This window comes from Pyxidicoccus xibeiensis (genome assembly GCF_024198175.1).
GTDB classification, from domain to species: Bacteria; Myxococcota; Myxococcia; order Myxococcales; family Myxococcaceae; genus Myxococcus; species Myxococcus xibeiensis.
This window is the reverse complement of record NZ_JAJVKV010000001.1, coordinates 1,151,673-1,207,790: the sequence shown is the minus strand read 5'-3', so window position 1 is coordinate 1,207,790 and position 56,118 is coordinate 1,151,673. Positions and strand designations below refer to the sequence as shown.

The 56,118-nt window shown below is 70.2% G+C and carries 48 protein-coding genes and 1 pseudogene (2 of these 49 running past the window's edge); 20 read left to right on the top strand and 29 right to left on the bottom strand.

Annotated elements, in window-relative coordinates; all coding sequences use genetic code 11:
• Window positions 1–1,868 carry the 5' portion of a carboxypeptidase regulatory-like domain-containing protein gene (locus LXT23_RS04870; RefSeq protein WP_253978886.1) on the bottom strand. 1,174 nt of this gene lie to the left of the window's left edge, so 1,868 of the gene's 3,042 nt are visible here — the first part of the coding sequence; it begins with the start codon at window positions 1,866–1,868; the stop codon falls past the left edge of the window.
• 184 nt (window positions 1,869–2,052) lie between these two features.
• The gene (locus LXT23_RS04865; protein WP_253978885.1) at window positions 2,053–3,474 is read right to left on the bottom strand and encodes an aminotransferase-like domain-containing protein; all 1,422 of its coding nucleotides are present in this window, start codon (window positions 3,472–3,474) and stop codon (window positions 2,053–2,055) included.
• Between the two features lie 102 nt (window positions 3,475–3,576).
• On the opposite strand from LXT23_RS04865, the gene LXT23_RS04860 reads away from it, so the two are divergent.
• Complete coding sequence (locus tag LXT23_RS04860) at window positions 3,577–5,034, top strand: pyridoxal phosphate-dependent decarboxylase family protein (protein WP_253978884.1); 1,458 nt, start codon at window positions 3,577–3,579, stop codon at window positions 5,032–5,034.
• Window positions 5,035–5,185: 151 nt separating this feature from the next.
• Here the strand turns inward: LXT23_RS04860 and LXT23_RS04855 are convergent, their stop codons facing one another.
• On the bottom strand, window positions 5,186–5,695 hold the full coding sequence (locus LXT23_RS04855) for a hypothetical protein (protein WP_253978883.1): 510 nt from the start codon (window positions 5,693–5,695) through the stop codon (window positions 5,186–5,188).
• Window positions 5,696–6,038: 343 nt separating this feature from the next.
• On the opposite strand from LXT23_RS04855, the gene LXT23_RS04850 reads away from it, so the two are divergent.
• From LXT23_RS04850 to LXT23_RS04840, 3 genes are read left to right on the top strand one after another with little or no spacing between them, the layout of a single operon-like run.
• A complete protein-coding gene (locus LXT23_RS04850; RefSeq protein WP_253978882.1) occupies window positions 6,039–6,437 on the top strand; it encodes a hypothetical protein in 399 nt (132 codons plus the stop codon).
• Between the two features lie 6 nt (window positions 6,438–6,443).
• Complete coding sequence (locus tag LXT23_RS04845) at window positions 6,444–7,016, top strand: hypothetical protein (protein ID WP_253978881.1); 573 nt, start codon at window positions 6,444–6,446, stop codon at window positions 7,014–7,016.
• A 52-nt stretch (window positions 7,017–7,068) separates the two neighbouring features.
• Window positions 7,069–7,494: a hypothetical protein gene (locus LXT23_RS04840; protein WP_253978880.1), complete on the top strand. Its 426-nt coding sequence runs from the start codon at window positions 7,069–7,071 to the stop codon at window positions 7,492–7,494.
• Window positions 7,495–7,656: 162 nt separating this feature from the next.
• Here the strand turns inward: LXT23_RS04840 and LXT23_RS04835 are convergent, their stop codons facing one another.
• On the bottom strand, window positions 7,657–8,331 hold the full coding sequence (locus LXT23_RS04835; RefSeq protein WP_253978879.1) for a hypothetical protein: 675 nt from the start codon (window positions 8,329–8,331) through the stop codon (window positions 7,657–7,659).
• A 58-nt stretch (window positions 8,332–8,389) separates the two neighbouring features.
• On the opposite strand from LXT23_RS04835, the gene LXT23_RS04830 reads away from it, so the two are divergent.
• Entirely contained in the window at window positions 8,390–9,922 is a 1,533-nt protein-coding gene (locus LXT23_RS04830) for a hypothetical protein (RefSeq protein WP_253978878.1), read from the top strand.
• Window positions 9,923–10,546: 624 nt separating this feature from the next.
• Window positions 10,547–11,176: a DUF2306 domain-containing protein gene (locus LXT23_RS04825; protein WP_253978877.1), complete on the top strand. Its 630-nt coding sequence runs from the start codon at window positions 10,547–10,549 to the stop codon at window positions 11,174–11,176.
• Window positions 11,177–11,251: 75 nt separating this feature from the next.
• Here LXT23_RS04825 and LXT23_RS04820 read toward each other — a convergent pair whose 3' ends face one another.
• Both LXT23_RS04820 and LXT23_RS04815 read right to left on the bottom strand, forming a co-directional pair.
• Window positions 11,252–12,652, bottom strand: coding sequence for a hypothetical protein (locus tag LXT23_RS04820; RefSeq protein ID WP_253978876.1), 1,401 nt, complete (start codon window positions 12,650–12,652; stop codon window positions 11,252–11,254).
• A gap of 10 nt (window positions 12,653–12,662) precedes the next feature.
• On the bottom strand, window positions 12,663–14,297 hold the full coding sequence (locus tag LXT23_RS04815) for a hypothetical protein (RefSeq protein WP_253978875.1): 1,635 nt from the start codon (window positions 14,295–14,297) through the stop codon (window positions 12,663–12,665).
• 297 nt (window positions 14,298–14,594) lie between these two features.
• Between LXT23_RS04815 and LXT23_RS04810 the strand changes: the two genes are divergently transcribed.
• Window positions 14,595–14,933 (top strand): hypothetical protein, encoded by a 339-nt coding sequence (locus LXT23_RS04810; protein ID WP_253978874.1) that lies wholly within the window; start codon window positions 14,595–14,597, stop codon window positions 14,931–14,933.
• Between the two features lie 110 nt (window positions 14,934–15,043).
• Here LXT23_RS04810 and LXT23_RS04805 read toward each other — a convergent pair whose 3' ends face one another.
• Window positions 15,044–16,576, bottom strand: a complete 1,533-nt coding sequence (locus LXT23_RS04805; RefSeq protein ID WP_253978873.1) for an MFS transporter — start codon at window positions 16,574–16,576, stop codon at window positions 15,044–15,046.
• Between the two features lie 154 nt (window positions 16,577–16,730).
• On the opposite strand from LXT23_RS04805, the gene LXT23_RS04800 reads away from it, so the two are divergent.
• The 3 genes from LXT23_RS04800 (at window position 16,731) to LXT23_RS04790 (ending at window position 19,129) form a co-directional block, all read left to right on the top strand.
• Window positions 16,731–17,024 carry a UBP-type zinc finger domain-containing protein gene (locus LXT23_RS04800; RefSeq protein ID WP_253978872.1) on the top strand — a complete coding sequence of 98 codons (294 nt, stop codon included), beginning with the start codon at window positions 16,731–16,733 and terminating at the stop codon, window positions 17,022–17,024.
• Between the two features lie 163 nt (window positions 17,025–17,187).
• Entirely contained in the window at window positions 17,188–17,781 is a 594-nt protein-coding gene (locus LXT23_RS04795) for a hypothetical protein (protein WP_253978871.1), read from the top strand.
• A 136-nt stretch (window positions 17,782–17,917) separates the two neighbouring features.
• Window positions 17,918–19,129, top strand: a complete 1,212-nt coding sequence (locus tag LXT23_RS04790) for a TetR/AcrR family transcriptional regulator (RefSeq protein WP_253978870.1) — start codon at window positions 17,918–17,920, stop codon at window positions 19,127–19,129.
• Between the two features lie 26 nt (window positions 19,130–19,155).
• Here the strand turns inward: LXT23_RS04790 and LXT23_RS04785 are convergent, their stop codons facing one another.
• Both LXT23_RS04785 and LXT23_RS04780 read right to left on the bottom strand, forming a co-directional pair.
• Entirely contained in the window at window positions 19,156–20,070 is a 915-nt protein-coding gene (locus LXT23_RS04785) for a S1C family serine protease (protein ID WP_253978869.1), read from the bottom strand.
• Window positions 20,071–20,092: 22 nt separating this feature from the next.
• Complete coding sequence (locus tag LXT23_RS04780; protein WP_253978868.1) at window positions 20,093–20,989, bottom strand: S1C family serine protease; 897 nt, start codon at window positions 20,987–20,989, stop codon at window positions 20,093–20,095.
• A gap of 280 nt (window positions 20,990–21,269) precedes the next feature.
• Between LXT23_RS04780 and LXT23_RS04775 the strand changes: the two genes are divergently transcribed.
• A complete protein-coding gene (locus LXT23_RS04775) occupies window positions 21,270–21,809 on the top strand; it encodes a pyridoxamine 5'-phosphate oxidase family protein (protein ID WP_253978867.1) in 540 nt (179 codons plus the stop codon).
• 6 nt (window positions 21,810–21,815) lie between these two features.
• On the opposite strand, the gene LXT23_RS04770 is transcribed toward LXT23_RS04775, so the two are convergent.
• The 3 genes from LXT23_RS04770 to LXT23_RS04760 are packed head-to-tail and all read right to left on the bottom strand — an operon-like array spanning window position 21,816 to window position 25,335.
• Window positions 21,816–22,856, bottom strand: a complete 1,041-nt coding sequence (locus tag LXT23_RS04770) for an ROK family protein (RefSeq protein WP_253978866.1) — start codon at window positions 22,854–22,856, stop codon at window positions 21,816–21,818.
• Window positions 22,857–22,870: 14 nt separating this feature from the next.
• Complete coding sequence (locus tag LXT23_RS04765; protein ID WP_253978865.1) at window positions 22,871–24,064, bottom strand: glycosyltransferase; 1,194 nt, start codon at window positions 24,062–24,064, stop codon at window positions 22,871–22,873.
• The gene (locus tag LXT23_RS04760) at window positions 24,049–25,335 is read right to left on the bottom strand and encodes an asparagine synthase-related protein (RefSeq protein ID WP_253978864.1); all 1,287 of its coding nucleotides are present in this window, start codon (window positions 25,333–25,335) and stop codon (window positions 24,049–24,051) included. The genes LXT23_RS04765 and LXT23_RS04760 overlap by 16 nt, the downstream gene beginning before the upstream one ends.
• 55 nt (window positions 25,336–25,390) lie before the next feature.
• On the opposite strand from LXT23_RS04760, the gene LXT23_RS04755 reads away from it, so the two are divergent.
• A complete protein-coding gene (locus tag LXT23_RS04755; RefSeq protein ID WP_253978863.1) occupies window positions 25,391–26,182 on the top strand; it encodes a radical SAM protein in 792 nt (263 codons plus the stop codon).
• 9 nt (window positions 26,183–26,191) lie between these two features.
• Here LXT23_RS04755 and LXT23_RS04750 read toward each other — a convergent pair whose 3' ends face one another.
• The 8 genes from LXT23_RS04750 to LXT23_RS04715 all read right to left on the bottom strand — a co-directional run bounded on the left by LXT23_RS04750 (window position 26,192) and on the right by LXT23_RS04715 (window position 36,180).
• A complete protein-coding gene (locus tag LXT23_RS04750) occupies window positions 26,192–27,202 on the bottom strand; it encodes an aldo/keto reductase (protein ID WP_253978862.1) in 1,011 nt (336 codons plus the stop codon).
• A 152-nt stretch (window positions 27,203–27,354) separates the two neighbouring features.
• Complete coding sequence (locus LXT23_RS04745; RefSeq protein ID WP_407692866.1) at window positions 27,355–29,481, bottom strand: sensor histidine kinase; 2,127 nt, start codon at window positions 29,479–29,481, stop codon at window positions 27,355–27,357.
• A gap of 123 nt (window positions 29,482–29,604) precedes the next feature.
• Window positions 29,605–30,924 (bottom strand): phenylacetate--CoA ligase family protein, encoded by a 1,320-nt coding sequence (locus LXT23_RS04740; protein WP_253978860.1) that lies wholly within the window; start codon window positions 30,922–30,924, stop codon window positions 29,605–29,607.
• Complete coding sequence (locus LXT23_RS04735) at window positions 30,921–31,484, bottom strand: hypothetical protein (protein WP_253978859.1); 564 nt, start codon at window positions 31,482–31,484, stop codon at window positions 30,921–30,923. Before LXT23_RS04735 ends, LXT23_RS04740 begins: the two co-directional genes overlap by 4 nt.
• Entirely contained in the window at window positions 31,484–33,142 is a 1,659-nt protein-coding gene (locus tag LXT23_RS04730; RefSeq protein ID WP_253978858.1) for a vWA domain-containing protein, read from the bottom strand. The genes LXT23_RS04735 and LXT23_RS04730 overlap by 1 nt, the downstream gene beginning before the upstream one ends.
• Window positions 33,139–33,969, bottom strand: coding sequence for a hypothetical protein (locus tag LXT23_RS04725; protein ID WP_253978857.1), 831 nt, complete (start codon window positions 33,967–33,969; stop codon window positions 33,139–33,141). The genes LXT23_RS04730 and LXT23_RS04725 overlap by 4 nt, the downstream gene beginning before the upstream one ends.
• Window positions 33,966–35,483 carry an AAA family ATPase gene (locus LXT23_RS04720; protein ID WP_253978856.1) on the bottom strand — a complete coding sequence of 506 codons (1,518 nt, stop codon included), beginning with the start codon at window positions 35,481–35,483 and terminating at the stop codon, window positions 33,966–33,968. Before LXT23_RS04720 ends, LXT23_RS04725 begins: the two co-directional genes overlap by 4 nt.
• 52 nt (window positions 35,484–35,535) lie before the next feature.
• Window positions 35,536–36,180 carry a LuxR C-terminal-related transcriptional regulator gene (locus tag LXT23_RS04715; RefSeq protein ID WP_253978855.1) on the bottom strand — a complete coding sequence of 215 codons (645 nt, stop codon included), beginning with the start codon at window positions 36,178–36,180 and terminating at the stop codon, window positions 35,536–35,538.
• 122 nt (window positions 36,181–36,302) lie between these two features.
• Here LXT23_RS04715 and LXT23_RS04710 point away from each other — a divergent pair, with 122 nt between their 5' ends.
• Complete coding sequence (locus LXT23_RS04710) at window positions 36,303–37,493, top strand: S41 family peptidase (protein WP_253978854.1); 1,191 nt, start codon at window positions 36,303–36,305, stop codon at window positions 37,491–37,493.
• 324 nt (window positions 37,494–37,817) lie between these two features.
• Window positions 37,818–38,237 (top strand): annotated as a pseudogene (locus LXT23_RS50600) (helix-turn-helix domain-containing protein); the annotation flags it as partial.
• Between the two features lie 705 nt (window positions 38,238–38,942).
• Here LXT23_RS50600 and LXT23_RS04705 read toward each other — a convergent pair.
• From LXT23_RS04705 to LXT23_RS04690, 5 genes are all read right to left on the bottom strand, one after another.
• A complete protein-coding gene (locus tag LXT23_RS04705) occupies window positions 38,943–39,311 on the bottom strand; it encodes a hypothetical protein (RefSeq protein ID WP_253978853.1) in 369 nt (122 codons plus the stop codon).
• A 46-nt stretch (window positions 39,312–39,357) separates the two neighbouring features.
• Window positions 39,358–39,492, bottom strand: a complete 135-nt coding sequence (locus LXT23_RS49545; RefSeq protein ID WP_256560501.1) for a hypothetical protein — start codon at window positions 39,490–39,492, stop codon at window positions 39,358–39,360.
• A 33-nt stretch (window positions 39,493–39,525) separates the two neighbouring features.
• Complete coding sequence (locus tag LXT23_RS04700; protein ID WP_253978852.1) at window positions 39,526–42,351, bottom strand: sigma-54-dependent transcriptional regulator; 2,826 nt, start codon at window positions 42,349–42,351, stop codon at window positions 39,526–39,528.
• A 181-nt stretch (window positions 42,352–42,532) separates the two neighbouring features.
• The gene (locus LXT23_RS04695) at window positions 42,533–43,537 is read right to left on the bottom strand and encodes an Ig-like domain-containing protein (protein ID WP_253978851.1); all 1,005 of its coding nucleotides are present in this window, start codon (window positions 43,535–43,537) and stop codon (window positions 42,533–42,535) included.
• Between the two features lie 523 nt (window positions 43,538–44,060).
• Window positions 44,061–44,717 carry an HYR domain-containing protein gene (locus LXT23_RS04690; protein ID WP_253978850.1) on the bottom strand — a complete coding sequence of 219 codons (657 nt, stop codon included), beginning with the start codon at window positions 44,715–44,717 and terminating at the stop codon, window positions 44,061–44,063.
• 131 nt (window positions 44,718–44,848) lie between these two features.
• Between LXT23_RS04690 and LXT23_RS04685 the strand changes: the two genes are divergently transcribed.
• Genes LXT23_RS04685 through LXT23_RS04665 form a run of 5 tightly spaced genes read left to right on the top strand, consistent with a single transcriptional unit; the run spans window position 44,849 to window position 50,092 of the window.
• Window positions 44,849–45,922, top strand: a complete 1,074-nt coding sequence (locus LXT23_RS04685; protein WP_253978849.1) for a DUF2169 family type VI secretion system accessory protein — start codon at window positions 44,849–44,851, stop codon at window positions 45,920–45,922.
• Window positions 45,919–46,980: a 3-oxoacyl-ACP synthase gene (locus tag LXT23_RS04680; RefSeq protein WP_253978848.1), complete on the top strand. Its 1,062-nt coding sequence runs from the start codon at window positions 45,919–45,921 to the stop codon at window positions 46,978–46,980. Before LXT23_RS04685 ends, LXT23_RS04680 begins: the two co-directional genes overlap by 4 nt.
• A complete protein-coding gene (locus LXT23_RS04675; RefSeq protein WP_253978847.1) occupies window positions 46,977–48,077 on the top strand; it encodes a DUF4150 domain-containing protein in 1,101 nt (366 codons plus the stop codon). The genes LXT23_RS04680 and LXT23_RS04675 overlap by 4 nt, the downstream gene beginning before the upstream one ends.
• 11 nt (window positions 48,078–48,088) lie before the next feature.
• Complete coding sequence (locus tag LXT23_RS04670) at window positions 48,089–48,814, top strand: SMI1/KNR4 family protein (protein WP_253978846.1); 726 nt, start codon at window positions 48,089–48,091, stop codon at window positions 48,812–48,814.
• Window positions 48,815–48,823: 9 nt separating this feature from the next.
• Window positions 48,824–50,092, top strand: coding sequence for a HEAT repeat domain-containing protein (locus tag LXT23_RS04665; protein WP_253978845.1), 1,269 nt, complete (start codon window positions 48,824–48,826; stop codon window positions 50,090–50,092).
• Between the two features lie 50 nt (window positions 50,093–50,142).
• Here the strand turns inward: LXT23_RS04665 and LXT23_RS04660 are convergent, their stop codons facing one another.
• On the bottom strand, window positions 50,143–51,219 hold the full coding sequence (locus LXT23_RS04660; protein ID WP_253978844.1) for a dipeptide epimerase: 1,077 nt from the start codon (window positions 51,217–51,219) through the stop codon (window positions 50,143–50,145).
• A 226-nt stretch (window positions 51,220–51,445) separates the two neighbouring features.
• On the opposite strand from LXT23_RS04660, the gene LXT23_RS04655 reads away from it, so the two are divergent.
• Window positions 51,446–53,470: a hybrid sensor histidine kinase/response regulator gene (locus tag LXT23_RS04655; protein WP_253978843.1), complete on the top strand. Its 2,025-nt coding sequence runs from the start codon at window positions 51,446–51,448 to the stop codon at window positions 53,468–53,470.
• Here the strand turns inward: LXT23_RS04655 and LXT23_RS04650 are convergent, their stop codons facing one another.
• From LXT23_RS04650 to LXT23_RS04640, 3 genes are all read right to left on the bottom strand, one after another.
• On the bottom strand, window positions 53,471–54,157 hold the full coding sequence (locus tag LXT23_RS04650) for a suppressor of fused domain protein (RefSeq protein WP_253978842.1): 687 nt from the start codon (window positions 54,155–54,157) through the stop codon (window positions 53,471–53,473). It abuts the gene before it with no gap.
• An 87-nt stretch (window positions 54,158–54,244) separates the two neighbouring features.
• Window positions 54,245–55,450: a GNAT family N-acetyltransferase gene (locus LXT23_RS04645; RefSeq protein ID WP_253978841.1), complete on the bottom strand. Its 1,206-nt coding sequence runs from the start codon at window positions 55,448–55,450 to the stop codon at window positions 54,245–54,247.
• Window positions 55,451–55,612: 162 nt separating this feature from the next.
• Window positions 55,613–56,118 carry the 3' portion of an acyl-CoA desaturase gene (locus LXT23_RS04640; RefSeq protein ID WP_253978840.1) on the bottom strand. 289 nt of this gene lie beyond the right edge of the window, so 506 of the gene's 795 nt are visible here — the last part of the coding sequence; its start codon lies beyond the right edge, outside the window; its stop codon occupies window positions 55,613–55,615.

Here is a 56,118-nt window from a genome sequence, read left to right as displayed (position 1 = left end):
GGCTGGCCCGAGCCGTCCACCACGACACCGGACAGGCTGCGCTCTGGCGCCAGTCGCAGCTCCACCTCCGCCTGCTCGCCGTCGCTCAGCGACACCTCACGCCAGGGCCTGCGCATGAAGCCCTGGTTCTCCATCGCTGCCTGCAGCACGTAGCTGCCGGGCTTCACGCCCCGGAGCTGGAAGCGTCCCTGCGCGTCGGTCATCGCGTCCCGGTTCACCTCCTCGCCCAGCTCGGGGTCCAGCAGCTCCACCAGGAAGTTCTCCAGTGGGAGGCCGTCCGCATCCACCACCGTCCCCTTCACGGAGGCACCGGAGCGCAGGGTGAGGTGGACGTCCTCGGACGGCGCGCGGACGCGGAAGTTGGCGTCGAGGTGGTCGGAGCTGCGGACTTCGACGACGAAGTCCCCGGGAGCCTCCGCGTCCAGGACGAAGCGGCCGTCCTCGTCCGTGTCCGTCGACGTCCGCAACATGCGCTCGTCGTCATCCGACGGGCTGCGCATGAGGAACAGCTCGACTCCCCGCACGGGACGTCCCTCGGCGTCGGTGACGTTGCCGGTGATGGCGCTCGCGCGGGCGAGGGTGAAGTCCAGGGGGCCCATGCCGGGAGCGAGCGTGCGTTTCAGCATCTCCGGTGGGTCGACGTACCGGTCGGCCTGCAGCGCGAAGGCCCAGGAGCCGGGCTCCACCGGGCCCATGCTGTAGCGCCCCTCCGTGTCCGTGACGGTCTCCAGTCCCACGGGGGAGTCCCCGTCCGGGTACAGCGCCACACGAGCGCCAGCCACGGGCCGCCGTGCGTCGTCGGACACGCGGCCCTCGACGTGGAGGGCGCTGCCCAGCTCCAGGAGGACTTCGGGAGGCGACGCGCCGGGCTCCACGCGGGCGAGCGCGTACCGTCCGTCGTGCGAGGCGGTGAGCATGTACTCGTCGTCCGTGGGCAGCATGAAGGTGAAGCGGCCCTCCGCGTCCGTGATGGCCAGGCGCTTGCCGGCGCCAGGAGGGCCCACGCTGGGGCGCATGCGCACCTCCACGCCCGGCACGGGGGCCCGGCCGGAGACCACGCGGCCGGTGAGTGGGCGCGGGCGGTGGAGTGTCACCTCCTTCGCCTCGTCGGCCGGCACGAGCGCGGGGAGCCAGCCCTCGTGGGCGGCGAAGACGTAGAGGTCGCCATGCGGCAGCGGGCCGACGCGGAAGCGGCCGTCCGCGCCGGTGGTCGCGTCGAAGAAGCGGGTGTTGCGGGCGTCGAACACTGTTACCCACACCTCGGCCAGGGGCGTGCCTTCGCCATGAACGAGTCCCTCCACCACGCGGCCCCGGCCCATGATGAGCGTCACGCCTTCGGTGCCCGCGGGGATGCCGGAGCGCAGGTCCGCGCCGTGCTCGCTCAGCACCCAGAGCGACAGCGGGCCCTCAGGCAGTCCTTCGAGGACGAAGGTGCCGTCGTCGGCGGTCGTGGCCTCGGCGAGGAGGGGAACCTCGCCCTCGCGCGCGGCGACGAGCTCCAGGACGAGGTCTCTCGCCAGCACCATGCAGTCGGCGAGCTTCTGGCCCGGGGTGTCCTCGGAGTCCGAGGCGTCCCTGGGACAGGGCCGCTCCGACAGCGTCTGTCCGGGCTCTGGCCACGTGGCGGAGACGCGGGCGCCAGCCACGGGAGCGCCAAAGCGGTCCACCACGGTGCCGCGCAGGCGCGGGCCTTCACCGGTGCGCTGGGGGGGCGGACGGTGGAAGGACGCGGAGCCCCGGGGATGGACCGCCCGGGCCGGGGAGGGCGCATCGGGCCGGGACTGCACGCCGCCGCGTGGCAGCCACAGGCCCAGGAGCGTGAGGGCTCCGAGGACGACGAGCCCGAGCACCCTATGCCGTGTGCGCATCCAGCCCTCCGGACCTCGTGGCTCCAGACGCAACAGGATAGCAGGGACGGCACAGCGAGGACGCCGGGCTCACCGTCCTTCACCGTCACGTCCACCCGTGCGCCCGGAGGCCAGCCGCACATTCAGCTCCTCCGGCGCCGCAGTCCAGGGAGACGCCTTCACCGCCTCCGGGCCAGGCTTCCCCTCATGGGCTGACCCTCTGGAGCGCGGTCGCCAGCCGGGCCAACCGGAGCAATCCCTGCTCGAGCGAAGCGGTCCAGATGTTCCCGCAGTTGATCCGGATGTAGTTGCGGTATCGCTCTCGGGTGGAGAACAGGGTGCCCGGAGAGATGGAGATGCCGTTCTCCAGTGCCCGGCGATACAGCTCCACGGAGTCCATTCGCCTGGGCAGCTCCACCCAGAGCACGAAGCCTCCTTTCGGCAGCGTGGTCCGCGTGCCCTCGGGAAAGTGGGCCAGGATGTGACGAGAGAAACGCTCCACCTGCACCGAGCAGTGCAGGCGCAGCGCTCCGAGGTGTCGCTCGTACTCCTTGGAAGCCAGAAAGCTCGCCATCACCTGTTGCGACAGTGAGCCACCCCCCATCGTGGATGCGAGCTGGAGCGCCTTCACCTTCTCGAGATACCGGCCTGGCGCGAGCCAGCCCACCTTGAGCCCTGGCGAGACAGTCTTGGAGAAAGAGGCACAGGTCAGCACGCCCCCCTGCGTGTCAAAGGCCTTCAACGGCCTTGGGCGAAGCCCCTGGAACGACAGCTCCGCGTAGATGTCGTCCTCGATGAGAGGGATGTCGTGTCGCGCGAAGAGCTCGACGAGCGAGGCCTTCTTCTCATCGCTCATCAGCGCTCCCATGGGGTTGCTGAAGTTGGGAGTGAAGATGCCCGCCGAGATGTCGCAGCGCTGGAGGGCCTCCTCCACCCGCTCCAGCACGACTCCTTCGGTGGGGTGCGAGGGGACCTCGACGACCTTGAGCTGGAGCTGCTGGAGCGCCTGAAGGATGCCGAAGTACTGGGGGGATTCGATGAGGACCGTGTCCCCCGGAGCGCAGGTCGCCCGCAGCGCCAGCCCGAGGGACTCCATGGTTCCGCTGGTGGCGACGAGCTCGGTGGGAGCCACGAAGGAGCCGAACCGCTCCAGCCGACGTGAGATCTGCCGGCGGTACTCGAAATTCCCCGGAGGCAGCTCATAGGTGCCCACCAGGAGCGGCTGCTCCCGGACCACGCGGCGGGTGATGCGGTTGATGGACTCACAGGGATAGAGCTCCGCGGCGAGACAGGCCGCGCCCAGAGGGAGGAGCTCCCGGTGCTTCGCCGACTCGAAGACGGTGGACACCAGCTCCGGCACGTCCACTTCCCTGGGAAGGGACAGGCGCATCCTGGGCGCCGTGACTCCGGAGGGCGTGCGAGGGCCCAGCACATAGAAGCCCGACTGCGGCTTCGACACGATGAGGCCCTTGTCCTCGAGAATCTGGAGTGCGCGGACCACGGTGTTCAGCCCCACCTTCTTGACGTGACTCAGCTCGCGAACGGAGCTCAGCCGCTCTCCGGGTTTCACCAGGTTGCTGGAGATCTGCAGCTCAAGCTCGGAGGCCAATCGCTCGTATTTCTTCATGGGCTCCCGGAACTGTATCCCATGCGATTCTGATTTCTGCATCTGTATCCATCAAGTGAGGGCCACTACCCTGGCAGCTCCTTTGCGGCTTCAGGAGGCACCATGAACCTTGACCTCGATCTGCAGCGCTTTCGCCAACTGCTGGAACTCTCCTGCGAGCAGGTGCTCTCGCTCTACGCCACCCTGGGTGAGAGGAAGGTCACCCATGCGAGCACGCCTCAACACATCGCGGACAGATTCTCCGGGCCGCTGCCTGCCGAGGGGAGGGAGCCCGAGGAGGTTCTCGCCAGAGACGTCCCGTTCATCTTCGAGCACTCCACCCTCAACATCAGTCCCAGGTTCTTCGCCTATGTGATGTCCGGAGGCAGCCAGGTCGGAATCCTCGCCGAGCTCCTCTGCGCCGCGCTGAACGTGAACGCTGCCAAGTGGCACCTCGCCTCGTCGGCGGCCGAGATAGAGCGAGTGGTCATCCGCTGGTTGTCGGCGCTCATTGGCTACCGCGACGAGGCGGGAGGCGTGCTGGTGAGTGGAGGCAGTGAAGCGAATCTGTACTGCCTCCGCGTCGCCAGGGATGCCCAGGCGCCGGGAGCGCGCGAGGACGGGTGTCGCTTCGAGCGTCCCCTGACGCTTTATGCGTCCACGGAGACGCACTCCTGTGTCACCAAGTCCGTCGAGATGCTTGGCATTGGGGGCCGGTACCTGAGGAGGATTCCGGTGGACTCCCGCTTCCGGGTCGATGTGTCGAAGCTGGAGGAGCAGATTCTCCAGGACCTGAAGGCGGGCATGCAGCCCTTCTGCGTGGTGGGCAGCGCCGGGAGCGTCAACACCGGGGCCGTGGATGACCTCGACGCGTTGGCGGACGTGGCCTCGCGATACGGGCTCTGGTTTCACGTGGACGGTGCCTATGGGGCCGCCGCCGCCACGGTGGACCTCACGAGAGACCTGTTCCGGGGACTGGAGAGGGCAGACTCTGTCGCCCTGGACCCCCACAAATGGCTCCAGGTGCCGTTCGAGGCAGGCTGCGCCCTGGTGCGAGATTGGGCCAGCCTCCGGCGCTCGTTCAGCTACGCCGCGCCCTACCTGCACGCGAAGAGCGACAGCGCGGAGAGGTGGGATTGGATGGGCCACACGTTCCAGTTGTCGCGCAGCTTCAGGGCCCTCAAGGTCTGGATGCAGTTCCAAATCTATGGAAGCCGCAAGCTCAAGGCGGTGGTCGAGGAGAACGTGCTCCTCATGCGTCGGCTCGCGGCGGAGATAGACCAGGCGCGCGACTTCGAGCTGATGGCGCCCGTCCCGCTGTCCATCGTGTGCTTCCGGTACGTCCCCGCGGACGGGCGCTCACTGAGCGACGACGCACTGGACCAACTGAATGACCGGCTCCTCGAAGAGTGCGAGCGGCGCGGGGTCTTCTTCCTGACCGGCACGAAGCTGAAAGGGCGCACCGCGCTCAGGGCCTGCCTCGTCAACCACCGCGCCACCGAGACCGAGACACGGGGGCTGCTCGCTCATCTCCGCACACTGGGAGAGGAGCTGACGAGCGTTCAGGCTCCCCACGGATAGGCTGAGCCTGCCCCGATTTCGTGGACCGGTTGGGAACGTGGACCCCACTCCGGCGCAGTGGAGCTGGAGCGTCGACCTGATGTGATGCCCCCGGACATGCTGTTCGCGGGGCCCGGGCGACTGTCGCTCGGCGCAGTGCTGTCCCGCGTGCTCACGGGACGCGCGCGACCCCCAGCACGTTGAAGGCCACCTGGAAGGCCAGGAGCCAGAGCAGGCCGCACCAGACGAAGGGGCTGCGCCGGGCCCCGGAGGAGAGGGAGCCCCGGTACAGCCACCATCCCGCCACGATGACGGCGGCCTCCACGCCGAAGTCGAGCCACGGCCAGGCATAGAGCTTCAGGCCGACCCGGGGGCCGTCGCGCCAGAGCCACAGGTGGCTGGTGACGTAGTCCGTGAGGACGTGGGACAGCACCAGGGCCCCCAGCAGCAGGCCCACGGTGCGTCCCCGTCCGAGCCAGCCGAGCGCCCCCACGAGCACGGACCAGCCCACGGCGGCAAGCAGGGTGTGGCTCCAGGCCGTGAAGGCATTGTCGAGCCCCGCGACGTCCACCGCCACGTCCACGAAGTCCAGGAACACCGTGGCGGTGCACAGCCACGCCAGGGGAACGCCGGGGCCCAGCCGGCGGGAGGCGAGCGCGACGCCGACGTGGCCCAGGTACATCAATCCCTCCGGCGGGAGAGGAAGTCGAACAGCACCAGCCCGGCAATCGGGACGGCGAAGCCGAGGAAGAGGAGCGATGCGGCCATGACGTCAGTCTACCTGCCGGAGCGCGCGCGAGGCCCTGCCCGCCGGCGCGTGGTCGATGTCGTTGCGCGCGGTGGGCGCCTTCCTGCGTCCGCCCGCGCGCGGTGCAGGACGGCGACCTCCAGGGCGCGCGACGAACGCCGTCACGTTGATGTCAGACCCGCTCCATAGCCTCTGTTTCAAGCGAAGGACCTCACCTCGCTTCTCTCGGCCAGGCATTCAGGCAGGAGCCCTGGCCAGCTTCAGAAAAGGAATCCACATGAGTCATACCTCGAAGACCTGGGCGGCCGCCGTCTGTCTCGCGACGCTGATGACAGCTCCCTCGGCCCTGGCCGGTTACCAGATTGAATCCGCGAACTGCTACAAGAACGCGGATGGCTCGGGGCGGTGTTACGGCAGCCTCCTCGGCTTCCGCAATCACTCCGGCGCCAACACCCAGGCCTTGTTCACCCAGACCAGCGCCTCCGCTCTGTATTTCACCGCGGCCCTCACGTCTGGCACGACGACGGAGTACTTCAACTGCACGGCTGACGCAGCGACGGGCGCGCAGTGGAGCAAGGCCATGAACCACCAAGGCTACTTCTCCATCTACTGGAACGTCCTGGGTGAGTGCTACTCGCTGTTCCTGAACAACGGCAGCCAGTACTCTCATTTCTGAGCCGCCATGACCGCCCATGTCTTGCGTACGGGGTTGCTGGGGCTGACATCAGCCCTGGGCAGCGCGATGGCTTGCTGGCTCGCGATGAGCCAGGGACAGCAGGTCCAGGACCTGCGCATGCAGGAGCTCTCCACCGAGGTCGCCGCGCTGCGCCGGGCCGTCCAGGCCATTCATCACGTCCCCAGCAGTCCTTCCGGGAGCAGCTCCGCGGGCATTCCTCCGTCCCTGGCCTCGGGCTCCGCACGGCCCACCGCCGAAGACCTGGATGCCATTGCCCAGCGAATGGCGACCCTGCTGACGGAGTCCGGGGCGCTCGGCATGGGCTCACGCGAAGCGGAGCCTCCCGCTCCTGCTCCAGCGCTGTCCCAGGAGCAGCGCGAGTCCGTGGCCCGCGCGGGCTCGCTGGTGGAGCAGGTCGTCTCCAGCGGGCGCATGACGGCGGAGGATGTGCTCGAGATTCGACAAGAGCTCTCCCACCTCCACGGCCGCGCCGAAGCCGCGGAGCTCCGGCGCAAGCTCGTCGTCGCCATCAACCAGAACCGACTCATTCCTTCCGACCAGACAGATGGGCTGCCGTAGCGCCTCACCCCAGAGTCCTGCTGTCGGAAGTCATCCCATCCAGGAGAAGACCATGACGAAGTCCCTTTCCCTGAAGTCCCTTTCCCTGAAGTCGCTGTCCCCGGTGGTGGCGCTCGCCGCCCTCGGCATCGCCTCCATCGCGAGCGCGGGCCTCCAGACGAGGACCGTGTCCTGCACCAAGAACACGGATGGCTCGGGCCGCTGCCATGGCAACTTCATCGGCTTCCGCGAGGACGCGGCAGCGACCACCTCCGCCCAGTTCCGTGATGACCTGGCCGGCAACCGCAGCTTCTATGCCCGGGCCACCGTGCCGGGCGCCACCACCGACACCATCTACACCTGCATCCCGGACGCCACCGTCTCGTCTCTCTGGGAGCAGGCCCTGAGCTCCCGGGGCTTCTTCGACGTGCGGTGGGACGCGAGCGGCACCTGTACCTACCTCAGGCTCACCAACGGCTCGCTCAACACGAACTTCTGAGCTCCGGAACAGCGAGCCGCGGTCGCGCCCGTTGAGGCTCGAGCCCCGTCGCCCAATCCCACCGCGTGGCGCGCTGCTTCCTCCGCACGGCACGCGCTGATGCGCCCAGACAGGGAAGGTGTCTCCTCCACGGCTTGCACCCCGTGGAGGAGGCACTGGCGCTCAGCGGGATGGCAGGTCCCTCAGCCGCAGCCGTGCGCCGAAGGTCAGCCAGTAGTGCGTCGCACGGTGTCTCAGCGACTCACTGCCGGTTCCCGAGCCCAGCCGCACGTCGAGCGAGTCATACCGGCCCGCCGACAGTGAGAAGAACAAGCCGCCCCACAGCGCGCTGACCAGGTGCTTGTCGAAACCTCCCTGGAGGCTGACCTCGGGGCCCGCATAGGTCAGCTCCGTCTCCGAGATGCGATAGCGCGTGCGCTCATGGCCCAGCCCCAGGCCCAGCCAGGGGTCCGTCGTGCCCCGGGCGTTGAAGTGGTAGGCCCCCAGCACTCCCAGTCGCAGGTTGCTACCCGTGCACTCCTCCGTGTCCGGACAGGTGCCGCGAATCTGCGCGCGCGCCAGCTGGCCCCACAGCGCGACCTCGAGGTCGGACTCGAAGCGGTAGCCCACGTCCAGCCAGAGCGCGAACAGGCCGCTGTACAGGTCGAAGAGATAGGGCGCCTCGGGTCCACCCTCGGTCGGTCCCCTGGGAAGGGCGTAGCCCGCGCGCAGCCCCACGCCCAGCCACCGTGGCAGCCCCCCCGCGTCCTCCTCCGAGGGTGACTCCGCGGCCGCCGCGCGCGGCAGGGAGACGAGCAGCGTAACCACCAGGAGGGTGCGAAGAGTCAGGCTTTGCATGGGAGGGACGCGACTATTACGGTCCGTTTCGCCACGTCAACCTGGAGGGTGGGACTTCATGCACGGCCATGCGTTCTTTCTCAGCCGCTGGCTGCTGCCAGTGGCCCTGCTGTGGATGGTGGGAGGCTGCGGCCCGTCCGTGTCCCTGGAAGAGGACGCCAGGGTCTGCGCCGACGTGGAGTGCACCGCCGGCACCTGCATCTCGGAGCAGGGGCAGCCGGTGTGCCGCTGCGGCGCGTGGGAGCAGGCGGCCGGGCTGACCTGTGAAGTCGCCATGGTCCGGGCGCGGGATGACCACGGGAACTCGTTCGACTCCGCCACGCCGCTCGTCTCGTCCTCCACCGAGGCGCAAGGCCTCATCAGCCCTCCCTTCCGAGGGGAGTCGGACGTGGACTTCTTCACCTTCACCGCGGAAGCCGGCCACACGTACCGCTTCAATTGCACTCCCAGGGAGGGGCTGCCCGCGTGTCACGTGCGCGTGCTGAAGGGGCCCGGAGCCCAGCGGCCGCCAGCGAAGGAGGGCGTCCACTGGTTCTACATGACCGAGACCACTCCCTTGTATCTGGTGGTGTCCGCGGGCCGCCCCCTCGACGCGGGCCCGTATGCGTACGAGTTCCGGGACTTCGGTCCGGATGATGCCGACAGCCGGCAGGACGCCCCTCGCGTTCAGGCCTCGGGCGAGGACTTCTTCGTGATGCTCCACCCGCTCGGGGACACGGATGTCGTGGCCTTCCACCCCACGGCGGGCCACGGCTACCACCTCAGCTGCGCGAGGACGGGACCGGGGCACCCGGACGTGACGCTGGCGCTGGTGGACGCGGCGGGCGCGCGCGTGGCCACCAACGACAACGGGCAGTTCCTGTTCGCCATGAAGGCCGGGGCGGAGGCGCGCTGGTTCCTGGAGGCGCGCGGGCCCGCTGCCGACGCTCCATGGGTGCTGACCTGCCGCATGGAGGACCTGGGGCTCGACGACCACGCGGACCAGCCCACGGGCGCGACGCCGCTGGCTCCCGGTGTGCCCGTGTCCGCCCAGGGCCATTGGAAGGACGACGTGGACGTCTTCTCCTTCACCGGCACGCGAGGGCATGGCTACGCCCTCTCCACGGAGCCGAGCCCCCGGTTCATCCGAATCACCGACGCCTCCGGACAGCAGGTGTTCAGCGAAAGCGGCAGGCTCCTGCGCCATCAGCTCGCCACGTCGGGCACCCACTTCGTTCACGTCTCATCCGGCAGCAGTCTTGCCAGCCCGTTTCCGCTGACGCTCCGTGAGCTGGGCCCGGACGAGCATGGGAACACCCCGGACACCGCCACGCTCATCACCGTGGGCAGCGTCACCCGCGGGGTGTTTCAGGAACGCGCGGACGTCGACGCCATCGCCTTCCAGGCGGACGCGGCCGGCCGCTATCAGGTCACCTGCGAGCCGGCCTGCACGCTGGGTCTTCACTCGCCAGGCGGCGGGCTGTTCCCGAGACACCCGTCGCCGACACGCTGGCTCATCGACGCGAGCACCGCGGAGCGCATCACCCTGCTGCTTTCCGGCGCGGGTGACAGCCTCGACTTCACCGTGCGCGTGGAGCGGACGGGGGGCTGACCCCCTCTTCGCGATGATGCGCGACGGCACGGAATACCAATCACCGGGGCCAGCGGTTCAGGGCCGCTGTATGGATGGCGCCCCCACTGCTGGGCCCGAGCCCAAGGCCGCACGACCACGATGCGCCGCCAGCCACGCCATCCGCTGGACCGCTGTATCCTTGCTGACTCTCCGGGAGACGTCATGAATCGGATGAGGGTGTTCGCGATTGTAATTGCTGTTCTCCTTGCCGGAGCGGCAGTGGCCGTTGTCGTGCTTCGAGGGTCAGGCGACGACTTTTCCTCCAACCTGGAGCGGCGCCCGAAGTGCTGGGTGAAGGTGGAGTCATCGGAGCCGGGGAAGTGCCCTCTCGGCGTCATCCACAAGGGTGAGTGCTACATGGCCGACTGGGCTGCCTGCGCGGAGTCCTACTGAAGGGCCGGCGTGCTCGAGGAGCGGCTTCGCCATCCCACGCCCCACCCATCCACAGGGACGGGCTGTCTCGACGAACCCACGAGAGGTCCATCGTGGCGCACATCGGCCGACAGACGCAGCCCTTCAGCGCTCAATTCCGAGGAACACGGCATTCTGTTTCTGGTGTTTCATCTCCCGCGCTGTTCCTCCCACTCCGAGCCACGAGTCTCCATGATGGCAAGCAAGGCATGCTGGGTCCTCTTCGCCGCCCTCTGTCTGGCAGTGGGCCTCTATCCCGGCAGCTACTTCCTCGCGGCCTCGAACTTTGGAATCCGTGCCTTGAAGAGCAGCGAGCTCCTGACCGACCCCGTCTGGAGCGCGGCCTTCTACACGCACATCGCCCTGGGAGGACTTGCGCTGGCCATCGGCTGGACCCAGTTCGTCGCGAGACTGCGACTCAAGCGCCCAGGCGCACACCGGCTCCTTGGAAAGGTCTACGTCGGCGCGGTCCTGCTGAGCGGGCTCGCCGGCGTCTACGTCGGCTTCTTCGCCACGGGGGGCGTCATCGCCGCGGCGGGCTTCGTCAGCCTGGGCATCGTCTGGCTCTATACCACTGCCTCCGCTTATTGGCTCATCAAGAGCCGGCGACTCGAAGAACACCGGCTCATGATGACCTACAGCTATGCCGCCTGCTTCGCGGCAGTCACGCTGAGACTCTGGATGCCCGTCCTGACTCACGCCCTGGGTGACTTCATCCCGGCCTACAGAGTCGTCGCCTGGCTCTGCTGGGTCCCCAACCTCGGCGTGGCATATTTCATCTCGCGCAGACAGCTCCAGGCGCGCGAGCTCGTGCCTTCGTGACTGTTGCCGCGGACCCTTGTCGAGCTTGGACCGAGGACTGCCGGCTTCATCCTGGCGCAATTGCCCACCGGTGGCCTACTCCAGTGCATCTCTGAGGTCTTCCCGGCTGAAGGCCTTCTCGAGCGCGCCGGGCCGGAACCAGTCCAGCGATGACAACACCGACTGCTGCAGGGCCTTGATCCGCTCCCGCACGCTGGACTCCACGCTTTTCTGGACCTCGTCCAGCGCGCGCAGCGCGTCGGTACGCGAGGCTTCCGGAAACTCCTTCACCTGTGCACGCAAGTGCGCCAAGGGCTCCTCGAAGGACTCCTCGTAGTATCCGTCCAACTTCTCGACCATGCTCGTCACCAGGGCCGGAGTGCCAATCTCCGCCAGCGTGCGGGCATTGATGCGCCAGGCGGACCCATCGATCAGCTCGTCGGCCACGCTGGGGGAAAGCGCACCCTTGAACACGCCGTTCCATTTCCTCTCGAACTCCGAGGCGACGGCTTCCACGTTCTTGAGGTGCTTCTCCAGCGAGGCATAGGCGGCATCGTAGAAGCGCCGGGCGTCTTCCTTCTGGGCCGGAGTGGGACACGCCGACAGCCATCCATCCAGAGAGGACTTCCCACCGTTGAGCATCTCCCGGGCTCTCTCCAGCCCGTTCTTCTGCCAGTATTCCTCCACCTGCCGGCGCGTTTCCTTGAAGAGGGGCAGGATGCCGCCCCGCTCGGCCTGGACGAGCGACTGGTAGTTGCCCATGCGACCGAAGAGCATGCTGTTCGTCTGCAGCCAGAACTCATTGAGCTGCTTGAGGCGCTCGGCCGCAGGCGAGATGACCGCGGCTACGCCTTTCATCCAGGGGATAAACTCCCCCAATAAATCCAGGCCTTGCTCCGCCCCGCTGAGCACGAACTGCCCTGCCTGTCTGGCTTTTTCGTAGAGCGTCCGCTCCTCCTCAGCGAACTTCTTGATGATCTCCCGGGTCATCTGCAGCATTGCCTGGTAGGCTTTCTGCTCTTCCGACTGCAGCGTGTCTGTTTCGCTGGTGATCCGCTTCCATTTCTCGTCCAGCGTCTGGCTGTACTCCTTGAGGCTCTGGTGGTTGGCCACCAGGTAGTCGCGCACGGTTGCCACATTGATTTCTGTCAGCGCGGCGAAGAACTGTTCCTCCTTCACCTTGTTTCCCATCTGCCACCCATAGCCCGCCGCTGCGGCTGGGGCCGGGAGCTCCAGGTTCCTCAAGGCGTTCTCGAACGGCTCCGCCAGCGCCGAGCGGACCGCTTCGCAACGGGAACGCCACTGCCCGGCCGCGGACGTGTTGCTGGAACTCTCGTCCTCAACGAGCTTGACCAGGTCATCCAGACAGGCTTTCCGGAGCGACAGGTATTGAGACATCGCCTCCCGCAGCTTCCTGGCGGCATCCTCGGGGAGCTTGTTCTGGATGGCCTCGATCTCCTTGAGCATCTCGTCCGCGCGGCTGGTGTAGTCCGGCATGGGCTCTCCGCTAGATGGAATTGCGGGTGACGATGCGCCAGGGGCCGCCGTTGCGGCGCTGAAGCCCCCACACCCGGCGCAAGGAGACTGTCACGAAGACACGGTCAACTTCCTCGAAGCGGTCGACGTGGCTCATCTCCACCACGACCTCCTCGACGTGGGGCGCGCCCTCGAACTCGCGGCCCGACATGAGTTCCCGGGGCTCGCTCTCCCACACGGGCTCGACGTGTCGGACCTTGTTGAGAATCAGGTTCCGGGCACGTCTCCAGTCGCCGTCCCAGGTGTTGTAGGGATGGAAGGGACGGTAAAAGGGCAAGGCCCCGCCGCCGCCGGCACTCCAGTCCGCGAAGAGAGACTTCCAAAGACTGTCCTGCCCGTCCTTCAACGCCCGGACCAGGACGCGCATCACGTCCGAGGGGGACGCATCGTCGGGAGGTAGGGCGCCGCTCGCCGTGGGCAGGAGCTCCTCTCCCGCGAAGGACGCCGTGGACAGGTCCATGAAGAATCGTCCGGGCGCGCGGACCGCCACCGGGTCCAGGTCCAGGCCAATGGCCGAACCCGAGCGCGTCACCGCCATGCGCGTCTGCGGCGCAATCCGGGCCACGACGTCGAAGCTCTCAGGCGTCCGGGCGTTGACCTTCATCTTGTAGCGAGACACCGCCTCGGCGTATCCCTTCAGCGCCGGGTGGTCCGCGGCGAGCAAGGCCCAGTGTCCGGAGTGCTGTACGGTGAAGATGGCTCGCACCCCGTCATTCACCGCTTGCCGTGCGGAAAGCCCGCGCAGGACCAGCAGCTTTCCCGTGATACCGGAGCGGTCGTCGCGAATCAGGTCCAGGCGCGGGAGGCTCTCCAGCACGTGGGCTTGATTCGCCGCGAGGAACGCCTCCCAGCCCCGGTCACCAGCCTCCGCCACGACTTTCTCGCACCTGGCGTTGGCCTCGCGGAACCCGAGCACCTCCGGCGGCAGGGCGAATGGCTCGCCGGCGAGGCAGCGCTCCACGCGGTCGAAGTCTTCCTTGAGGCGCCGGGAGAACTCTCCCGGATAGAGCTTCAGCGCAAGCTCCACGCGCGCTTGATGTTGCAGATGGGCCTGCCACTCCATCCGGTTGTCGAGCCCCTGCAGCCACCGCCCGTCCAGGTAACGCTCCCAGTCCCACACGCGCTTGGGATACCAGGACATCCACGACTCGTCGGTGCCGTCCCGAGCGAACTCCTGGGGCCCCCCGGGCGCCAGGGCCCGCTTCCCGGCGGAGTCACAGTACATGCGCTCGGCCCGGAGGCGGCCTTTTACCTCGAGCGAGCGATACCCCCGGCCGGGCCTGTTCTTCCGAAGGACGGTCAACGAGATGGACGCCCCCTCCACCAGCGAGGCCTCGGCGAAGCCGTTGTGCTCGCCGTGCTGCCCGATGACCTTGGGGGCCTGGCTTTGCCGCTCACGGGCATCCTCGGGCAGCGCCAGCGGAATGCCATTCACCGCCAGGATGAGGTCTTCGATCTCCAGCCCGCTGTCCCGGAACCCGCTGTCCCATTGAATCCAGCTCACTCGCGCCGCGAAGGGCTGGTGGTCATGGAGGAGCGTCGTCTTGAACCCGGACACCAGGTTGGCCGAGGTGATTCTCTCCAGCTCAACGGCTTGTGTGCTCACAGGGCGCCCCGGGCGATTCGGAGTCGAATGCGAAGTGACGGAGCTGGCGACTGTAGGTTCACTCCCAGTGTGACACAAGATCTCGAGGGGAGGTCGCGGGCTGGTGCGGAGGCGCGGGTTGTCGGAACTCGGCGTGCATTCTCCGGGCACTTCTTGGGAGCCGGAGTGCCGTCGGGATGGTCCGTCCCGCGACGAGCCAGCCTCCGTGACGTCGTCGGTGGCCTCGTGCCATACCTGCCAGGAGCCGCTGCTCATGACCCACCGCCCTGAAGGAACCCGTTGATGGATTGGCCCCTCGTGCTCCAGTTCATCCGGCGACGCGACCCGGCATTCCTGTCCAGGATGGAGGGGGTGCCGGACGCCGCCGTCTCAGCCCTGGCCGCCGACCGCGGCGTCGTGCTGCCTGGCACCTATGCGGAGTTCTTGCGGCGGATGGGTGTCAGCAGCAATGGCTACGCCCCGTTTGGCGCCACGCAGGACCACGGCTTCGCCGCCATCACCGAGCGCCTCGCCGACGAAGGCAGCGTGCCACCCGGCCGCTTCTTCCCGGTGGCCATCGAAAAGGAGCTGGCCGATATGTTGCTCGCAGGTCTGCCCGGCGCGCGGCGGCCGGCCGGCCCGGGCAACCGGGGCTGAACCCGTCGCGTCGTTCCAGCGCGCTCAGCGGTTCGTCGATGCCGGCCACGCCAGGCAGCTCGCGGGGTTCGTCGAGGGCGGGCAGCGCGGCCAGCACCGCAAACGATACTTCACTGCGGAGGGGCTCCACCGCTTCGCCGCGCTGAGCGTGGGCTGGCGTGGCCGTGAGCGGGCGGCGATGCGTGCTGCTCCCGTGGAGGTGCACCCGCTGGGCGGGAGGCCGCTGGCGGGGAGCCTGCTCTCGAGCGGCCCGTCTCCCGTGGAATCGTGAGGAGCGAGCACAGGGCTCCTACCGCGCACAGCCCCGCGGATACCCAGAGCGCGCGCCGCGTGCCGGCGAGGAAGTCCGTGCCCATGTCACCCGCGAGCCCGCCCAGCAGCGGCAGCAGCGCCACCGCGAGCAGGCCCGCGATGCGCGCCACCGCGTTGTTCACTCCGGAGGCGATGCCCGCGTACTCGTCTCCCACGGCGCCGAGCACCATGGCCGTCAGCGGCCCCACGGTGAGCGCCAGGCCCAGGCCGAGCACGATGACACCCGGCAGCACCGTGGCCACATAGCTGCCACCGTGCTGGAGGCGCGTGAGGAGCGCCAGCCCCAGTCCCGCCAGCAGCGGCCCGGCCACCATCAGCGGGCGCGCGCCGAAGCGTCCCACGAGCCGGCCCACCACAGGTGACAGCGCGAGCAGCAGCAGGGTGATGGGCAGCAGCGCCGCCCCGGCACCGAGCGCGGAGTACCCGAGCTGCTGCTGCAGTGCGAGCACCACCAGGAACGTCGCGCCGCCCAGCGCGAAGTACACCACCAGCGTGGTGAGATTGGTGCCGGAGAAGGTGCGCGAGCGGAACAGGGACAGCGGCAGCATCGGGTGGCGCTGGCGCTTCTCCAGGACGATGAAGGCGGCCAGCAGCAGGGTGCCTCCGACGCCCGCGACGATGGTCGGGGGATGCCAGCCGTGGGAGGGGCCTTCGATGAGCGCGTAGATGACGCCGCCCAGCCCGAGCGCGGCCGTCACCGAGCCGGCGAAGTCCACCCGTCGCGCCTCCTGGCTCGGTGCGACGTCCGGCACGTGGCGCAGGGTGACCCACGCGGTGAGCGCAGCCAGGGGCACGTTGAGGAAGAAGACGAGCCGCCACGAGCCCGCATCCACCAGCCAGCCTCCGAGCAAGGGGCCCACCGCGGAGGTGACACCCGACAGCCCGGCCCAGGCGGAGATGGCGCGCTGCCGGTCTGCCTCCACGAAGGACGTGCGCAGCAGGGCGAGGCTGGCGGGCACCAGCAGCGCGGCCCCCAGGCCCTGTGCGGCGCGGAAGAGGGCGAGCGTCCATGCGCTCGGAGCCAGGCCACACAGCACGGAGGTGGCGGTGAAGGCCACCAGGCCCAGGAGGAAGACGCGGCGCTGCCCCCACGTGTCGCCCAGCGCTCCGCCCGTCAGCACCAGCGAGCCGAGCGTGAGGAGGTACGCGTCCACCGCCCACTGGAGGCCGGAGAGGTCCGTCTGGAGCTCGCGGCCCATGGCGGGCAGGGCCACGTTGACGGCGGTGCCGTCGAGGAAGGCCATGCCGCTGCCGAGGACGCTGGCGAGCAGCACGCCCCGACCGCGAGGGCTGGCGTAGGCCAGGGGGGAGTCGGGAGCGCCGGAAGCCATACGGCTCAAGCGTGGGGCTCGGGTGGAGCCCTGTCACCCGCCGCGCGCCTGGCGGTCCTGGCGGGGGCTCGGCTGCTCGGGCCCTGGCTCCGTGGAGCATGCCGCTGGCGTGCATAGGGTGAAGCTGGGGCGTGTGCCTTCAGGGAGGTGTGACATGGCCGCGGACTGCGAACACGTCGAGCAGGCGGGAGACCCGGCACCCCGTGCGGTGGGTTGCGAGGAGTGTCTGTCCAGCGGGTCCAGCTGGGTGCACCTGCGGCGCTGCCTGTCCTGCGGGCACATCGGGTGCTGCGACTCGTCACCCAACACGCATGCGACGAAGCACTTCCATCGCACGCACCATCCCGTCATCCAGTCCTTCGAACCGGGCGAGGACTGGGTGTGGTGCTTCGAGGACGAGGTCTTCCTGGAGCACCGGCCCGTCATCACCGACGAGGCCCGGCCGTAGCGCGTTGCCGCTCCAGTCGCCCTGGGGCCCGACGGTGGGCGAGGACTGCCAGCCGAAGCGGACGGAAGGGCCGGGCGCGATGCAGGCCATGGCGAGGCTCTCTCCCCGTATCATGCGAGGCGCTGGGGCCGCGACGTAGCGGTCCTCTTCGTCAAGGGATGTCATGGCACTCGATGGGAGCATCGCGGAGCTCTTCGCGCAGCTCGAACACTTTCGTCAGTTTCCAAAGTACTCGCTCGAGCGCCGTGTGGATGTCTTCCTCGCGCTCTTCATCGAGGAGTTCCTGTCAGAGCAGTGCAATGCGCCCGTGCGCATCATCGCGCCGGAGTTTCCATTGAAGAAGGAATTCGGCAATCAGAGCACCAACGTAGACTATTTGCTCCGTCGCGACGGGCCGAGTCCTGCGTGGCTTCTACTGGAGCTGAAGACCTCGGCGGATTCATTCTGCGACCAGCAGCTCCGCACCTACCTTGAGGCGCGAGCTGTCGGGATGGAGGCGCTGCTGGGACGCATCCGCACCATTCAAGAGGCCACGAATCATCGCGAGAAGTACGAGCACCTGCTCCAGGCCGTGGCGCGCGAGGTCCCCGTCGAAGTGGAGTGCGAGGTCGTCTATCTGGCACCCGTCTTTCCCAGGTCTCTGTCGGAACACGTGCGGGTCTTCACTCTCGACGCGTTCGCCGCATGGCGTCCCACGAAGCGGCATCTGGAGTTGTGGCCGCACGTGAGACAGTTGCTACAGTCCTTGCATCGCTGAAGGCCACGTGGCTTGCCAGCCCGCAGCGGACCTGCCCGGTCGTCCTCCGTCTGCATGTCAGCCCCACCCGGTAGGACGGAGCTGGCGGAAGGAACGTTCCTTCCGCGGGCGGGTCGGTCCGGCAGGGGGTGGGCAGATGATGGAGCTGTACCAGCAGTTCGTGGCCACGCGGATGGAGGAGGCGGCGGCGGTGATGGCGCAGCGCGGCTACGACAACACCCCGGCCGCGGAGCTGGCGCGGGTGATGCGCATGTCGGTGGGCTCGCTGTACCGGCGCTACGGCAGCAAGCGCGGCTGTGCACTGGCCATTCGGGACTTCTCCGACGACGAGCTGTACCGGTATGCGCGCTACGAGTTCCAGATGGCCAGCACGGACGAGGGCGCGGGCTTCCGCGAAGGCTTCTTCGCCCTCTGGAGGCTGCTGGCCCACTACGTGTTGCGGATGCCCGGCGTCTTCAGCTTCGTCTTCCTGCACGCCCGTCCGGAGCAGGGGCGTGACGACGAGCGAGGCTGGCGGGTGCGAGACCTGGTCCGGGAGGTGGTCAGCCAGGGCGAGCGTGACGGGGTGCTGGAGCCGGGGTCCACGATGGCGAGGACGTGCCTGGTGTGGGGCGCGCTGGCGGAGCTGGGACGGGTGGCGATGAAGTGGGAAGGGGCGGTGACGGAGGAGGACGTGCTCGCGTCGGCGGAGGCGCTCTGGCGGGCGCTGGGGCCCAGGGAGACGTCGGCGCCCCGGGGGCCTGGCGGCATGCCGCCTCCAGAGGGCGAGAAGGCCTCGGTTGAGGTGCCTTGCAGTGGCGCGGCTGCGGCAATGGAGGATGGCGCGGCGGCGCATCCGCCTCCAGAGGGCGAGAAGGCCTCGGACGAAGTGCCCGACCGTGACGCGGCGAAACCCATGGCTGATGACGCGGCGGCGCCTCGGCCAGGCGCTCCACCCGTGGAAACGAAGCGTCCCAAAGCCATGGCGGAGGGCGGTACTCCGGCAACTGCCTCGCCCGAAGACTCAGGGCCGCGCGGATTGAGTGCTTCACCTGCGGGGGTGGGAGCGGCGCGGTTTGAAGCCATGATGGCTGGAGAGGCCCTGGCAGCAGCTCACGATGCCCCGGCGTTCGGGCGCTCGATGCACGCCAGGCCCCGGCGCGCACTTCGATGCGGCCCTGCCGGGACGAGGACAATGCACTCAGGAGGCTCCTTCCGGGCTACGTGGCACGCAACGCACTGGAGGCCATGGCGCTCGCCGCGTTCCCGCATGCCCTGGCTTCGAGCGGTCTTGGAGCCTCCGGACTCCGCAGGACTCTTCCGCGTCATGAATGAGCCCGCGAGGATGCCGGCGGCTCCCCTCTGCTGATGAGAGGGAGCCACCGTCGCGTCCCCTCACGCGGCCACGGGCTCGACGCGCGGGCGGGTGCGCGCGGAGAGCTTCTTGCGGCTTCCTCCCTTGCGCAGGACATCCAGCGTGACCTCCTCGTCCGTGGCCAGGGCCATCAGCCGCTGCAGGTCATCCACGCTGTTCACCGTCTTGCGGTTGATGGCCAGCAGCAGGTCATCCACCTGGAGCCCGGCGTCGTGGGCCGGCGTGCCGTCCTGCACCTTGAGTACCTTCACCGCGCGCGGCTGACCGGTGTCCTTTGCCAGCCGCGTGTCCAGGTTCACCGCGGTGGCCGCGATGCCCAGGAAGCGCCGCTCCACCTTGCCGCGCTGGATGAGCAGGCTGGCCACCCACGCGGCCGTGCTGGCACCCACCGCGAAGCCAATGCCCTGCGCATACGGCAGCACCAGCGTGTTCAGCCCCACCACCTGCCCACGCGTGTTGATGAGCGGACCGCCCGAGTTGCCCGGGTTGATGGCCGCATCCGTCTGGAGCATCCCCTCCAGCAGGACCCCGTTGGGCAGCGGGAGGCTGCGGTTGATGGCGCTCACGACTCCGAGCGACACGGACTGCTCCAGCCGGAACGGGTTGCCGATGGCCATCACCAGCTGGCCCACGCGCACGGACCCTGGCTCCGCGAGAGGGAGGGTGGGGAAGTCCGTTCCCTCGGCGCGGACCACCGCGAGGTCCGTGGGCGCATCTCCGCCCACCAGCTCGCCGCGGAGCTCCTCGCCGTTGGAGAGCTGGATGGTGAGCTTGCGCGTGCGCATCACCACGTGGCGGTTGGTGAGGACGTAGCCGTCCGGGGTGAGGAAGAGCCCCGTGCCGTGGCCGCGCGAGTGCTCCACGCCCACCACGGCGGGAGCGGCGCGCGCCACCAGGGCTTCGAGGTCATCGGAGAATTGTTGAAGCAGCTTCATGGCGTTCCTTTCCCTGCCTTCCTCACGGACGCTTGCCGACGGTGATGGGCACCTCGCGCACCTCGCCAGCGCGGAGCACGCGGGCCTGGACGGTGGTGCCCACCTTCTCGTCGCCCAGGTAGCCCAGCAGGTCCTCCACCCGGTGCAGCGGCTGGCCGCCCAGGCTCACCAGCACGTCGCCCATCTGCAGTCCGGCCTTGTGCGCCGGGCCGTCGGGCTCGATGGAGAGGAAGATGAGGCCGCCGTCACTGCCGGCGGCGGACGTCAGGTGCTGCGGGATGCGGACGGGGTACGCGCCCACGCCCAGGTAGCCCCTGCGTACGCCGCCATGCTCCCGGAGCGTGGACGTCACGCGGGTGAGCGTGTCGCCGGGGATGACGACGGCGGCGGTGCGGGAGAAGGCGGCGGTGAGCAGGCCCACGAGGCGGCCCTGCGCGTCCACCAGCGCGCCGCCGGAGAAGCCGGGCGGCAGGTCAGCGTCCGTTTCGAGGTAGCGGTCCACGCGGCCCCCGGCGTGGGTGCGCCAGCCGTCACCGTGGGTGCTGACCATGCCGAGCGTGGCGCGAGCGGTGCGACCCGGGCGGCCGACGGCGACGACGAGGTGGCCCACCTTCACGTCATCGAGCGGGGCGGGGGCGAGTGGGGTGAGGCCAGACACGTCGGCCTTGAGGAGGGCGAGGTCGGTGCTCGGGTCCCTGCCGATGAGCTCGGCGGAGACGGCACGGCCGTCGGCGAGGCCGACCTGGATGTGGCCCTCGTGCTCGACGGCGTGGCTGGTGGTGACGATGTGGCCCTCGGCGCTCCAGACGATGCCGGTGGCGCCTCGACGGCGGCGCGCGTCGACCCGGACGACGCTGGGGGCGGCGCGCTCGACGACGGAGGCGAGGGAGTGGGAGAGGGACTGGAGGTCGGTGGACATGGCGGCTTCCTTTCGAGGCAGAACGTAAAGGCCTCGAAAAGGCGCCACATCGGCAGACCGGGCAGGAGGTGGAGCTACCCGTTCGGGTAGGTGGCCTCTCCGTTTGGAGGAGTTCCGGCGCGGCCTGAGCAGGAGCCGGGCCTGGAGAGCAGCCAGCCTGCCGGGCGGTGCGCTCTCCTCCCGTCAAGAGGCTCACGCCGGGTGAAGGCATTCCTAGCTTCTCCAGGGTCCATCCCAATCCCGAGAAATTCCATCCCGAAGCTGAACGTGAGGTGAGCCCATGCAAGAGACCCGTGAGAACACGACGAAGCCGGCGCAGGGCATCACTCCTGGCGACCGCCAGGAGTTCGAGGCGCTGCTGAAAGACTACGACGTGGCGCTCCTGACCACGCGCGGTGTGGACGGGCACTTCCACACGCGGCCCATGGCCCTGTCGAAGAAGCGCCGGTCCGGCTCCGAAATCTGGTTCGCCACCTGGGTGGATACCCAGAAGGTGCATGACCTGGAGACGGACCCGCACTGCTCGCTCGCCTTCCACTCGACGGAGAACAGCTCCACGTACCTCTCCGTGTCGGGCGTCGTGGAAATCGTGCGGGACCGGAAGGTCATCCACGAGTTGTGGGAGCCCGGCTGGAAGCCCTGGTTCCCCAAGGGCCCCGACGAGGGCGACATCGCCCTGCTGCGCTTCGTCCCGGAGCACGCCGAGTACGTCCACCCCGAGGGCGGCAAGCTCAAGGTGCTCTTCAGCACCGCCAAGGCCCTGGTGACGAAGCAGCGTCCCGAGCCCGCGCCGAAGAAGGAGCTGGACCTGCACCACTGACGCCGGTCAGCCACGCTCCAGCAGTGCGCCTCCAGGCCCGAAGCCGAGCGTGAGGCACAGCACGCGCCCACTGTCCGCGAGCCGCGCATCTTCGCGCGCGGCCTCCGCGGCCAGCTCGGCGTCGTTGAGGACGAGCACCGTGCCGCCCGGCCCGGGAAGCTTCGCCGCGTCGAGGAGGTCCGCCACCAGGCGCGTGTGTCCCTCCCAGCCGTAGGTGCAGCCTCCGGGCACGAGCGCATTGTCGAGCGGACACGGCAGTGCGAGGCACAGCGCGTCCGGCGGCACCGTGACGTCCTGCTCCACGAAGGTGCGCAGGGCTCCGGCGATGAAGCGCACTGCTGCGGGGATGTGGTGCCCGTCCGCCGGGCGCGGTGTGCCGATGAGGCGCAGCGGAAGGGTGGTGGTGTCTCGCTCGAAGACGCGCAGGGCGCTGGGGCTCGCGCACTTGATGCTCGTCTGCCCGACGTCGATGGCCACGGGGCTCGCGGGCGCCGGTGGTTTGTTGACGCCCGTGTGTCCCGCGATGCGTGCCGCGGGGGCCGTGCGCAGTGCTGGTTCGTTGAGGCCTGCGTGTCCTGGGGTGCGCTCCACGGGGCTCGCAGAGGGCGGTGGCTCGTTCAGGCCAGCCTTTCCTGTAGTGCGCTCCACGTGGCTTGCAGAGGGCGGTGGTTCGTTCAGCCTGCGCTCCATTGACCTCGCCAGGAGTCTCAGGCCCGAGCGCACCGGAGCGAAGCGCGGGTCCTCCGCGACGTACACGGGACACGGCAGGGTGGCGCTGGCCTCCGCGAGCAGTCGCCCGAAGCCTTCAATGCACGCGAGGCCGCCGCTGAGCCACACCGCCTCCACCACATGCCTCGGCACCAGAAGCTGGAGCGCCTCGACGAGCGCGGGCATCAACCGGCGCGCAAGCTCCGGCTCCGGCACTCCCGCGCGCCGGTCCGCGTCGACCCGAGGCGTGCCGAGCAGCTGCCACAGCTCATGCCCCAGCACCGGGAGGTTCCACACCTCCAGCGTCGAGACGTCGGGCACCCGGTGGCGCCGTGCCACCCAACCTCCGTGGCTCACGCCGCGAGCCCGGCGATGCGCTCGGCCGCTTCCTTCGCTCCGTCATGGGCGCGATAGGACGCGGAGATGGCGGCCACCTTCTGGCGCAGCGGCGTCCCGGGCTCCAGGAGCTGGCGGAGCGCGGCGCGGCATTCGTCCACGGCCAGGGTGCGCGGCTCCAGCACGAGCCCTGCGCCCGACTTCGTGAGGAAGTGCGCCTGGATGGGCTGGTCGTTGCAGACGGGCAGCTGCAGCATCGGCACGCCCGCCGTCATTGCCTCCATCACCGAGTTGGCGCCGCCATGCGAGACGAACGCGGAGGCACGCGCGAGGAGCTGCCGCTGGGGCGCGTAGGGCACGGCCACCACGTCCCCGGGTAGCGAGCGCGTGAAGTCGGTGCCGGCCAGCTCGCCCGCGCTGAGCACCACCGTGACGCCGAGCGGAGCGGCGGCCTCGGCGATGGTGCGGAAGAGCTGCGGCTGCCACGAAATCTGGCTGCCGAAGGACACGTACACCACGGGCTTCGCGCCCAGGCGCTCCCAGGGGAAGTCCACCTCGTCCCCCCGGGCCTCGGGCGGTATCGACGGGCCGACGAGGTGTGTGGCCGGCGGAAGCCCGGCGTCGGGACCGAGAAACTCCTCGGTGGCGAAGATGAGGTTGAGGCGCGGGGACAGGCACTCGCAGTTGCGGAAGCGCGCGTCGAAGCCGTGGCGGGCGAACAGCGCCTGCCGGTCTCCGGCCAGGGCTCGCACGTTGCGCCGCAGGCCGTAGTCGCTCATCGGCTCCAGCAGCGACAGCGCCGAAGACACGCCCGCCCAGGGGATGCGCTCCTCATGGGCGGTCAGCACGGCGGCGTACTGCATCCCGTCCAGCGCCATGACGTCCGGGCGGAAGCGGCGGACCACCTCGCGCACGGGCTCGAGCAACGCGGGCACCGCGTCCAGCAGCAGTCCGCGAATCCACTTTCCCAGCGCCACCTCGTCGAGCACCAGCCGCGCCAGGACCTCTCCGCTCGTCTCGATGGTGGGGGCGGGGGACTCGGGAGAGGGCAGGTGGAGGACCTCCACGCCGAGCCCGGCGAGCTGGGGTGCGGGCTCGGGGATGCACAGCCAGCCCACGGTGTGCCCCAGGCGGCGCAGCCACTGGGCCACGCCAATCATGGGGTTGAGGTGGCCCTTCTCGGGCGAGGTCGCAATCAGGATTCGGGACATGGCGTGCGGTACAGGCAGTGCCTGTGGAGCATGGCGAGGGACACGAGCCGCATCAACAGCCGGTCCATTCCACCGGCCTCCGGCGCGTCGGGAGACAGGCGTGTGTAGCGCTCCAGCAGCGCCAGCGCCGCGCCAGGGTCGATGACCTCCAGGGGCTCCAGCCGGGAGGGGGCGAGCCAGGCGCGGTACAGCTCCAGCCAGCGCTCCCGGACGGGGCTGGACAGGGCTGTCTGTGCATAGCGGGGCGTCTTGCGCGCGAGGCGGACCTCGTCGGGGACGAGTGAGCGCACGGCGTGGCGGAAGAGCCACTTGCCGACACCGTCTCGTACGAGCACGGACTCGGGCAGCGCCAGCGCCACGTGTGCGAAGGCTGCGTCCAGATAGGGCGTACGCAGGGTGAGGCCGTGGACTTTCGCGCCTCGGAGCTCTGGCGGAAGCACCAGCTCGCGCAGCACCCAGGCGGCGTGGCGGACCTCCTCGGAGGCGCCCGCCTCGTCGGGGGAGGGCGCCCAGGGCTCGCGAGTCGTCCCCAAGTTGTCCACAGCGGAGGGACGCAGCACCTCGCGGGCGAGCCTCCGGTCCTCCTCCACGCGGGCCCGCGCTGCCACGAGGGCCTGCGGATTGCCGAGGAGCACCTCGTCCGCGCCGGCCCCGCTCAGCATCACCGACGCACCGAGTGCGCGGGCCTCCGTGTAGAAGATGAAGCTCGCCACGGCGCGGGCGTTGATGAGCGCCGTCTCGTTGGCCAGCACCGCCGCTTCGAGCATGTCTGGCAGCCGGGAATCGGGGACGGGCACGTCCACCAACTCCACCCCGGCGGCTCGCGCCACCGTCCTCGCGTTGCGCCGCTCCGTCGCATCCGCGAAGTGGACGTCCATCGTCCAGGCGCGAATCCGCCCCGGGGCGTGGCGCGCGGCCAGGGCGCACAGCGTCGCGCTGTCCACGCCGCCGCTCAGGCTCACGTCCAGTGCTCCTGTGGCCACGTGCTGGCCCACGGTGTTCGACAGGGCGGTGAGGAGCGCCTCCTCGCTGAACGTCTCCCCCACTGCCTCACGCAGGATGCGCGGCACCGGCACCGGCACGCGGCTCACCTCACGGAACAGGCTCTTCTCCGGAGCCAGCGCATGCAGCAGGAACGCCGCGACGGCCTCCGGCTCCAGTGCCTCCGGCGCGAGCCTCCACACGGAGTCCACGCGCTGCTCCGAAGCGCGAGCCTGGTAGCGGGGCAGGGTGGCGAGCGGGCCGCTCGCATCGCCGGGGACATGGGACACACAGCCACTGTGACAAGCGCCCGGGGCTCGGGGCAACCCCGCTATAGTCCCGGCCGTGCGCTACGAGGTCCACGACGGCCGCATCCTCACCTGGTCCCTGGAGACGCACGTCGCCACCCACTGCAACCTGCGCTGCGTGCAGTGCTGCCCCCTGTCGCCGCACCTGCCGGCCTGGGCCGTGACGCCGTCCGCACTGGAACAGGACCTGCGCCGGCTGGCCCGGGTCCTCCACCCCAACGTCTTCAAGCTCACCGGTGGAGAGCCCTTCCTCCACCCCGACCTCCCCGCCGTGCTGGACGCCGTGCGCGCCTCCGGCATCTCCGAGCAGGTCTCCATCACCACCAACGGCTTCCTCGCCCAGAGCGCCCCGGACGCCGTCTACGAGCGGCTGGACCGGATGACCCTGTCCGTCTACTCCTCCGCCCCGCTCCCCGAGCGCTCCATCGCCCGCATCACCGAGCGCTGCGAGCAGCACGGCGTCCACCTCACGGTGAAGCCCACCGACACCTTCCAGCAGCTCACCCCGGACGCCCCACACGACTCCGACGCCGCCGTGCGCGACGTGCACGCGCGCTGCTGGCTCAAGGTCCGCTGCCACCTGGTCCACGCCGGCCACTTCTACGCCTGCACGCGTCCGCCACACGTGGCCACGGTGCTCGGCGCCACCTACCCACAGATGCCCGCGCTGGCCACCGTGGACGGCGTGTCGCTGGACGCGCCGGACCTGCTGGAGCGGATGCTCGGCTACCTGGAGCGGGACACGCCGCTGGCCACCTGCCGCTACTGCCTGGGCGCCAGCGGCGCATGGCTGCCCCACGCGCAGCTGCCTCGCGCCGCGCGGGGCTGAGGCTCCGCTTCAGCGCGCGCGCTTCTCGGGCGCCTTCGGCAGCGTGGACTGCATCGACGCCGGGTAGCGCTCTCCGGCGGCGACGCCTGGAGGCGCGACGGTCTCGATGGTCTCCAGCACCTCCTTCGTGAGCTTCACGTCCAGCGCGCCCAGGTTCTCATCCAGGTACTTGCGCCGCTTGGTGCCGGGGATGGGCGCCAGCTCCCTCCCGCGCGACAGCACCCAGGCCAGGGCGAGCTGCGCGGGCGTGCACTTCAGCTCCTTCGCCAGCCGCTCGATGTGCTCCACCAGCTTCAGGTTGCGCTGGAAGTTCTCTCCCTGGAAGCGCGGAGAGCTGCGCCGGTAGTCGTCCTCCGCCAGGTCCTCGAAGCGCTTTATCTGCCCGGTGAGGAAGCCGCGCCCCAGCGGGCTGTACGGCACGAAGCCGATGCCCAGCTCGCGGCACGCCGGCAGCACGCTGTCCTCCGGGTCCCTGCTCCACAGCGAGTACTCACTCTGTACCGCGGTGATGGGATGCGTCCGGTGCGCGCGCCGCAGCCCGTCCGCGTCCACCTCCGACAGGCCGAGGAAGCGCACCTTGCCCTCCTCCACCAGCCGCGCCATCGCCCCCACCGTCTCCTCGATGGGCGTGCCCGGGTCCACGCGGTGCTGGTAGTACAGGTCGATGACGTCCACGCCCAGCCGGCGCAGGCTGGCCTCGCACGCCTGCTTCACGTACTCCGGCCGGCCGTTGATGCCCCGCTTCGTCGGGTCCTTCGCGTCCCGGACGATGCCGAACTTCGTCGCCAGCACCACCTTCGCACGGTGCGGCTTCAGCACCCGGCCCACCAGCTCCTCGTTGGCGCCCCAGCCGTACATGTCCGCGGTGTCGAAGAAGGTGATGCCCCGCGCCAGCGCGTGCAGCAGCGTGGCCTCCGACTCCGCGTCGTCCCGGCCCGCGTAGAAGTCAGACATTCCCATGCAGCCCAGCCCCAGCGCCGAGACGGTGAGGCCCTGCTTCCCCAGCTTCCGTGTGTCCATTGTCGTCAGCCTCTCTTCGTGATGACGCCCCGGGGCTTTCACCTCGACGCGGGTGGAAGATGGTCAGCGTCATGCCGCCGTCGAGGACGGCATGCTCGGCGGCCCGCAGGGACGTCAGGGGGCCGAACACCCGCTCCGTGGGACGAGGCGCGTCACGCGGACGGCGTGAGGTGGTGCGTGGGCAGCTCCACGGTGAAGGTGGAGCCCAGGCCCGGCTGGCTCTCCACCCGGACGCAGCCACCCTGCGCCTCCACCAGCGTGCGGGTGATGTAGAGGCCCAGCCCCAGCCCGCCGTAGTGGCGCTCGGACACCGCCCGCTCGAAGCGGCCGAACAGGCGCGGCAGGTGCTCCGGGTCGATGCCGATGCCCTCGTCCCGCACCGACAGCCGCACCCCGCTGGAGAGGGCCCCCAGGCTCACGTGGATGGGCCGGCCATTGCCGTACTTCACCGCGTTGTCCACCAGGTTGGTGACCACCTGCTCCAGCCGGAGCCGGTCCCACCGGCCATTGATGGGCCCGTCCGCGCCCTCGAGCCGGAGCGTGGAGCCCGCCCGGGCCGCATGCGGCTCGTACCGCGCCATCACCTCGCGCACGAGCCCGCCCAGCTCCACATCCTCCAGCTCCAGCGTCAGCCGCCCCGCGGCGATGCGCGACACGTCCAGCAGGTCGCCCACCAGCTCCGACAGCTTCTTCACCTGGCGGGTGCCGACCTCCACGTAGCTCTCCACCACCCGCCGGGGCACCGCGTCGGAGTGACGCGACAGCTCCCGCGCCAGGGCCTGCAGCTTCAGGCTCAGCGGGGTGAGCGGCGTCTTCAGCTCATGGCTGGCGATGGACATGAACTCGTCGCGCAGGCGGATGGCCTCGCGGGCTTCCTGGTAGAGGCGCGCATTGTCCATGGCGAGCGCGGCCCGGTGCGCCAGCTCCCTGCCGAGCGCCAGGTCCGCCTGCGTGTACTGCCGGCCGGAGCGCGAGGTGAAGAAGCTGAGCACCCCCCGGGTGTGCCCGCGCGCCACCAGCGGGACGGAGATGAAGGACACGGGGTTACAGGCCCGCATCACCCGGGCATGCTCCGGGCTGTGCGCGCTCTTCTCGAGGCGCTCGGGCGTGAAGCCCTCGATGAGGAGGGCCTCGCCCCGGAGCAGGGCCGCGGTGGGAGGATGGTCGGGGTTGCCCTCGGGACGCAGCTGGAAGCGCAGCACCTCGCGCGCCAGGTCGGCGTCCTCCGGGGCGGCGTGGGCCACCTCCACCCGGCGGAACGTCCCGTCCGGCTCCACCAGGTCCACCAGGCACCAGTCCGCGAACGCGGGCACCAGCAGCCGGCCCATGTCGCGCAGCGTGGTGGCGTAGTCGAGCGAGGAGGCCAGCGCGGCGCCCCAGTCGGCGAGGACCTTGTCGCGGGCCTCGGCCTGCAGCAGCTCCGCGGCCAGGGCCTCCGCGCGCTGCCGCGCATGCACCAGGTCCGTCACGTCGAAGCCGAACCCCGCGACGCCGTCCACCCGCCCCGACGCGTCCCGCGTGGCCTGGTAGACGAGGTTCAGGAAGGTCTCCCGCTTCGAGCCGTCAGGCTGGGCGAACCGGAGCGGCAACGCATGGCCGGTGAAGGGCTCCCCCGTCGCGTAGACGCGGTCCAGGATGTCGAACAGCCCCTGGTCCACGGTCTCCGCCACCGCCTCCCGCGCCGGTCTGCCGACCTGGGGCCGGTTGCCCAGCAGCGCGTTGTTGCGGGCATTGGAGAAGGTGTAGACGTGGTCCGGCCCGCGCAGGAGGACGACGTTCGCGGGCGCTTCCATGAAGACGGCGTGCAGCCGGGCGCGCTCCGCCTCCGCCTGCCTCCGGGCCTCGCGCTCCCGCTCCAGCAGCACCGCGCGCTCCGCCTCCGCCCGCCGCAGCATCACGTTCAGCTTCGTCATCAGCAGCGCCAGCAGGCTGAACACGGCCATGGCGATGATGCTGCCCGGATCGAGGGAGAAGCCGTGGAGCGGTGGCAGGAAGAAGTAGCTCGCCAGCACCAACGTGAGCGCCGTGGCGACGAGCGCCGGGCCCCAGCCGCCCCACCAGCCGGCCACCATGACGGCGCCGAAGAAGAACAGGAACGGGCTGGCCGACATGAAGGGCCACAGGCCCGTCTGGAGCGCCAGGGCCAGGAGGACGCCCACCAGCGCCACCGCGTACCGGGCTGTCCTCGAGGCCCGGAGCCGCGGGGTGAGGTCCCCGGACACGGCGCCCCGGGCTACGGGCGTGGACGCAGAGGAGTGAGAGGGAAGGGCGCCTGACATGACGAAGGGTGGACCTGGAGGAAGGGGCGGGTGTTCCCTGGGACGGCTTCCTGGCCGTAGCACGCCAGGGGAGCGGGCAGCGTGTCTCACTCCGCCGCGTGTTGAATGGCGGGCGGAGGGCGCTCAGCCGGGGGGCGGCCCGGCCCGGAAGGGCTGGGGCTTGGAGCCCTGGATGAGTGCCGAGACGGCCACGGAGCGTGCGTGCAGGACGACCTCCCTCCACCCCAGGTTGCGCAGCGCCGCGCGCAGGCGCTCGCACAGCGGGTCCAGGTCGGCTTCCGCCATGCCCGCCAGCTCCAGCTCGAAGCGGGAGGGCTCCACCTGGGTCAACCGGAAGGCCCTCAGCGCATGGTGCTTGAAGACCCACGCCAGCGCCCACGCATCCACCGCCCGGCCCGACGGCGTGTGGAAGTGGCACGCACCGCGCCCGCCGAAGCCCTCCAGCGTCCACCCCTGGAAGCCGCACGCGCACGCGTCCCGCCGCACCGTGCCCGAGTCTCCGGGCAGGTAGCGCAGGAGCGGCAGCACGCCAGGCCGCAGCCGCGTCACCACCACCTCGTCCCGCCCCGGCTCCAGCCACACGTCCGGGGCGAAGACATGGAAGCGGCCCGAGGACGCGTCCCGCAGGCACTCCCACGCCAGCGGCCCCGTCTCCGTCGTCGAGTAGTAGTTGAGGACGGGGGCCGGCACCGTCCGCGCCAGCGCCGCGCGCAGCTGCGCGGGCAGGTGCTGCGCGGAGGTGAGCACCAGCCGGGGCAAAGGCACGTCGCGCTGCTCCGCCAGCCAGCGCAGCCCCTCCGGGTCGGAGAAGAGCACCGCGGGGCGCACGCGGCACAGCCGCTCGCGCGCATCCCCGCGCAGGACGGAGATGCGGTGCAGCGCCCCGTCGTAGAGGATGGGCAGCCGCACCGAGTACTCCAGCCCGCCCGGCAGCGCGTCCAGCAGCACCACCCGGGGGCGCGGCGGCAGCACGGCGCCCGCGCGCGCCACCAGGAAGCGGAGCACCGCCCACATGTGCAGGCAGTCCCGCCTGTCGCGCACGACGCGCACCGGGTCGCCCGTGGAGCCGGAGCTCTTCACCACCACGCACTCGTCGGAGTCGGCGGGCAGCGTGGGCACCGCGTCCCAGTGCGCCGCCAGCGCCGTCCGCTCCAGCACGGGGAAGTGGGCCAGGTCGTCGAGCGTGCGCAGGTCTCCCGGGTGCAGCCCGGCCTCCTGGAGCCGTTGGACATAATAAGGAGAGGCCAGCAGCGCGCCGCGCAGGCCCTCCAGGCGGGCATCGAGCGCCGCGCGGGCAGTGGCTTCGTCCGCGAGGGAGGCGAAGTGGGACAGGCCGCTGGCGATGGCCTCGGCCCAGGGGAGGTGGGGGCGCTGCGTGGACGTGTCCCGGCGGAGGTGCGCGCGCGGAGCGACACGCAGGTCCACTGGGAAGGCGTCCGTCACTCGCGCCACCCGCGCGCATCGGCCTCGCGCTGCGCGGCCTCCTGGAGCTTCTTCGCGCGCTGCTCGGCCTCCTGCTTGCGCGCCTGCTCCGCGCGCTTCAGCTCCTGCTGGGCCTTGCGGTAGTCGAGCTGCTCCAGCCGCGCGGCGGACTCCCGGGCGGACTCGTTCAGCACCTGCCCGCCCACCGCCTCCACCCACCGGCGCAGGAACTCCTCCTGCCGGAAGGCGTTGGCGAGCACCATCTGCGCCGTCAGCGGCTCGATGGCCTGGAAGAAGCGCAGGAGGAGGGCGTGCGCCTTCGCGTCCTTCTTCAGCGCCGTCGCCGTCCATTCCCGCAGGGACGACGCCGTCAGCACGTGCGCGAGCACGCCCACCTGCTCCCGCCAGAGCGCGTGGTGGCCCTTGTCTTCTAGGTCCTTCCAGTCGTTCTTCGTGGGAGGCCGCAGCATCGCCAGCCGGAAGGTGTCGGCGATGATGGCCACTGCCACGGCATGCGGGTACGGCGAGACGAGCGGGGTGGCCGCGAGCTGCTTCCGAAGCGTCGAGATGTCGAAGAGCATCAGTTCTCCAGCAGGGCCCGGGCGAGGGCGGCGGCCGCCGGCCCGAAGTCCGACAGCCACGTCACCACCACCAGGCGGAAGCGCCGTTCCGCCAGCAGGGGCGCCAGCACCTTGCGCGCCTGCGTGTCGTCCGGCAGCGCCAGGAAGGCCACCAGCGCGCGCGAGCGCCGCGTCGCCTCCAGCAGCACCTCGAGGTGGTTGCCCGAGGACACGTTCGCCAGGAAGTCGCTGTCGGAGATGATGACGCGGATGGCTTCCGGCCGCTCGAGAGACAGCGTCTTCAGCAGCGCGAAGGGGTAGTCCGTCCCCCCGCCGATGTAGTGGAGGAGGAAGTCGCGCGCCGTCTCCTCGTCGTACATCCACGGGGAGACGAGGGGGTTGCCCGCCGAGTACACGATGCCCTTCACCGTGGCCTTCTTGCGAAGCGCCGAGGCGGACAGCACCTGCGCGGCCAGCGTCATGGCGTTGAAGCCCACCTCGGGGCCAGGCATGGAGCCGCTGGTGTCCAGGTAGAGCTCCACCGAGGGCACGCCCAGCTCCGAGGGCGGCGGCAGGTCCGCCTCCAGCTCGCGGCGCAGCGGCGCCACCGCCGCCAGCGGCCCCTGGGACAGCACCGTCAGCGTCCAGTCGATGGTGGCGGGGTCGTCTCCGTACTCCCACGCCTCGGGGAGGGTGCGCAGGTACGGCTCCGGGCGCGAGGGCGGGGTGGGCAGCTTCAGGATGTGCGGCTCCACCAGCCGCTTGTAGTGCCGGCCCACCAGCGCCCGCCGGAGCTTCCCGCCTCCCTCGCCGGGCAGGTGGTGGGTGATGTCGCGGATGGTCTTCAGCGCGTCCGGCGTGTCCGTGCCGGAGGTGCCGTCCAGCCAGCCCCGCTCGCGGGCCTCGGCCATGGCGTCGTCCCACTGGCCGGAGCCCCGGACGGCCGCGTCCAGGTCGTCCACGTCCGGCATCGACACGTCCCCGCCCAGCGGTATCCAGTACGTCGCCTCCTCCGGCTTGTCGACGTAGCGGATGAAGGTGGCGCAGAAGTAGAGGAACTGGAGGCGCGGCGTGGGCAGCGCGTAGAACGTCTGCGCGAACATGCGCGCCTCGGAGCGCAGGCCGGGGAAGCGCTCCTCCATCGGCGCGTGCAGCGCGCGCGGGGCCAGGTCTCCCGGGGTGAGGCCCCAGAGCTCCTCGTAGATGGCGAGGTAGAAGAAGAACAGCGGCGTCGGCGGCTCGTTCCGCACGCGCTGGAAGCCGCGGTACACCTCGGCCAGCTCCGCGGCGTGCGTGCGGCCCACCACCTCGTTCACCTGCAAGTCATAGAAGAGGTTGGTGAGCGACTGCTTCATCCCGGGGATGAGCCGCTGCTCCTGCACCCGCAGCTCCGCGTCCCAGCCGAGCGTGTGGGGGAAGCGCGCGTGGTGGCCGATTTCGTGCGCCAGCACCGCCGTGAGGCTCTGCGCCGCGCCCATGTCGTGCAGCAGGTCGAAGTGGATGACGACCTGGCGCTTCACCAGGTCGATGTACGCCAGCGGCTCGTACCCGTGGTCGTCGTCGCGCTTGAAGGGCACGTGCGGCTCGGGCGGGCTGAGCTGCACCGCCACGTCCCACAGGTCCAGCGCGTCGCGCCAGGCCGCGGCGACGGTCTCGGGCGTGAAGCGCGGCGGGCTCATGACGGGACGAGCACCACCACGAACTGCGAGGTCTCCAGCGTCCCCGCGGCCCGCCAGTCGTTGACCACGGTGGCGAACCAGTCGTCCACGCGCGGGTCGTTCCACGTCAGCCAGGTGAGCGACGGCGTCTGCTCGTGGGTGGGCTCCGGCGCCTCGCGGCAGCCCATGGCGCCCAGGCGGATGGGCGCGCCCTCCGTCAGCCAGAGGCCCTGCGTGGCCGCCTCGCGCCCGCTCAGGGCCTTGCGGTGCCGGTCATGGACGCACAGCACGGTGGGCGCCAGAAAGTGCATGGCTCCGGGCAGGAAGCGGCTGTCCTCGCTGGCCATGTGGACGAGGTAGGGCTGCGTCTGGTTGGCCAGCTTCACCTTCGGCGCCTCGGTGGCCGAGGCGATGGTCTCCTCCAGCAGGGAGGCGATGTTGGCCAGCGAGGTGAGGTCCGTGCCCACGCGGCAGAAGATGCGCTGCACCCAGGGCGGGGCGGACTCGAGGTTCTCCCCCAGGTTCCACAGCTGCGCGAGCACGCCGGCGCGCTCGGGCGCGGGGACTCCGGCGAGCAGGCGGGGCACGAGGTCCGCCCAGGCGAGGGTGAAGAAGTTCTGCCGGCCCGCGCTGGCCGGGTAGAAGTAGCCCAGGCCGATGGCCTCGGCGCCCAGCTTCAGGTAGGCGCGCACCAGCTCCTCGGCCTCGGCGGCGCGGGTGCCCGCGTCGGTGAGCGCCTGGCCCAGCTTCGGCACCGGGCCGGCGAGCAGCTCGCGCCACAGGGCCGGGTCCCACCGCACGAAGCGGCCGCGGGCATTGGCCTCCAGCTCGTCCACGAAGCCGCTCATGGCTTGCCGCCCGGGTTCTCCTTCAGCCACGTCGCGTAGTTGCGGTAGCGGCTGTACATGGACTTGAGGTGGATGAGGTCCTCGTAGACGGGGCCGGACAGCTCCTGCTTGGCGAGCAGGTCGCTCATCATCACCGTCACCGCGGCGAGGCGCTTCTCGGTGGTGCGCAGGTCCACGCCGGCCAGGCCCTTGTCCAGCTCGGTGCGCAGCGCGGACACCTTGCGGCGGATGGGCTCGTGCAGGCCGAAGCGGGCCATGGCCATGTCGAACATGTTGCGAATCCAGGCCACCCGGTCCTGGAGGAGCACCTTGTGGCCCTTCACCTCGAAGAAGGCGCTGCGGGTGTTGGGCACCAGCTTCTCGTGCAGCACCCAGGGGGCAATCTGCCGGAAGTCCTCCAGCTCCACGGCGGTGTGGCCGCGGAAGAAGGCCAGCGCCTTCGCGAAGTGGAGGATGGTCTGGTAGGCGCGCACGCTGACGCCGTTCTCCGTCTGCGTGCACAGGTGCATCTTCTTGTCGAGCGGGCACTGCTCGTTGCACACCGCCGCCACCGTCTGTCCGGCGAGCTTCAGCGTGTCCTTGTGCTTGAACTCGAAGCGCGGCGAGGCCATGCGGCAGAAGTCGAGCTGCCCGAGGAAGTAGGCGATGCGCTCCAGCACCGCGCGGGGGACCTCGACCTCCAGGATGGCGGCGTAGATGCGCTCCAGCTCGGTGGGGGAGAAGACGATTTCCTTCGGGAGGAGCTCCTCGGGAGACTTGTCGGCCTCCAGGCGCAGGAGGAGCTGGTCCATGAAGCCCGAGTTGAAGGGCACGGCGCGCACGACGACGTCGATGCGGTCCTTGAGGGCCTCGATGACCTGGAAGGTGCCGCCGCCCTGGTCGTCATTCGCCGTCAGGAACCAGGACGAGCGGCCCGCGTAGACGTACTGGTCCATCATCTCCGCGTAGCCCTCGGCCATGAGGGACAGGAGCGCGGACTGCGTCTTGGTGGGGATGCGGTTGTACTCGTCGATGATTTTCACGCGCTGGCCAATCCACTTGCGCCAGCTGACCTTCACGGCGGAGAGGTCCTCCGCCTTGAGCATGTCGGCGGGCAGGGGGGCGCCGAGCAGGTCGGAGATGGACAGCTGGGGGTGGCCGCGCTGGATGCCGCGGTGGACCTCGTCGCGGCTCATGCCGGACAGCAGGGCCATGAGGACGGCGGAGGTCGTCTTGCCGCGGCCCGGGCCGCCGACGAGCAGGGCGCGGCGGCAGGTGAAGAGGGTGAGCAGGGGGATGAGGACGAAGGAGCTGTAGCTGGTGTCGTCGGGGAGGTGGACCTCGTCACCGCCCGGGGCCTTGAGGGAGGCGGGCTGGCCGAACTCGAGGTCGTAGTAGGGGCAGATGACGGCGTTGTTGGTGATCCACCAGTACGCCTGTCGCATCTTGTCGTGGAGGCTGCCGCCGTCGCGCTCGGAGAGGTGGACGTTGAGACCCTTGTCCGCCGAGGCGCGCCCGGACAGCAGGCGCGTCATCCAGTCCTGATTGGCCATTCGCGGAGGGAGGTTAGCATCGGGGGGCGGTGGCTCACAGGGTGACCAGGCCCAGCCTCGCGGCGCGGACGACGGCCTCGGTGCGGCGCTGCACGCCCAGCTTGGCGAGCACCGCATTCACGTGGAACTTGGCCGTGTGCTCGCTGATGGTGAGCCGGTCCGCGATGGCCTTGTTCGACAGGCCCTCCGCCAGCAGGGCCAGCACCTCGCGCTCACGGGGAGTGAGGGAGTCCGGGCCGGCGGCGTGGCTCGTGACAGTCGGAATCCGGGCCGCCGCGCGCACCTCCGCCAGCGCGGGCTCGAACACCGAGAGTCCCCGCGCCACGGCATGCAGCGCGGCGGACAGCGGGGCAGGGCCCACGTCCCGGAAGAGCAGTCCCCGTGCTCCCGCCATCAGTGCCACCTCGCCCGCGGCTTCGTCCGCCACCAGGGCGAGCACCGGCGCCCCCAGGTCCGGCAGCTCCACCCGCGTGTCCGGGTCCGGCAGCCGTAGGCCCGTGTCCCACAGCACCACGTCCGGCGCCTCGCCCTCCGCGGACTCCAGCTCCACCTGGGTGCCGGTGGCCACCACCTGCACCTCGCCTCCCTGGTCGCTCAGCGCCCGGGAGAGCGCGCCCCGGGCGAGCGGGTCCTCGGCCACGAGGGCGAGGCGGAGCGGAGCGGTGGGGACGTCCAACACGGGACCTCTTCCTTAACCAGCCGCTGCCGGCCCTGCTCGGGTCGGTCATCGCTGGTAGCCTCGACTGCTCACGGGCAGCAGCCTCCGTGTCCATGAAGAAGTTTGAAGGGGGGAGGTCCAGGATGAATGCCTGTCACCCAGTGGTCGTGCTGGCCTGTGCACTGCTCGCCACCGGAGCCCATGCCGCTGCTCCGGCCCCGTACCTCAAGCCCGGCGAGGAGGTGGTGGGCCATGTCCGCACCCGCTTCTACGACGCGAAGAAGGGCGAGGCCTGGGCCGCGAAGCATCAGGGCCATGGCGCCGCCGCCACGGATGCCCAGGACTTTGCCCGCCGCACCAACGCCGCCCTCGCGGAGCTGAACGCGTCGCACACCGTCCTCTACCCTCGCGGCTCCGTGGGCCACACCGCCCTCTCCGCCATCTTCCAGGAGTTCCTCAAGCTCCCCCGCGTCGAATACACCAGCATCGGCGCCGACCTCGCCGAGACTCCCGAGGGCTTCTTCGTCCGCCACGTCTTCGCCGCCGGCCCCGCCTCCCGCGCCGGGCTGCTCCGGGGCGACAGGGTCCTCTCCGTGGAGGGCAGGCCCTTCCGCCCGCTCGACTCCTTCGAGGGTCGCGCTGGCAGGCCCACCCGCGTCTCCGTCGAGCGCAGCCGGGGGGCCGCGCCCATCACCCTCACCGTCACCCCTCGCAAGGTGAACCCCAAGGCCGAGTGGCTCGACGTCCAGCGTGCCAGCTCACGCATCGTCGAGCACGCGGGCCGGCGCATCGCCTATCAGCACCTCTACTCGTGCGCCGGCACCGAGCACCAGGAGCTCCTCCATGAAGCCCTCATGGATACCTTCGTGGCCGCCGACGCCCTCGTCATCGACTTCCGCGACGGCTGGGGCGGCTGCAACACCGACTTCCTCCACCTCTTCAACCCGCTGGTCCCCTTCTTCACCAGCATCGACCGCCAGGGCCAGCGCGGCACCCGCGCCACCACCTGGCGCAAGCCCGTGGTGCTGCTCGTCAACGGCAACTCCCGCAGCGGCAAGGAGATGGTCGCCCAGGCCCTGAAGAAGCACGGACGCGCCACGCTCGTGGGCCAGCGCACCGCCGGCGCCGTGCTCGCGGGCACGCCCTTGCGCCTCTCCAATGGCGACCTGCTCTACCTCGCCGTGTCCGACGTGGAGGTGGATGGCGTGCGCCTCGAAGGCAGGGGCGTCCCCGTGGACGTCGAGGTGCCGGACGCCCTGCCGTACGCGGCCGGGAAGGACCCGCAGCTGGACAGGGCGCTCGGTGTGGCGGCCTCCACTGTCGGCCGCAAGTGACTCATCCAGGATGTCGCTGAGCACTGCCGGGCCCGACTCGTGGGCAGGCTCGTTGCGAGACCCTGAAGAGACGAGTCCCGGAGGGCCTGACACCCGGGTGGACTCATGGCGCGGTCCCTGGTGGACCGGGGCCCGGAGGGCCTGACACCTGGGTGGGCTCATGACGCGGCTCCTGGTGGACCGGGGCCCGGAGGGCCTGACACCTGGGTGGGCTCATGACGCGGCTCCTGGCGGATCGGGGCCCGGAAGCCTGACACCCGGGTGGACTCATGACGCGGCCCCTGGCGTATCGGGGCCCGGAGGGCCTGACACCCGGGTGGGCTCATGACGCGGCCCCTGGCGTATCGGGGCCCGGAGGGCCTGACACCCGGGTGGGTTCATGACGCGGCCCCTGGCGTATCGGGGCCCGGAGGGCCTGACACCCGGGTGGGCTCATGGCGCGACCTGCCCGCCTCAGCGTGCCGCGCCACCCCCGGACCTGCCCGGTCGTCCGCGGTCGGCATGTCAGCCCCACCCGGTAGGAAGGTGCTGGCGGAAGGAACGTTCCTTCCGCGGGCGGGTCGGTCCGGGGGTGGGCAGATGATCATGGAGCTGTACCAGCAGTTCGTGGCCACGCGGATGGAGGAGGCGGCGGCGGTGATGGCGCAGCGCGGCTACGAGAACACCTCGGCCGCGGAGCTGGCGCGGGTGATGCGCATGTCGGTGGGCTCGCTGTACCGGCGCTACGGCAGCAAGCGCGGCTGTGCGCTGGCCATTCGGGACTTCTCCGAGGACGAGCTGTGCCGGTATGCGCGCTACGAGTTCCAGATGGCCAGCACGGACGAGGGCGCGGGCTTCCGCGAGGGCTTCTTCGCCCTCTGGCGGCTACTGGCCAACTACGTACTGCGGACGCCCGGAGTCTTCAGCTTTGTCTTCCTGCACGCCCACCCGGAGGCGGGGCCGGACGACGAGCGAGGCTGGCGGGTGCGAGACCTGGTCCGGGAAGTCGTCAGCCAGGGCGAGCGTGACGGAGCGCTGGAGCAGGGTTCCACGATGGCGAGGACGTGCCTGGTGTGGGGCGCGCTGGCGGAGCTGGGGCGGGTGGCGATGAGGTGGGAAGGCGCAGTGACGGAAGAGGACGTGCTCGCGTCGGCGGAGGCGCTCTGGCGGGCGCTGGGGCCCAGGGAGGAGTCGGCGCCCCGGGGGCCCGGCGGGATGCCGCCTCCAGACGGCGGGGAGGCTTCGGAGGACGCTCCCGACAGCGGTTCCGCGGCTACCTCGGTTGACGATGCGGCGCCTCGCGCTCCAGGCGCTCCAACCGTGGATTCGACAACCTTCGAAGCGCCGATGGAGGGCAGTACCCGGGCGGGGGCCACGATTGAAGACGCATGGTCTTGCACTCCAGTCACTCCACCGATGGCGGCTTCGAATGAGAACCGTGAACCCCGAGCGACGGTTCCTCGCCTCGACTCAGGGGCCCTTGAGTCTCCACATCAGCAGCACGCCCACGACGAGCGCAATCACCAGCCCCACCAGGGCCCACCCGAGAATGGAGCACCCGGGCGTCGCCTTCGAGACGACGGGCAGCTTCTGCGTCTTCAGCTCCTCCACCGCCTGGGCGAGCTGGACGGCGTCGTAGGACACCGCCTCCCCGGCCCGAAGCTTCCTGCCGATGGACTCCAGCTCGCCCCCCGGGAAGAACCGGTCCGTGAGGAGCAGGCTCTTGGCCTGCAGCTCCCGGTCCGTGCCGTGCGCGGCCGGGTCGAGACCACAGCGGGCGCAGGGCGTGAACGCGCCCACCTTCGACTCGCCGCAACGGACGCAGACTGCCAGGGTCATGCCCGCAGCGTACTCCGAACCGGGCGGCCCGCACCTGCGCCCCGTGTCACGGCGCCAGGTGGCTCAGGTGCTGCCAGAGGCTGGCGAGGCAGCTCGTCATCGCCGTCCGGCTCGACGCGAGCTTGTGCGCCGGGTCCCACGTCAGCGTGCTGCCCGGCATGGTCGGTGCCGTCGCGGACACGCTCGTCACCCAGGTGGCTTCGGGGAGCCCCGCTCACGCGCGCCGTGCACGAGCGCCCGGAGTGCCGCGGGCGGCAGGCGCTTCCGCCTCGCGGCCCGACATCCGCCGCAGCTCCGCGTTGCCCAGCACCAGCTGGGTGAGGCGCGAGCGGGAGATGCGCAGCGCGGAGGCGGTGGCGACGATGTTGCCGCCGTTCTCCACCAGGCTCTGGGCAATGCACTGGCGCTGCACCTCCGTGAGGAAGTCCTTCAGCGAGCCGCCGTGCTGGCGGAACAGGCCGTGGAGGTCGGTGACCCCCGCGGAGACGGGGCGCTGCTCGGCGCACTCCAGCGCCCGCTGGAGCAGCGGCGCCAGGACCGCGGCGCCGATGGCCGGCGTGTCCGAGAGGACGTCCGCCGCGCGCACCGTGTTGTGCAGCTCGCGGATGTTGCCGGGCCACGGGTGGGAGCGCAGGAGGCGCTTGGCCTCGGCGGTGAAGGAGCGGGGCGGGCCGCCGCGCTCCAGGGCCGCCTGCTGGAGGAACCAGGTGGCCAGCAGCAGCACGTCCCCGTCGCGCTCTCGCAGCGGGGGCAGCTCCACCTGGATGCCGTTGAGCCGGAAGAAGAGGTCCTGCCGGAACTCGCCCGCGCGCACCGCCTTCGCCAGGTCCCGGTTGGAGGCGGCGACGACGCGCACGTCCACGCGCACCTCCTCGGTGCCGCCGACGCGCTGGAACGCGCGCTCCTGCAGCGCGCGCAGCAGGGCGGCCTGGCCTCGCGGGCTGATGTCTGCGACCTCGTCCAGGAAGAGGGTGCCGCCGTGGGCCTGCTCGAAGCGCCCGCGCTGGCGCGTCATGGCGCCGGTGAAGGCGCCGCGCTCGTGGCCGAAGAGGTCCGACAGCAGCAGCTCGTCGTTGATGGCGGCGCAGTTCACCCCCACGAAGGGGCCACTGGCACGGCGGGACAAGTCATGGATGGCGCGCGCCGCCAGCTCCTTGCCCACGCCTGTCTCTCCGAACAGCAGCACGCTGGCGTCGGAGCCCGCCACCCGGCGCAGCTGGTCCAGCACGGCGCGGAAGGCGGGCGAGCCTCCACGCAGGTACTCCGGCGCGGAGACGTCCTCCCCGGGCGCCTCGCCCAGGAGGGCCAGGAGCTGGGGCCGGTCATACGCGCGCCGGAAGCGGTGCAGGGCCTCCGCCGGGAGCTGCCCTCCGAGCTGCCGCCACTCGTCTCGCGCGGCCTGCTGCGCGCGCCGGCGCTGGGCCTCGCTGCCGGCCTCCTCGGCGAGCTGGAGCGCCAGCATCCGGGCCCGCAGGGCGAAGTCGTGGGCGCGCAGGCGCTCGGGGTAGGCCTCCGCGCGCCGGAGCGCCCGCCTCGCCCGGGCCGCGTCGCCGTTGGCCAGGGCCACGCGAGCATCCAGCAGGTGCAGCCGCGCGGGCTCGGTGGAGCGGTTGCGCAGGTAGAGGCCCCGGGCCAGCGCGTCCAGCACCTGCGCCGCCTCCTTCGCCCGGCCCAGCGCGAGCAGCACCTCCACGCGCAGCCAGCCGGCGGGCAGGGTGTGCAGCTCCTCGCGCCCGGAGCCCTCCGCGTCCGTCAGGGCGTCCAGCGTCTCCAGCGCGTCCTCCCACTCACCGCGCGCGCACCGCACGTGGGCGCGGCCCAGGCCGATGGCCCGCCGCCCCGAGGCCGTGTCCTGCGCGAGCGACGTGAGTTCCGCCAGCTTGCGCTCGGCCTCGGCGGTGTCTCCGACGAAGCAGTCCGCGGCGATGGCCTGCGGGTATGCGCGCAGCTGCTGGAAGGGGATGTCCAGCCCCGGCAGCGCGCGCGTGAGGGCGGCCTGGGCCTCCAGCGGGCGTCCCTCCTTCGCGTAGGCGAGGCCCAGGCCGAGCAGCGCCACCGACTCGAAGGGCACGTCGCCGCGCAGCAGCTCCAGGGCCGCGAGGCCGAGCTGGATGGCGGCGGTGTTCTGCTCCGCGCGCCGGGCGAGCGTGGCGAAGGCCACCTTGGCCAGGCCCACCAGGTCCCCCAGCCCGGCGGCGCGGGCCTGCAGCTCCACGGTGGTGAAGAGCCGGCGCGCGAGCTTCTCGTCGCCCGCGTCCATCGTCACGCGCCCGTCCAGCACCGTGAGCATCAGCCGCGAGAAGGTGTCCTCGGGCGCGGACAGGTGGCGGCAGGCCTCGCGCGCGTAGGCGATGCCCGCGTCCCGGAGTCCCGCGTCGATGAGGAACTGGAAGTGCGTGGGGGCCAGGAAGTTCTGGGCAGGCGACACCCGCCCGGCGAGCCCTTCCGGCCCGAGCGCCCAGGCCACCAGCGCGCGCCCCGACTCCGGACGGCCCACTCGCATCAGCACGTGTGCCGCCACGGACAGCAGCGCGCCGGCCCAGCGGTCCTGCTCGCCCCAGGCGCGGAAGTCCCAGGGCGAGGGCATAGGTGCTTCCTGGGGGGACTCCAGCGCATGGCGCAGGCCCTCCACCATTCCCGCGGTGCGCCCCTCTGCGGCTCCGAGGTGGCGCAGCCCTTCGCCCAGCGGCTCCGCCGCCAGCGTCAGCAGCAGCGCTTCGTCGGGAGCGGACGCCAGCTTCGCGACGCGTGCGAGGGTGGCTCGCACCTCGGGGACCTCGAGCTGGTTGATGGCCATGTCCAGCGTGGCCGGGCCCGCGGGTGCCAGCTCGCCGCCGGGGCGCAGCATGCACAGGCCCGCCTCGCAGGCGAGCTCGGCGCCCTCCTGGAAGGACTCGCCAAGCTCCGCCACCAGCAGGGTCAGCGGCACCGGGCGGGGCAGGGCACAGGCCACCAGGACGGCCAGCCGGCGACGGCGCGCGGCCTCACGTCGCTCGGGATGCAGCAGTGAGGCGAGTGTTTCGTCGGGAGAGACGGGCATGTCCCGGAAGCGTCGCGCCAAGCGTGCCGGGTCAGCAAGACACCCACCCGGTGCGCCACGGGCTCGGCGCACCGGGAGTGGAATGGTGCAGTGCGGTCATTGCTCGCGCTGCCACTGGGTGGGCGGGCTGTCGTGGAGCGAACCGGCTGGAGTCCGCTGTGCGCCCCCGGCCGCGCCGAGGTCAGTCGTTGGCGGCGCCCGCGAGAATCCACGAGCGCACCCGGACGATGAGGCCCGGGTTGTTGTCGAAGTACGTCGCGTTGTTGCGAGGCATCCGGTTGCCACACGCCGTGCCCTCCAGCTTCCGGACCAGCACCGAGTCGTCCGGCGCGCCCGGCGTCACCCGCTTGAGGGTGTTGCATGCGGCGTTGTTCGCGTTGACGTTGACCAGGTTGGAGTAGCTGCTGGCCGCCGCAAGGCTGAGGCCGCCGCTGGCACCATGGCAGCCCGTGCAGGGCGTCGAGGTCCACACCGGCTGGATGTCCGCGGTGTAGCGCGGCACCGTCACCGGGACTGTCACCGTCCGGACCACGGGGGCGCTCTGCCCATCCGTGACGCTCACGCTCACCGTGAAGGTCGTCTGCGTGCCCACGGCGGGCGAGTACCACTGCGCGCTGCTTCCGGTGCGCGCGCCCACCCAGGTGCCCTGCGTAGCGGGCGACGTCTGCTCCCAGGCGTAGGTGAGGGCATCGCCATCCGCGTCGCTCGCCGTAATCGAGAAGGTGCCGGTGGTGCCCGCGAGCAGCGAGGCCGGCGCGGTGATGGTGGCGGCCACCGTGGGCGGCCGGTTCTGCTGCTGCTGCTGCTGCACGTTCACGTCGACGGAGCCCTGCACGCTGCCGCCCTTGCCGTCGGAGACGGTGACTTGCAGCGTGAAGGTGCCGCCGGTGGCCGGAGCCGTCCACGTGGGGCTCGCGACGGTGGTGCTGCTGAAGGTACCCGCGGGCGACGCCGGAGCCTGGGCCCAGGCGTAGCTGAGCGTGTCACCCTCCGGGTCCGTGGCAGCGAGCGTCAGGGTGAGGACGTCGCCAGGGGCTGCCTGCGCGTCAGACACGGTGGGGCCGGTGAGCGAAGGGGGCTTGTTGGCCGGGGGCATCGGCTCGTTGTCGTCGCCACAGGCGGAACCCATGAGGGCGGTGACGACGAGGAGGAGCGACGCGAGCCACGGCTGTATCCGAAGGGGCATGACCGGGTTTCCTGGGGGTGGGGAGCCGGTGACCCTAGAACAGTGTCTCGTGTGACAGGTGTATCGAAGATGGCGGTGACGCTCCGTCGCGGCCCTCCTCGGGTGATGCCAACGAAGTTTTCGTGTGGGCCCGGCCATGGGGCGGCTCACTCCGCGCCGGCGCGCTCCCTCCAGCGTCGAACGAAGGTGTGACCCAGTGCCAGCAGCACCGGAAGGAGCGCGCCCCCCGTGAGCGCGCCCCAAGTGCCCACCCACCCGGGTGCCGGCCCAGGCTTCTCCCAGGGGCCAGCCCAGCCACATGCCACCGCCGGCCAGGAGGCCGAAGAGGCAGCCGACGCTCTCGTCCGTCCGGTACGCCACGCGCCCCGGCCCCACGCCTGCGGCGAGCGCCACTGCTGCTCCCGCGGCCGCGTGTCCCGGCCCCGCGTCCAGAAGCGACTGCACGTGGGGAAGCGACATCGCCGCCCAGCCGCAGACGAACAGCGCGCGGCCTTGCATCCCATGGCCGCCGAAGCCCGTGGGCTCACTCATATGCAGCGGATGCGCGGCGGGTGGAGGCTGCCTCCCAGGCGCAGGCGCCACGCACCACCCACGCACGGAGCGTGCACTGCTGGAGGAAGAGGACGCTCCCCATCAGCAGGAGCCACGCGCCGCCGCCGACATTGCCCAAGCCGCCCGAGGAGCACCCGAAGCCGATGGGCTCATCCGGCACCGGTACGGTGGTGGGGCGCCGCACGGTCACCTGGAAGGTGCGCTCAGCGGTGAGTCCCGCCTCGTCCCGGGCGGTGGCCGTCACGGGTGTGGTGCCCTGCGGGAAGACGCTACCGGAAGCGTGGCTGTAGGTCAGCCGCGGCGAGGTCGTCACGCCGTCGCTGGCCGTCGCGGGCGTGAAGGTGACGGCGGCACCCTCGGCCTCCAACGACTTGACGGCCACATCCGCGGGGCAGGTGACGGAGGGCGGCGTGGTGTCCCGCACCGTGACAGAGAAGGTGCAGGAGGACGCGTTGTCCGCCGAGGGCTTCGACATCTGGATGCTCTTCGTCGCCGGTGTGAGCGCCCTGGACTGGACGGACTTCGAGAAGGACGACAAGGAGTCGCTCGTGGCAAGCCCCATCACCCGCCATGGCCGCGCGACACCCTTGGTGTGGATGACGCTGGTGAAGTCTGCGTCTGCCGGCAACGCACAGCTCGCCGAGGGCTCGGTGCTCCAACGGATGCGGGAGCTCACTATCGCTCACACCCGAGAACGCATCGGGCTTGGGGCGGCGTCTGCCGCGGGTGGTAGACTGATGCCGCTGACAGGGGCCTTGGATGTCTGTCGAGGCGCGCTCGCTGCTCCTCATGCCAAACCTAGAGATTCTCACCCGGTTCGGGGCCGTCGACCTGGTTTCCATGGACAAAGACGGCCGGGAACTTCTGGTCGTCTGCGTGGCCGGTCGCTTTGCCCTGCCTGCGGGAGGCCAATCGTTCTCGCAGGCCCCGTTGCGGACCGACGAGCAACTCCCGCCGCCGACCTCGGATGCGTATTGGGGCGAGCCGGGGAAATCGAGCCTCCGGGTCGAGGGGCAGAATGCCTACATCCGCCAGGGAACCGACATCTACATCTCCGGGCATGCCTGGGCTCCTCGGGGGCGTCCCGTGAAGGAGGTGCTCGCGGCGGCACGCGTGGGCCCCTGTCAGAAAGGGGTGAGGGTCTTTGGAGATCGAGTCTGGGCTCGTGGGCTCGTGGGAGGGCGTGCATCCGAACCCCGGCCTTTCGAGTCGATGCCACTCGTCTACGAGCGGAGCTTCGGAGGCGCGGCCACGGCCCCCGAGGGGGAGCCCGCCAGGTACGAGGCGCGTAATCCCGTGGGGCGTGGCTACTACCGGTCGACTCGCGATGCTTTGGATCAGCCACTCCCCAACCTGGAGGAGCCGTCTCGCTTGCTCTCCTCGCCCACAGACCGGGTCATGCCCGCCGGATTCGGGCCCATTGCTCGAGGGTGGCAGCCGCGTTTGGGGTTTGGTGGCACCTATGGCCAGGCCTGGGTCGACGAACGTGCGCCCCTGTGGCCGCTCGACTTCGATGTACGTTTCTTCAATGCCGCAGCGCCGGGGCTGGTTTCCCCAACATGGTTGAGAGGTGGGGAGGATGTCGTGCTCTCGGGATTCTCTCCTGATGGGCGGATTGCCTTCCCCCTGCCGTGCCATCGGCTGGCCTTGAAGGTGGTATTCCGCCGCCGTGTCGTTCGACGTTTGATGGTACTCGACGCGGTCCACCTTGACACGGATGAGCGAACCCTCACGCTCGTATGGCGTTCCGCCGTCCCCGCGCATCGGGAGCTTCAGGAGCACGTCCGCAGCGTGGTGCGTGAGCTTGAGCCCTGGGAGGAGGTCACGTCATGAGTGTCGGGACCTCTTCCGAGAGCGAACTCGCGATTACGGGCCTTGGGCTCTGTACCCCACTCGGTCTGACCGCCCGGGCAACACAGGCGGAGATGTTCGCCGGCACGGTTCGATTCGTACAAACAGAGGTGACGGACTTCGACGGCGAGCTGCTCCGGGCCTCTCGGCTCGCCTTGCTTGGGTCTGGCTCCACCCGAACGGAGCGGATGGTCTCGCTCGCGGCAACCGCGCTCCAGGACTGCATCCAGACTGCAACCGTTCCGATGGGCGAGCGGCTCCCGCTGCTGCTCGCGCTACCCTCCCCGGAGAGCGGAGCCTTGTTGGATGAGGCGCGGCTCATGGATGTGCTTGCCCGGACGCGGATGCCCGCTCGGGTGGAGTTGATGCTCGAGCCGCCGTCACGAGAAGGCCGTGCGGGTTTCTTCCACGCGCTCGCTCGCGCAGCGGAGCAATTGCGGTCCCAACGCGTGACGCAGGTGCTGGTCGGTGCCGTGGACTCGGTTGTGGATCGGAGCTCGCTGGAGTGGCTGCGCAATCGCGGACGAGTGCTGACGGCAGGGCGCGAAGGCGTTCTTCCGGGAGAAGGGGCTGGCTTCCTGCTGCTGTCCCTTGCGAGCCGGATGGGCAGGAAGAGCCCGGTATTGGGCCGGGTGCTTTCCCATGCGCTGACTCGGGAGCCCCGGCATTTCAACCAGCGCGAGCCCTGCCTGGGCGCGGGGCTGACCGAGGCCTTTCGCAGGCTCCGGCTTCACCCCGTGGCGGGCTCACAGCGGGTGGACCATGTCATGGTGGGCCAGACGGGCGAGGCTTTCTGGGCGCACGAGTTCAACCTCGCCTATCTCCGCAATGCGGCGCTCATGCCAGAGCCGCTCACCGTGAGCCTCGTGGCCGAGACTCTGGGCGACGTGGGGGCGAGTGCTGGGGCCATTCAGCTCGGGAGCGCTCTTCACAGGATGTCCCGGTTGGCGCGGACACGCAGAGCTCCGGCACGGGCCTTGGTCTACGCTGGCGCGGATGACGGTCAGATTGGTACGTGCGTCGTCGAGGTGGACAAATGAGCAAGGTTTTCGCGAATGGTCGCTCCATCGCGCACAAAGGTGACGGGCAGACGAACACCTGCGCGGTGCCGGACGTGTGCAAGACGCCTTCCCCCGCCGGGCCCGTGCCAGTGCCCTACGTGAACGTGGCGCAGGACAGCAACCTTGCTCAGGGCAGCACGTCGGTTCAGATTGCCGGCAACGCCGTGGCACTCAAGGACTCGAACCTGAGCACCAGCTCGGGGGACGAGCCGGGATCGGCGGGTGGGCTCATCTCCTCGAAGAACAAGGGGAAGATGACATGGGGCAGCTTCAGTCTGGACGTGAAGTTCGAAGGGAAAGGAGTCGTCCGCTTCCTTGATGCAACCCAGCACAACGGCAACACGTTCAACTCGGCCTTCATCCAGATGGGAGGCACGGGCTTCGCCTACGGTGACGACCCCGTGGAGGGCTCGAATGTCTGTCCGCTCTGCGATGAGGACAAGGCAACGCATCGAATCCTCGAAACGCCGAGCTCGCTCGCGCTCGGCATGATGCTGCTCGCGAAGATGGAGGAGGTGCGAGCCAAGCAACAACACCTCCAGATAATCAAAGCTCGCGGCGGCTACATGATCGGCGTGCTCTCATGCAAGTGCGGCCAGAAGCTCTTCGTGGCCATGTCCGGGCAAGAGGTCCTCCCAGGCTTCGCCGAGGCGGTCGACAAGTTGAAGAAGGAAGACAGTCGCTGGACGCTCTGCGGCAACGTGGATCTCAGTCAGATGCGCAATGGCAACGGCCTCATCCCGAACAGCGCGGCGTTCTTCACCGATGCCAGCCGGATCGGCGCACGCTCGAACGCTCCCGGCATGTGCGCGGCCCCCAAGCTGCTCCAGGATGCGCAGAAGGCGGGACATCGTCCGGGCGAAATGACGGAGATCTTCTACTTCCCGCCAGAGACCCGGACCGGGAAGCGGAAGAACGCAGCGAGCGAGGTGGAGGTCACCTTTCAAAGAACCGTGGAAGGAGAAACGAACCAGGTCATGGAGAAGTTCACTCACGGGCAGACCGTGCCCTCGTGCGCGACCTGTCAGATCCAGCTCACCCCCATGCTCTGCTCGAATCAGGACCCCTGCTCATGAGACCCGAAGTCATGACCGACGCGCTCATCGCATTCATCGAGCGGTTCGACCCTGCGTTCTCCTCGAAGCTCCAGGGAGCGTCCGACGAGGAGATTGCCCGGCTCGAAGCGTTGGTGGGACGGTCATTGCCCCCTGTGTACCGAGACTTCCTGCGACGGATGGGGAAGGGGATGGGCGATTTCCAGGTTCCTCGTGTCAGCTTCGACATCGAGCGGATTTCCGGGGTGTACGAGGACGAGGACCGGCCTCCTGCCCGATACCAGCTGGTCGCGGTGGAGGAGCAGGATCCATACTTCGACTTCTATCTCGATCTCGAATGGGCCTCGGGTCCGGACTTCGGCGTGGTCCGGTTCGAGAGCTTCGGGGACCTGACCCAGAAGACCGTCTCTCGCTGGGCCCTGTCGTTCCATGAACTGCTGTTGGCACTCGCCTGCCTGTACAAGTGGTTGCCAACATTCCCGGCGCGTACGGGCTTGCTCCTCTCGTCGGCCAAGCTTACGAGCATGAAACAACCCGGAGCCGCATTGCCCCAGCTTCTGGAGCAGGTCGCGACCCGGCTCGGGTTCCAGAAGGTCCCCCAGTCTTCACGGCACTGCCTGCTGCTCGAGCGAGGGGATGCGGCCATCTTCTGTGAGGTCAGCCCCAGGGGAGGCCCCTTCATCGAGGCCGCAGCCGCTGACAAGGCCGAGCTCGCACGGCTCAGTGAAATCCTTCGGGACAGCTTGCCGCTCGTCTAGGTCTCCACCTTGAATCTGCTCGCTCATCCCTCTGCTGCTGATTTCCTCCGTGGGTTCCAGGAAGAGCACCTCTCCGAACTCGAATTCCTGTTGGGGCAGCGGCAAAGGCGCCTGCGTGAGCCGGCACTCTCCTGGCGTGACGCGGAATCCGTCGAGACTCGCATCGAAGGCCATCTGGAGGCGATGCGGGCAGGGGGGCCGGTCGCGGTCTCCATCGCATCCGAGGCGCTCTCGGGAGGTGATGTCAGCCTGATTCCCGCCGCCTTGTTCTCTCTTGCTTCTCTGGCGCCAGAGGCCCTCGCCCCGGATGCACTCCCTGCACCCAAAGAGGAGTGGCCCGAGTTCCTCTCGAGCTGGGAGGGTGCCCTGGTCCTGGCGGACCACCCAGGCATCCCCGCGTTCCTGACACGCGTGCTGCTCAATGACAGGCCTGAGGTCCGCGCGGCGGCAGCCCGGGCACTGGGAAGGAGGCGAGATAAGGAGGGACCTGCGCTCGTGCCACTGCTCGATGACGCCGCCATGGAGGTGCGAAGTGCCGCGGCACTCTCTCTCGCGAAGTGTGCGCACCAGCCCGTCTTGCCGACGCTCGAACGGATGCTGCATGTGCCATCCGAGCTCGCTCTGCTGCAGTTCCAGGCCGCACTGCTGCTCGGGTCTCGCCACGCATTCGAGCTGTGCCGTGGTGTGTGCGAGCAGGGGGGCGCACCTGCTGCTTTCATCGAGCTCTTCGCCATGGCGGGGGGGGAACATGGGCTCCCCGTGCTGCTGCGGCTCAGCACCGTCGCAGCGTCGACCGCGCCCGCGCTGGCGGCCATGGGGATTGTCGGCAACGGTGGCTCGATTCCGCAGCTCATCGAGCATCTGTCGGATGGCGAGTCAGTCGCTCAGGCGGCGGCATCCGCGCTTCAGCTCATCACGGGAGCAGGACTCACCCGGAAGGTGAGCGTGCCGGCTCCCGATGATGAAGACGAGCCAGCGACCGAGATGGAGATGCCCAGCATTGACCCTGTCGAATGGAACCGATGGTGGGGGCTGCACCAGGGTCGCTTCGGCTCCGGCCGATATCGTGCGGGCAAGCCCCTGGTCATGTGGAGCATCGTCGAGGAGCTCGCGGAGCCTCGTAGCTCCCTGGTGGTGCGCACGCGGGCAGGTCTGGAATTCACGCTGCGTTCCGGCCAGCGATTGGACTTCGAGCCGGACTGGCCCATCGCACGCCAGCGGGCGGTAATCGCCGGGCTTGGAAACCGCCGTGAGCACTTGCAGCAGCGGCTTCGCTAGTGCGCGCCGCAGCGTGAAGCGACAGGGCCCGGAAAGCGCGCCTCTGCGCCTCAGCCCAGCGTGACGCCGTGCCCCGGTGCGTCCGGGTCGAAGTCCAGCCGCGCGCCGTCGTAGCGGATGCCGCCGCGGAACGGGTGCTTCGCGATGAACAGCGGCGTGTCCAGGTCCGCGTAGGTGAAGCCGCCCAGGCCCGCGGCCAGGTGCGCGGATGCGCTCATGGCCAGCACGCTCTCCACCATGCCGCCCACCATCAGCTCCATGCCCGCCGCGCGCGCCAGGCTCCACATCGTCAGCGCTTCCACCACGCCGCACTTCATCGTCTTGATGTTGATGGCGTGCGCCGCGCCCTCGCGGATGAGCCGCAGCACGTCCTTCGCCGAGCGCGCCGACTCGTCCGCGCACACCGGCACCTTCGAGCGCCTGGCCACCTCCGCCATCCCCGCCACGTCCGCCGCCGGCACCGGCTGCTCCAGCAGCGCCAGCGGCACACCCGCCCGCTCCAGCTCCTTCAGGAAGGCCAGCGACTCCGCCACGTCGTAGCCCCCGTTCGCATCCGCGAAGAGCCGCGCCCGGGGCGCCACCTCGTGGATGGCCAGCATCCGCGCCGCGTCCTCGCCTGGCGACAGCGCCCCCACCTTCACCTTCAGCGTGGAGATGCCTCGCGCGAGGATGGCCTTCGCGGACTCGCGCGCGTGCGGCACGTCGCCCGCCGTCACCGTCATGTCGATTTCCAGCTCCGTCCCCGCGCCGCCCAGCAGCACGTACAGCGGGACGCGGTGGTGCCGCGCCAGCGCGTCCAGCAGCGCCGTCTCCACCGCGCACCGGGCCGACGGCGCCAGCGCCAGCGCGTCTCCCAGCCACTCCGACACCGGGCGCCACGCGCGCGCGTCCTTCCCCAGCAGCCCCGCGCGCACCGACTCCAGCGCCGCCAGCGTGCTGCCCTGCGTCTCGCCGCTGACGGCGGTGAAGGGCGCCGCCTCGCCCAGGCCCACCGTGCCGTCCGTCAGCGTGACTCGCACCAGCACGTTCTCCGCGACATGCTGCGCGCCCGTGGCGATGGCGAAGGGCTCCGTGAGGGGCAGGTGCAGCGGCTCGAAGGCGACGGCGGCGATGAGCGTGGGCGTCATGGCGGGGCTCCCACCCTAATCCGTGCTGTGCGGGCTCCGGCCGGGAATCTCCTCTCCGGGGCCGTGCACACACCTGACAGGTAGTGTGGGACCCATCCCCCGCGCCCATGGCTTGAGAATGCCGCGCGTTCATGGCGACATACGGCCCCCGCCGCGGGCCCGAGACTCCCCGGGACTGACGGCGGGAAGGCCTCCAGGCCGCGCGGAGGCCCGGAGCGGGCGGCGAATGTCGGTGACGGACTCATCCCAGATGGCCCCTGCTCCGGGAGCGGACACCCTGCTCGCGGCACTCGAGGAGGCGGAGCGCCACCAGCCCGAGGGCTGCATGGTGCTGCGCGCCGTGCGCGACGCCGCCGGCACCATCACCGACTTCGAGTGGCTGTGGGCCAACCCCGCCGCCGCGCACGCACTGGGCCGGACGCCGGAGGGCCTGCGCGGGCGGAGGCTGACGGAGATGTCGCCGGACGCCGGGCTGGGCGGCCGGGTGGACGTGCTGCGGCAGGTGGTGGAGACGGGCCGGCCCACGGCGGACAGCTTCCCGGAAGGTGAAGCGTGGCTGCAGGGCACGGCGGTGCCGCTGCGCGACGGGGTGCTCTTGCGCCTGCGCGACGTCACCAGCGCCCTGCGCGTGGAGGAGGGCGTGCGCGACACGCTGGCCTGGGTGCGCGACGTGCTGGAGGGCACCCCGGACGCCTTCTTCACCCTGGACGCGGACTGGCGCGTCACCTACGTCAACCACCAGGCCGCCGCCATCAGCGGGCGCTCGCCGGAGCAGCTCTTCCGCCGCGTGCTGTGGGAGGCCTGTCCGGAGCTGCTGGGCACCCGCTTCGAGCGCGAGCTGCGCCGCGTGGCCACCGACGGCGCGGCGACGACGTTCGAGGTGCGCATCGCCCCGGGCCGCTGGCACGAGGTGCACGCCTGGTGCGCCAACGGCAACCTGTCCGTCTTCGGCACCGACATCACCGACAAGAAGCGCGTGGAGGCCGAGCGCGACATGCTGCTGGCCCGCGAGCACTCCGGCCGCCTGGAGGCCGAGGCCCTCGTGCGCGAGCGCACCCAGGCGCTGGTGGACGCGCGCGAGCGGCTGGTGCAGTCGGAGAAGCTGGCCATGGCCGGGCAGCTCGCGGCCGGCGTGGGCCACGAAATCAACAACCCGCTGTCCTATGTCACCGGCAACCTCCAGTTCGCGCTGGAGCAGCTGGAGCACGCCCTGCACAAGCCCGGGGACACCGCGGCGCTACAGGACGCGCTGGAGGCGCTGCAGGAGGCGAAGGAGGGGGCCGAGCGCATCCGCGTCACCGTGAGGGACTTGCAGACGTTCGCCCGCGCGGACGAGCCGCACCTGTCCCCGGTGGACGTGCACGCGGCGCTGGAGTTCGGCCTGTCCATGGCCATGCCGCAGCTGCGCTACCGCGCCCAGGTGGAGCGCCACTTCGGCAGCGTGCCCACCGTCATGGCGCACGAGGCGCGGCTGGGGCAGGTGTTCCTCCAGCTGCTCGTCAACGCCGCGTACGCCATCCCCGAAGGCGACGCCGTCCACCACCGCGTCATCCTCACCACGCGCAGCGAGGGCCCGTGGGTGGTGGTGGAGGTGACGGACACCGGCCACGGCATGGCGCCGGAGGTGCTGGAGCGCGCCTTCGAGCCGTTCTTCACCACGCGCCCGGTGGGCACCGGCGCGGGGCTGGGCCTGTCCACCGCGCTGGGGCTGGTGCGCAGCATGCGCGGAGAGCTGACGGCCATCAGCACCCCCGGCGGCGGCAGCACCTTCCACGTGCGGCTGCCCACCACGCACGAGGTGGCCCTGGCCGTGGACCCGGGGACGGCGGAGGACGCGGCCGAGCGCAAGCGGGTGCTGGTGGTGGACGACGAGCCGCAGCTGGCCTCCGTCATGCGCCGCATCCTCGGCGGGCGGCATGACGTGGTGCTGGTGCACAGCGGGCGCGAGGCGCTGGAGTTGCTGGCGCGCGACGACGCCTTCGACCTCATCTTCTGCGACTTGATGATGGGGGATTTGACGGGGATGGACGTGCACGCGGAGCTGGCCCGCTGCCAGCCGGAGCTGCTGCACCGCTTCGTCTTCATGACGGGCGGCAGCTTCACCGAGCGCGCCCGCTCCTTCCTCCAGACGGTGCCGCTGCCGCGAATCGAGAAGCCCTTCGAGCCGGGCACCCTGCGCGCGCTGGTGGAGGGCGCGCCGCCACGCGCCGGAGCCGTGAGGCCCGCGGCGCGCGCGGCGGAAGGGGAGTGACTACAGCTTCACTTCGTCCCGCTCGGGCAGGGTGATGTAGCCGCTGCCGGCCGCCACCAGCTTCGCCATCAGCTTGTCCATGCCGTTGGAGCGGGCGAAGGCCATCTCGTTCTTCGTGGCGCCCACCAGCGTAATCAGCTGCACCTTGCCGCTGGGCAGCACGAAGTGGTCCGGGCGGGACGGGTCCCTGACGAACACGAAGCCGCCCAGCTTGGACTCACCGCCGTCCAGCGAGCCCTCCACCGGGTAGCGGTGGCCCATGGCGAAGGCGCGCAGGCACACGAGGTTGTAGGCCATCATGTCCAGCAGGCGGAACACCGGCCACTTCGCCTCCTCGGGCGTGTGGATGACCATCTCGTAGCCCAGCCCGCTGGGCGCGTCGTCCGGGAACTCCTCGCCGGGCGCCACGGTGAAGGGGTTGGACAGGCCGCTGGTGACATAGGTCCAGTACGGGTAGTCCTTGCTCGGCGGCGCCACGCGCACGCCCATCGGTTCCCAGTTCGGGTCCGGCTCCTGCACCTGCGCCAGCTCACTCTCCATCCACGCTTGAATGGCGTCCGTCTGGTCGAGCGTGAAGACGCCTTCGTCGATGGCGCCGAACATCTTGGGGTACTCGACCTCATCACGGTCCGCCCAGCAGTCCTCGTACCATTGGATGAAGTCTTCAGTCGTCTCCGGGGCTTTCATAGCGAGGACACTCTACGGGCTCACCCCGGTTTCACAACTTCAAGAAAGGGGGGGACCCCCTTCGGGCTGACAGTCCGGCGCGGGTGTTCAGGTACCGGTAGCCCCCCCGGAGGCCGGGCGGGCGGCCAGGGGCCAGGGCTTCAGGCCGCAGATGCGCTCGGCCTCCTCCACGGCCGGGGCCAGCCGGGAGTGCTCGCGGCGGAGGAAGCCCCGCACGGCGCCGTCCAGGGTGGGGTCGAAGAGGAGGTGGGCGCTGTGGACGGCGGTGGGCTCGAAGCCGCGGGAGACCTTGTGCTCGCCGCCGGCGCCGGGCTCGAAGACCTTGCGGCCGGCGCGGATGCAGTCCTCCACCGAGTGGTACAGGCAGACGTGGAAGTGGAGGAAGGGGTGCTCCTCGAAGGCGCCCCAGTAGCGGCCATAGAGCCGCTCGCGGGTGGCGAGGTTGAAGGCGCCGGCAATGATTTTGCCGCCACGGGAGGCTTCCACCATCTCCACCGCGTCCGGCAGGTGCTTGAAGACGCGGGCGAAGAAGTCGGGGGTGAGCTGAATCTGGCCCCAGGCGTGGCGCTCGCAGGTGGAGGTGTAGAAGCCGTAGGCGCGCTTCGCGTGGGCCGGGGTGAGCTCGGCGCCGCGCACGGTGTGCAGGGAGATGCCCTGGGGGGCGGCGGCGCCGCGCTCGCGCTTGAGCTGGTTGCGGCGCTTGGAGTCGAACCGGGAGAGGTAGTCGTCGTAGCTCTGGTAGCCCGGGTTCTTCCAGTGGAACTGGAGGGTGATGCGGCGGGCCAGGCCCTCGGCCTCGAGGAAGTCCGCCTCTTCGCCGGTGGGGTAGAGGACGTGGACGGAGGAGCAGCCGGACTCGCGGGCGCTCTCGGTGGCGGCGGTGAGCAGCGCGCGGCGCAGGGCGGTGACGTCCTCGCCGGCGGCGATGAGGAAGCGGGGGACGGTGGCGGGGGAGAGGGGGCCGCCGACGACGAGCTTCGGGTAGTACTCGACGCCCAGGCGGGCAGCGGCGTCGGCCCAGCCGAAGTCGTAGATGTACTCGCCCATGCTGTGGAACTTGCGATAGGCGGGCGCGGCCGCGACGAGCTTCTGGCCGCGCCAGAGCGTCAGGTGGTGCGGGGCCCAGCCAGTTTCCTCGGTGGCGCTGCCGCTCTCCTCCATGGCCTCCAGCCAGGCGTGGCGGATGAAGGGCGGCGCATCGGGGCCACAGAGCGCGTCCCAGGCGGCGGCCGGGACGTCTGTCACTGCTTCGAGGATGCGGAGGCGGAGGCGGAGCGGGGTGTCAGCGGGCACGGGGGCACATCTAACGCGCCCCTCGCGCGCTTGCCGCTGGTTGCTTGCCTGCTTCTAGAGTGGCCAGGGCGCCGCCAGCCTCCGAGCCCCGTCAGGCGGCCTGGGCGCGGCCTGGCTCCGAGCCCCGTCAGGCTGCTTGGGCGCGGCCTGCCGCCAAGCCCGTCAGGCCGCTTGGGCGTGGCCTGTGTCGCGCACGGCCTCTCGCGGCTCCGGCCAGACGGCGCGCTGCGGGGTGGCGATGCGGATGACGCCCAGCTTCGCCAGCACGCGCATCACCTGCCACGTGGGGTCCACCTCGAACCTGCGGGCCGCGAAGTTGGGGCTGCTGCCGAACTTGTGGTGGTTGTTCTGGAACAGCTCCCCCATGCACAAGAGCTCGACGGGCAGCGTGTTGCGCGACTTGTCCGCGCTGTTGAAGTTCCGGTACCCGTACTTGTGCCCGCACCAGTTCACGATGGCCCCGTGCACCGGCCCCATCAGGAAGTGGACGGGCAGCAGCAGGAACTGCCAGGGCGACGTCGCGAAGGCCACGTAGAACGCCGTGTACGCGCCCACCCAGCCCAGCGTGGCCAGCCAGGACGTGCGCAGCGTGGTGTCCACCAGCGGCCACTCCGGATAACCGCCCAGGAAGCGGGCCTCGGGCTGCCCGCGGCCGGCCGCGTAGTCCT

Excerpts from the sequence above, each read along its gene's own strand:
- LXT23_RS04865 (WP_253978885.1), bottom strand. The coding sequence starts at position 3,474 with ATGAAGAAATACGAGCGATTGGCCTCCGAGCTTGAGCTGCAGATCTCC.
- LXT23_RS04860 (WP_253978884.1), top strand. The coding sequence starts at position 3,577 with ATGAACCTTGACCTCGATCTGCAGCGCTTTCGCCAACTGCTGGAACTC.
- LXT23_RS04855 (WP_253978883.1), bottom strand. The coding sequence starts at position 5,695 with ATGTACCTGGGCCACGTCGGCGTCGCGCTCGCCTCCCGCCGGCTGGGC.
- LXT23_RS04850 (WP_253978882.1), top strand. The coding sequence starts at position 6,039 with ATGAGTCATACCTCGAAGACCTGGGCGGCCGCCGTCTGTCTCGCGACG.
- LXT23_RS04845 (WP_253978881.1), top strand. The coding sequence starts at position 6,444 with ATGACCGCCCATGTCTTGCGTACGGGGTTGCTGGGGCTGACATCAGCC.
- LXT23_RS04840 (WP_253978880.1), top strand. The coding sequence starts at position 7,069 with ATGACGAAGTCCCTTTCCCTGAAGTCCCTTTCCCTGAAGTCGCTGTCC.
- LXT23_RS04835 (WP_253978879.1), bottom strand. The coding sequence starts at position 8,331 with ATGCAAAGCCTGACTCTTCGCACCCTCCTGGTGGTTACGCTGCTCGTC.
- LXT23_RS04830 (WP_253978878.1), top strand. The coding sequence starts at position 8,390 with ATGCACGGCCATGCGTTCTTTCTCAGCCGCTGGCTGCTGCCAGTGGCC.
- LXT23_RS04825 (WP_253978877.1), top strand. The coding sequence starts at position 10,547 with ATGATGGCAAGCAAGGCATGCTGGGTCCTCTTCGCCGCCCTCTGTCTG.
- LXT23_RS04820 (WP_253978876.1), bottom strand. The coding sequence starts at position 12,652 with ATGCCGGACTACACCAGCCGCGCGGACGAGATGCTCAAGGAGATCGAG.
- LXT23_RS04805 (WP_253978873.1), bottom strand. The coding sequence starts at position 16,576 with ATGGCTTCCGGCGCTCCCGACTCCCCCCTGGCCTACGCCAGCCCTCGC.
- LXT23_RS04800 (WP_253978872.1), top strand. The coding sequence starts at position 16,731 with ATGGCCGCGGACTGCGAACACGTCGAGCAGGCGGGAGACCCGGCACCC.
- LXT23_RS04795 (WP_253978871.1), top strand. The coding sequence starts at position 17,188 with ATGGCACTCGATGGGAGCATCGCGGAGCTCTTCGCGCAGCTCGAACAC.
- LXT23_RS04790 (WP_253978870.1), top strand. The coding sequence starts at position 17,918 with ATGATGGAGCTGTACCAGCAGTTCGTGGCCACGCGGATGGAGGAGGCG.
- LXT23_RS04785 (WP_253978869.1), bottom strand. The coding sequence starts at position 20,070 with ATGAAGCTGCTTCAACAATTCTCCGATGACCTCGAAGCCCTGGTGGCG.
- LXT23_RS04780 (WP_253978868.1), bottom strand. The coding sequence starts at position 20,989 with ATGTCCACCGACCTCCAGTCCCTCTCCCACTCCCTCGCCTCCGTCGTC.
- LXT23_RS04775 (WP_253978867.1), top strand. The coding sequence starts at position 21,270 with ATGCAAGAGACCCGTGAGAACACGACGAAGCCGGCGCAGGGCATCACT.
- LXT23_RS04765 (WP_253978865.1), bottom strand. The coding sequence starts at position 24,064 with ATGTCCCGAATCCTGATTGCGACCTCGCCCGAGAAGGGCCACCTCAAC.
- LXT23_RS04750 (WP_253978862.1), bottom strand. The coding sequence starts at position 27,202 with ATGGACACACGGAAGCTGGGGAAGCAGGGCCTCACCGTCTCGGCGCTG.
- LXT23_RS04745 (WP_407692866.1), bottom strand. The coding sequence starts at position 29,481 with ATGTCAGGCGCCCTTCCCTCTCACTCCTCTGCGTCCACGCCCGTAGCC.
- LXT23_RS04735 (WP_253978859.1), bottom strand. The coding sequence starts at position 31,484 with ATGCTCTTCGACATCTCGACGCTTCGGAAGCAGCTCGCGGCCACCCCG.
- LXT23_RS04730 (WP_253978858.1), bottom strand. The coding sequence starts at position 33,142 with ATGAGCCCGCCGCGCTTCACGCCCGAGACCGTCGCCGCGGCCTGGCGC.
- LXT23_RS04725 (WP_253978857.1), bottom strand. The coding sequence starts at position 33,969 with ATGAGCGGCTTCGTGGACGAGCTGGAGGCCAATGCCCGCGGCCGCTTC.
- LXT23_RS04720 (WP_253978856.1), bottom strand. The coding sequence starts at position 35,483 with ATGACGCGCCTGCTGTCCGGGCGCGCCTCGGCGGACAAGGGTCTCAAC.
- LXT23_RS04710 (WP_253978854.1), top strand. The coding sequence starts at position 36,303 with ATGAATGCCTGTCACCCAGTGGTCGTGCTGGCCTGTGCACTGCTCGCC.
- LXT23_RS04705 (WP_253978853.1), bottom strand. The coding sequence starts at position 39,311 with ATGACCCTGGCAGTCTGCGTCCGTTGCGGCGAGTCGAAGGTGGGCGCG.
- LXT23_RS04700 (WP_253978852.1), bottom strand. The coding sequence starts at position 42,351 with ATGCCCGTCTCTCCCGACGAAACACTCGCCTCACTGCTGCATCCCGAG.
- LXT23_RS04695 (WP_253978851.1), bottom strand. The coding sequence starts at position 43,537 with ATGCCCCTTCGGATACAGCCGTGGCTCGCGTCGCTCCTCCTCGTCGTC.
- LXT23_RS04685 (WP_253978849.1), top strand. The coding sequence starts at position 44,849 with ATGTCTGTCGAGGCGCGCTCGCTGCTCCTCATGCCAAACCTAGAGATT.
- LXT23_RS04680 (WP_253978848.1), top strand. The coding sequence starts at position 45,919 with ATGAGTGTCGGGACCTCTTCCGAGAGCGAACTCGCGATTACGGGCCTT.
- LXT23_RS04675 (WP_253978847.1), top strand. The coding sequence starts at position 46,977 with ATGAGCAAGGTTTTCGCGAATGGTCGCTCCATCGCGCACAAAGGTGAC.
- LXT23_RS04670 (WP_253978846.1), top strand. The coding sequence starts at position 48,089 with ATGACCGACGCGCTCATCGCATTCATCGAGCGGTTCGACCCTGCGTTC.
- LXT23_RS04660 (WP_253978844.1), bottom strand. The coding sequence starts at position 51,219 with ATGACGCCCACGCTCATCGCCGCCGTCGCCTTCGAGCCGCTGCACCTG.
- LXT23_RS04655 (WP_253978843.1), top strand. The coding sequence starts at position 51,446 with ATGTCGGTGACGGACTCATCCCAGATGGCCCCTGCTCCGGGAGCGGAC.
- LXT23_RS04650 (WP_253978842.1), bottom strand. The coding sequence starts at position 54,157 with ATGAAAGCCCCGGAGACGACTGAAGACTTCATCCAATGGTACGAGGAC.